The following is a 44,033-nucleotide window of genomic DNA, read 5'->3' on the forward strand; positions in this document are numbered from 1 at the left end:
TTAAACAAACCGAAAAAACCTTGCTGCTTTTGTTTCTGTACATCTCTAATGTTTTCAAGCAGGAGTGTTGGTCATATAAACATTGATACCACTAAGTCGTTTACTACGAGGAGAATATTTCATTCCTTTCTTTTTTTCTCGTACAATGTAATTAATGCTGTCAACATACCAAAAAGAGTCCTGATTGATAAGGACTCTTTTTTGAACTTTTACAAAAGTAAACTTTTAAACACCTAATTAAAATTCTATTATCTATTTTACCACTTGGACAGATACTGGCTTCCAACCCTGATTCTCTACCCAATCAATATCAACCTTATATTTTTTATTACTTTGTTTATCTCGTATATTACCGTAAGCTTTATTATTACCATTATTCCCAATAAACTCGAAAATCAATTGGCCCTCTGGAACATCAACAGCATAAGAAATTGCTTCTTTCATCTCACTCCAATCTACTGTTCCTTCTTTAAATTTCATTTCAGGTTTTGCTCCTTGCTTTGTACCAATTGGCTTCCAAGAAGGATTAGTTTGAGAACCCTTTTCTTGAGATACCGATTTTTCTGCTTTTTGTTTCTCTTCTAACAGTGCTGCTTCTTTCTCTTCATTTTTCTTCTCTTCTAACAGTGCTGCTTCTCTCTCTTCACGTTTTTTCTCTTCTAACAGTGCTGCTTCTCTCTCCTCACGTTCCTTCTCTTCTAACTGCGCTGTTTCTTTCTCTTCACGTTTCTTCTCTTCTAACTGCGCTGCTTCTTTCTCTTTACCTTTCTTCTCTTCTATCTTTGTTTCTTTCTTTTCTTGAGCAATTGCTTTCTTTGATGTATCAGAAGGGGAAAACAACTGGTATGTCACTATACCAACTGTCACTAATACCAAAGTAAATGCAATATTAAAAATCACCTTTTTACGACGATTTTGTTGTTTTTCTTGAAACCTGCTTACTTGTCCCATTTTTTAAACCTCCGAGTTTATTTTCTCTTCTAATCTTTATGCGTTTCCTTATAATTCTTAATATTTTTATTAAACGATGGAAATGAATTACAATTCCCATACAAGATTTCATATCATAATAAAATTTGTGTTTTTTCAAGCATCTGACATATGTTATTCAAAAATATTTTAATACATTAAAAATTGATAAGTATCTGTTCGTAAGAAACCTTCAATTTTATTCAAAGGTGATTCCAATTACGTCCACATTAGATCTCCTGTAGAAATCTTTTTCACAATTAAGCCCCTTCTTCCCTTATTTATAATTTTCAAATTAAACTGCCCTCTATGGTACAATAAAGATGTGTTGTTTTCTACTGGGGTATGTCGTAAAATCAAAAGGGATTTTATCTCTTTTACCTTTTTTTCAGAGTAACTTTCACCACTAGGAAACTCTATTATTCCTAATGTAATCTTTAATTCGCTTTCATTAAAAATCCAATCCTTATTAAGTTCCCTTATCTTTTGTATAAAGCTTCTTTTGGTTTTTCCTATATAGATCAATGTTTCATTCTTAGCATATACTCTAGAGATTGCAAATATTCCCTTCTTAAAAGCTTCTTCTCTATTATAAAAATCATTTAAACTATACAATCCATACCACTTAATATGTACTGTTTCTATTAACCTCACCTCATTTTTAGACAATATTATAATTTCTGAATGTTCAAATTATTATGGATACATAGCCTTGATTACTTGAATTATAAATAGTGCTTTTCAATAATACATTTTATTATTACTAATTTCAATAATGAATATGTGTATATCATCATGAATTTCCTATCATTTGTTTCGTCAAGTAGGGGTAGCGTCAGGAAAATGCGCATTTACAACGTTAAGGAAATCCCCATATTAAAAAGCCCCATTTATCAACATTTATATTGAGGAATTAGGTTCTTTTCGTTATTCCGTTAAAGCGCTCCTTTAATTGAATAACCAAAATCTCTCCTCACTCATAATATCACTTAATTCTTATTAAACTAACGCACCTCGTTAGTTTAAGTGTAATTCTTCACAAATTTTTAGCAGGTTTAGTTAAAAATCTTTTTTATATAAACAAAAGAACTGAGCGAAAAATAACGCTCAGTTCTTTTACAAACATCCCATTTCATAAATGTGCGATCATATTATTTTCGTACAGCTTCAAATGTAATGAGTTGGCTATCTGTTGATGGTTGCTTTTTGAAAGTATAATCGGCAGAACAAGTAATATCAGTTTTACATGCATCATTGAATTAGTAGCTTTACATAGAGATTTTTTAGATTCCACTGATGATCCTTGCAGTTATCACACTAAAACAGCTTCTTTAGTATATTCTATAAAATTTTAAATACAACAATTCCTTATGAAGCATCATCTACTAAGATAACCATCATTTTTTGAGAATTATATTGAACTTACCTTTTTAAATTGTGCAGATAATTTGCAGATATATATTAGCATAAGTACTCTCCATTCGAACATATGATGAAGTGAATGATAGGACAGGGAGGTATCATGATGTTTGCTTATACGTTAACTGCCTTAACACTTTGTTGTATCTCAATTATTATTACATCATATATTTCTAAACGTAAGGGTACCCTAATGGAGTATATGGTATTTATTATGTCTTTTAGTATGAGTATCGGTTTAAGTATAGGTTTTTATTTAGGTATTCTCTTTAAAGGGGAATTACTATATTCTACTTTGCTTGCTATTTTGATTAGTGGTTGTATCGGTCTTTTAGTCGGTCTACGTTTTCACCTATATACTGCCTTAGAAGGAATGTTCTCTGGATTAATGGCAAGTATGATGGGAGCAATGATTACAGAAATGCTAAATGCGCAACAAGCTCATAGTATACTATTCATTAGCCTTTTACTTTCTATAACGATAACTATGTCATGTATAATTCAGCTTTTATCAGAAACCTTTACTACTTATATCCATCGTCGGTTTCTATTATTACTCTCTATTGGCGTAGTAATTATCCTGACTGTATTCATAACGTTCCCAGAGCATGTCCCACCAACCTCTTCCACAGAAGAACAACATAAACATTAGCAACTATAATCGATTCCCTCTAATATTTCATTATATTAGAGGGAATCGATTTCATTAATTTTATATCTTAACAGATGAAGATTAAAAACACTTTGAATCGCTAGCCCAAAATTTCTATATCTATATAATTGATAACACATTAATTTCATAGATATTCAATTCTCTTTGCTTGAGAAGGTATACCATTCCATCTTGAAATAATTAATTTTCACTTAACCAATATATGTTTTTGGATCCATAGCATTGCTCTTCTGTGCATTCCATTCACCTTTATGGATTTCAAAATGTAAGTGCTGTCCTTCAGATTGTCCTGTATTCCCCATTATGCCAAGTTGTTGTCCTCGCTTCACTTTTTGACCAGCAGAAACAGAACGACTCTTTAAATGAGCATATACAGTCGTATATGTTTGTCCGTTAATATTGTGAGAAATAAACACAACATTACCATAGCTTGTAGAATAATAAGAGCGAGTGACTACACCTTCTGCGGCGGCAACAACCGGCACTATTCCTGAAGCAGCAATATCTAATCCGTGATGCATTTGCCTACCACGTTTCTCAAATCCAGAAGTATATCTTCCTACAGCTGGTTGAATAAATTCATTTGTTGTATTTATCTCTTGGGATTGTCGCTGCTCCTCTGCATCAGTCTCACTTGTTTTTGATAGGAATTTACTTGATACATAACCGTTTTTACCGTTGTAATTAATTTTTTTCCATCCATTTTGTTCAAATAGAACTTGTACTTTTATTCCTTTTGATAAAGCACCGATTACACCATGATTTGTACCAGCACCGCTTCTTACATTTAACACGCTTACGTTAACATAGTAGTCATCAACTGTTGCTCCAGTAGATGGATTACTTGTTTCAGGTTTTAGTGGTGTACCTCTTTTAACAAATTTTACATATTCACTGCTTACATAACCAGTTCTTCCATTATGATTAATTTTCAACCAGCCATTTTCAACGCCAGTTACTTGCAATGTTCGTCCGTTTAATACACCACCAATTACACTATGGTAAGTAGCAGGACCTGTACGCACACGTAAAGATGTAGCGTCTACAATGTATATACCGTCAGCTTGAACCGTAACATTATTTTGTTGTTCATTTGCATTAGAACCACTCTTTGAAATGTAATCTTTACTAATATAGGCGTCTTGTCCTTTATAGTTAATTTTGAACCAATTTTGTACTTCACCAGTCACTGGAACTACTTGTCCTTTATACATAGAACCTAAAATCGTGTGGGAAGTACTTGGACCTGTACGAACGCGGAGGGAGGATACGTTAACTTTGTAATCCCCACTCGCTACTTGAAATTCCCCATTGTTATTGTCGCTTCCATTTGAGCCACTGTCTTTCACAAATTGACTGCTTACATAACCCACTTTTCCATTATGGTTAATTTTCAACCAGCCGTTATCTTCTCCAATAACTTGTAAAACTTTCCCTTCATACACGCGCCCCATTATTGCACTAGATGTATTTGGCTGTGTGCGGACACGTAGAACATTCGTATTTACTGTTACTTGATTTTCATATTTTACTACATCAGTAGTTTGCTCATGCTTCGTGTCTTTTTGTATAACAGTATTTTTCGCTTGAGCAGTACTAATAAATACACTTCCTGTAACAGAAGCTACTGCTACACTAGCTAAAATTTTTTTCATAAGTATAAAACACCTTCCTACAAACATATTCAAGTATCATTATGTTTTTATGTTAACTTCCATTTCTTTTCATTCTAACTATTCAGGAAAAGTATCCTTTTATTATCCACCATCTATACCTAGTAATAAAAGAAACTTAAATCCATTACACTTTGAAAATTCTCTCATTGCTTCAATCTAACACTACACAATGTAGTTTTAATTTCCAAAAAAATAGCTACAAATGATCACCTATAATTAATACTACAAAAATAAAAAAATCATAATTTAGGCCTTCTTCATTTAACTTATACTTTTGCTTAAATATACCTGCCCCCCCTTTCACACTACGAATTGTAGTATAAAATAAAAGAAAGGTCAAATATAAGTATTTAGCCTTTTGTAACTACAATACATTACATTTATCCATTTCTAATCTAATCATAAATAATTATGTTTTTTAATCTCTAAATAACCAAAAAACATTTTTACCTTGTAAACTCTTCCTACAGAATAGCTCTCTCTTATTGTCTGAACTTTCATAAAAATAATATTCCAATTCACAACATGACATATAAAAGCAGCAATCTACTAAGATAACTGCTTTACATTATGATAAACTACATGAATTTCACATTATTCCGGCTTATTAGGAATATTAGGGTTTGGAACATACTCAGATGTGTAATCTGTATATTTTACTTCCGTTACCATCCCTGCTGAAGCATGGTGTAGATCGTGACAGTGGAACATCCACTCACCCGGATTGTCTGCTACAAAAGATACTTCATATTCTTCTCCTGGTTTTAGATTTAATGTGTCTTTAACAATTGGAGAACCTTCAATCGGTTTTCCATCATTACTTAATACTTGGAAGAAATGACCGTGCAAATGCATCGGGTGATCGTCTCTTTTAGAGCGATTTACTAATTTCACTTTTACTAAGTCACCCTTTTTCACTAGAATTGGATCGATATCTGGAAATACTTTTCCGTTAATTGTATAAACCATTTCATTTCCATTCATTTTCGTATTCAAGTCCATATTATATGTGGCAGTATACTGCTGCTCTAGTGTGAAATTACCTAATTTTTTCTCACCATATTTCGTCATATCTAATTTCGGTAGTTTTTCTTTTTCATTTGCTCTGTCTTTCATCTCTTTACTACCTTCATATTCAATAATGGTTTTCATTCCTTTTGCACCTTTATTTGCTGAATGGTCTTCAACATACCATTTCCCAGGATTGTTAGCAGTAAATTCAACATCATAGCGTTCACCCGGTGCGATTGAAATTACTTTATCCTTTATAACTTTTGGATCGTTTATTGGTTGACCATCTGTCGCAACTACTTTTATATCATGACCGTGAACGTGTATATCATGTGATAGATAACCAGCATTAACGAGTCGAAGACGAACTTTATCACCCTTTTTCACTTTTAACGGCTCTACTAAATCACCGCTTTTACCATTGATTGTGAATAAGTTATACATACCCATATCATGACCTTCCATCTTCATATTTCCATGGTCCATTCCTGCCATATTACCAGAGTCTTTTTTATCACTACCCATGTTCATACCTGAATGATCCATGCCTTTCATATCATCATTCTTTTTCGTATTTTCATTATCCTTAGATTTATTACCTTTTTGCGCTTTTGTCATTTCTTTTAACTGCTTATTAATTTCTTCTTTATCTGTTATCCATTCATCTAACATTAACGTGTAATCTTTATCATACTTTTCATTTGTATCCTCTACAATAAGGGCACCATATAAGCCTCTATCTAGTTGATTTACAGAATCTTGATGTGAATGATACCAATACGTTCCTGGTACGTTCGCTTCAAATTCATAGGTGAAACTTTTTCCTGATTCAACCGCATCTTGTGTCACGCCTGGAATTCCATCCATGTTATTTGGGACAGGATACCCATGCCAATGAATAGATACTGGTGCGGGTAATTCATTTTTTAATGTCACTTTAACCTTTTCACCTTTTTTCACCCTAATTTCCGGACCCGGGGATGAACCATTAAATGTCCAGACTGGAACAATAATACCGCTACTTAGCTTTTGTTTTTCTTCTTTCGCTACTAAAGTAACTTCTGGCCCTTTTACAACTTTCAATGGCTTTGTAGCCGTTTCAGTCTGTGTTGTTTTTTTATCATTCATATTTTTATGATCATTTGTGGTATTTGTGGTCGCAGAACATGCAGCAATTAAAGATATTACGGAGACTGTAACTGCTTTTAATACAAATCTCTTCATAGAAAATCCCTCCTTTTTCTTTTTCAAGATTATTATAGAAGATAATTTTCAAGAAAATATGGAGATATAAAATGAGCAAAATAAAAAGGCACCCAAAATTGAGCGCCTCTTCTAACTATTATTTTGTAACAACTTCATCTTCTTTTACATTTACATTATTGTTACTCATAAACCCTTCAATCTCTTCAACTGTTCTAATGATATCTTTTGACAAATTTTCATAGCCATCTTTTGTTACAAGGATATCATCTTCAATACGAATACCAATTGATTCTTCTTCAATATATAGACCTGGTTCAATCGTAATAACCATACCCTCTTCTAATACTCTTTCTTTGTATGTTCCAACATCGTGAGTATCTAAACCAAGAAAGTGACTGACACCATGATAATAATATTTAGATAGTTCCTCATCTTCTTGAATTAAACCAATAGCTTTACACTCTTCTGCTAGTACCTTTTTTGTATGCTCATTTAATGCAGCAAAATTTAAGCCTGGCTTAATAATCTCTGTTGTTTCTTTCAATGCTTTTAATACAATATTATAGATTTGTTTTTGGCGACTAGAGAATGTTCCATTTGCCGGGAAAGTATAACTAATATCAGCGTTATAATAGTCTTTTTGAGCACCTAAATCTAGCAGTACTAAATCACCATTTTGAATTTGTGCATCATTATCTTCATAATGAAGAACTGTTGCATTTTTCCCACTTGCCAAAATTGTATTGAACGCATGATGCTTAATCCCAGATGACTTCAGTGTGAAATCAAACTGAGCTTCTAATTCATATTCCATCATGTCTGCTTTTGCATGCTTTAACACATTGTAAATACCGTCTTTCGTAACAGCAATTGCTTCTTTAATGATTTCAATTTCTTCCTCTGTTTTAAACACTCGTAATTCACAAATTTCCGGGTATACATTACCAATTGTTATGTGTGGGTACTGTTCTCTTACATGTTTAGCAAATGCTAATGTTTTTGTCTCTGTACCATTCCATTCACGACGCTCTAAATCTAAATATAGATGCTTCACATTTTCTGTAAAAAGTATATTTGACATTGTCTTTTCAAAGCTATCTAAATATACAACTTTCTTTATACCCGAAATTTTCTCTGCTTCTTCGTTAGAAACTGTTTTACCGACCCACTTTTCCATTACTGGATCTGACTTTTCAATAAATAGTGTTTCTTCAACACTATTTCCAACCTTTTTCAACATGAAAATAACATTTGGTTCATCGATTCCTGTTACATAGTAAAAATTCCGATTCGGCACAAATTTATAATGGGCATCTGCTGACATATGAGGTGCTTGTCCAGCAAATAAAATCGTAATCGATTCATCATGTAATGTTTTCGCTAATCGTTCTCTATTTTGAGCAAAAAATGTTGATTTCATAATAATCCCCCTAGCGTTCTATGTATAATTTTGAAACTGATTATCCAATATAATTCATTCTATTATTGTTATAATTTTTCGTCAATTAATAATGTTTATATAGAAGATAAACTTTCATTACTAGGCATCTAATCACTCCACAATTTCTTGACATTTATTCCATATACTTAACATCACATATATATAAGAAAGGAGCCTACAAACGTGAAACATTACGTAGGACTAGCCATTACTTCATTATTTATCATTACAGGATGCTCTAATAACGTAGAAACACCACCAGTAAAAAAAGAAACAGTTCAATCTCAGCCCCAAAATAAAGATAACGCAAATACGATTCCGCAAAACTTCTATAAAGAAATTACATCTGGAAAAATAGCGCACATTCACGGAATTGGCTATGCAGGAAATATGCCTGGTATTTCTATCGCAACTCATAATGGTATAAAAGTTTATCAAAATGGAAAATGGTTTGAAACTGCTACACAGTTACACGATTATATGGGCTTTCAGGCAACTAAAAATGGATTTTTTGCTAGTGGGCATCCGGAACCAGGTGCAAATTTAAAAAACCCTTTAGGATTAATGAAAAGTTCTGATGGCGGCAATAACCTGGAAAAGCTAGCATTCTATGGAGAATCTGATTTTCATAACCTTGCTGTCGGATATAATTCGGAAGCGATTTATTTATACAATGAACGTCCTAATTCTAAATTACAACAAGGTTTTTATGTCAGTACGGACAACGGACAAGAATGGAAAAATAGTAAGTTAAAGGGGCTTTCAAGTACAATCCATGCATTTTCAGTACATCCGGATCAAGCGAGTGTAGTCGCAGTAAGTGCTAAAGATGGTGTTTATTTATCTACAGATTACGGGAATACATTTGAACTATTCTCTAAATCACTTGAATCAACCGCAGTTACATTAAATAATGAAGATGCTATTTATGCCTCTATCAATAAGAAAGGTGAACAAATGATTACGAAAAAATCAATTGCTACAAATGAAGAGGTAAACATACAAGTTCCATCATTAGATGCTAAAGATAACATGATGTATATTGCACAAAACCCTCAAAATTCATCTGAGATAGTTCTTGCTACAATGCAAGCAAATGTATTCCTTTCCACAGATGACGGTAAAACGTGGAAACAGATTACTAAAAATGGCATATTACAATTTAATTAGAAAGGTGAATATAACGTGTTTTCAACAATTAGCGAGTGGAGTTATCAACTCATGTCTCCTTTAATGGATGTCGCGAATGCTACGAAATCAATCCCTCTTTTATTTGCGTTTTTATTAGGCATAGTGGGTACCCTTGCTCCATGCCAATTAACAGGAAACATTAGCGCCATTACAATCTATGGCAATCAATCTTTACAAAAGGGAAATATCTGGAAACATATATTGTTATTCATTTTAGGAAAAATAATAGCTTTTACGACACTTGGACTATTAGTATGGTTCTTAGGAAAAGAGATTCAGCAAATATTAACTTTGTATTTCCCATGGTTACGTAAACTGATCGGACCTTTATTAATAATAATGGGGGTAATATTATCAGGTATTATAAAAGGTAGAAACTTCTTCTCTACCATCTTCCCTATCACATCTATACGAAAACAAAATGAAGTCAGCTCATTTTTCCTTGGGTTCTTCTTTTCGTTAGCTTTCTGCCCTACTATGTTTGTGCTATTTTTCGGAACATTAATACCACTCTCTTTAACATCTAATTACGGGTATTTATTTCCTACCTTTTTCTCTATAGGAACTGCTCTACCTGTCGTTATATTACTGTCCATTATCTCCTACCTAGGCTTAAATGGAACACCACTTAAAAAGAGCCGAAAAATAGGGAAAAATATTCAGCGTATAGCTGGTGTACTTCTCGTTTTAATCGGACTTTATGATACCGCCCTATATTGGTAATACATACAAAAGGTAAGCTTCAATGAAATAAGCTTACCTTTTGTATCATTTTATTCATTTTTCTTTTGTTGTAATTGTGTTAGCAAATTCGTAACAAACGCGAGAAACAATGGATCTTTCTCTTTTTTAGGCGACCACTGCATAATGAGTTGCCGCGGGATTTCAATGTCTATCGGTTGCACGATAAAGTCATGAATAATTTGTTTATGAAGTCCTGATAACGGAACGATCGTTATACCGTTAACTTGTAAAGTAAGTGCTAATGCCGAGCTAATTGACTCTGACTCCATCACTTTATTCACTGTTATTTCGTTTTTCATTAAGTATGGTTCAAGTACTTCTTTACAACCAGAAAGTGGCATAATAAAAGGATAATTTTTCAACTCTTTACTAGTAAGATTAGGTGGAATATTCTTTGAAGAAACGATAACATAAGGATCTTCACCAATAACTTCATAGTGAAATCCTGGTATTAGATTTTCTTTTATAGAAATAGAAAAATCAGCACTTCCAGCAGACAGCCAATTTAAAACTTCTTGATAGCTTCCCTCTCTAACTGCAAGCACGTACTGACTTTGATCAATATTACCTAATTGGATACACTCTGCCAAACAATATACAGTAACGGAAGGATACGTAGCTAATACAATCTTATACAAACTTTTATTCTTCAAGTGTAAAGCTGTTTCTTCAAGATTTTCATACTCCATTAGAAGTCGTTCTACACAAACTAAAAATTCTTTTCCATTTTCAGTTAACATCGTTCCTTGTCTAGAGCGCTCAAATAAAGTTAAAGCATATCGTTTCTCTAGTTTGTTTATAATATGCGTTATTGCTGGCTGTGTCATATGTAATTCCTTAGCTGCTAAACTAATGCTGTTCAACCGAGCCACATATTTAAAAACTTTAAAATCAAAGACGTTCATTCTGTTCTCCTTATATAAAAGATATTTATATCATCTATAAATAACCTTCATTATATTTATCAAACTACTTCCTATACACTAAGTATACACTATCAATTTTACAAAAAAATAAAGCATATAAACATTAGAGGAGTGTTGATTAAATGAGTACTTACGTTTTAGTACATGGAGCATGGCAAGGTGAATGGGCATGGGAATTAGTAAAACCTCAACTAGAGGCTTTAGGTCACACTGTTATTACACTAGACTTACCTGGAAGCGGGAAAGATACAACTCCTTCACAAAATATAACGTTAGATTCCTATGTTGATGCAGTAACAGCTACTATAAATCAACAAACTGAAAAAGTTATTGTTGTTGGACATAGTATGGGTGGAATTGTGATCACTCAAACCGCTGAACTTATACCGAATAAAATCGATAAATTAGTATATCTTTGTGCATTCTTACCACAAAACGGAGAAAGCCTTGGCAGTAAATTAGATGGTGAAGCTGGTCCACAATTTTCAATAAATGAGAACGACATGACAGCTGAACTTATACCTAATCTAATTGAAAAAACATTTTTAAATGCTACCGAAAATGAAGAGATTAAAGAAGCATCTTCCAAAAAAATGCGTCCTCAGCCACTAGGACCATTTCAACAACAGCTAAAAATTTCTGAAGAAAACTTCGGAACTGTAGATCGCATTTATATTGAAACAACTCTAGATAGAGCGATTCCAATTGATTTTCAGCGCCGAATGAATACAGAAACTCCATGCTCGAAGATTATTACTTTAGAAGCTGATCATTCTCCCTTCTTTTCAAAAGCAACAGAACTTGTGAATTGTTTACATGCGTTAAGCTAAATTTCATTTAATGAAAATAGACACCCGCGGGTGTCTATTTATTATGCTAACTAAGGATTGTATGTTCTTCTCTACATTTGCATTCCCTTTTGCTTCATCTCCCACTTTTTATACAGTAATACTGCACCAAATAAGAATACCCCCGCAACAAATGAACCTACTGGTAACATCTTTATCATTTCATCTGGAAATACGAGCGGCAGTAATGGAAATGCATATGCTGCTGGAATACGTACACTAACTATTTTTAATAAAATAAGCATTAAAATCATATTTAATAAAGTGACTATAATCCATGAGTCGATTGCAAAGTACAATAAAGTTCCAACAGTTGCAGATGTAGTTAATACTACTATTTGTTTACATACCATTTTTTCATTGTACATCGGTTTTTGAAGTGATTCATACACAACAACTAATATTGGCGGAATAACCGCTAATTGTTCATGACCAGTGATCCAGCATATACTTATCCAAATGAAATTTAGTATTAGAAATACAGCCATATATTTATATTGGATGTTAACTTTTCTCTCAATACCGCTATTCAATTTAAAAACAAGGACACCAAGCATTAAAATAAATGTTAAAACGAAGACTGAGATAACAAATGACCATTCAGTCGCATTTGTCACTAAAGGTAATAAACCTGTCGCAATAGATGGTGCAAAATTTGATTGTATAATACGTAAAAACAGCATCATGAATATAAGTGTTACGCTTACTTTTGCTATATAAGCTAAATCCATTTGATTCACGATAAACCCAATACCAGCTGTTATTGACGGTGCAATAAAGATTTTTTCTGGCTGCCTTAACCAACCTGGCTCACGATACGCCCATAAAGCAATTGCCATCGCTGCTATTTCCGGCAAAATGACTTCCGGATCATTTAATAACACACCCGCTGTAACCATAGCTAAAATAAAGAAAATAGCAATCGTATATGAGATGATTGTTTCTTTTTTTGAAATTACTGCATTCATTATTACATACTCCCTTTACTTACTACTCTCACAATGTAAAACAAAATTTAATATACCCTACTAAGGTATTGTATATTAATATCTTTTCCATTTCAAGTATTCGTAATTTTTTCATTTTTCATCACCCATTAAACTTACAAAAAAAGGATTTTTATAGGCGTTGACACTCATTGAAAGATAGGTTACAATAACTATACATTAGTAAGTAACTAATGTAATTAAATCTAACTTGAGGTGAAAACAAATGAAAAACATTTTATTCCGTATTAACGAATTATCAAAAAAAGAAAAAACATCTGGATTAACAGTTGATGAAAAACAAGAACAACAAATGTTACGTCAAAACTATACAAAAACATTTCGTGGAAGTTTAGATTCCATTTTATTAAACACAAAAATTGTCGATTCAAATGGTTTTAATGTTACACCAGTTGCATTACAAGATGCTCAAATTCGTTTGAAATTAAGCAAATGAAATTAAAACTAAAGAAACAATTGTATAAAACATAAAAGAGCTGGACTTTTCATAATGAAATTCCAGCTCTTTTTCTACTTAATATTGTTGTTTTTGCAATGTAACATACGAGCGATACATCGCAATTCTCCACGACACAATCATCGCAAATGCGAGTAAGAAAAACATCCCGCTTAATTGTGCTAAATCAAGTGTTTGGCTTAAATATGATTTTAATGCGACTCGTACAGCTAATAAACCAATCAAAATAAATATAAATGCTTTTGACGGTTTCATATATATATGTTCGCCTCTTATTTCGAACTTAGTTGTTTTAATAAGAAATATAGAGAAAATAAGTCCTGCGACAATTGCCTCTACTATTTCTAACGATGTTAATCGGAATTCCGGTAAGAAGAACATCATGGCGCCAGTACTCATAAAAATTGGCGGCAAAATAATTTTCTTTTTCGTAACCGGCTTTTTCGCTGACTTAAAGCGAAGAAACATAACACCAACGGCCATACAAACTGCTACGATACTTGATAAAAGTGCTACACTCATACTCTCCACTCCTATCTATTTAATAGACTTTTTGAGTAAAATCATAAACCAAACGAAACCGATACTTATAATAACATGACCTAATCCAGCCATATGGCTTAAACCGTTAAAGTCAGTTCCATTTACTTGTAGAAGACCTCTACATACCATTGTTACGATAGTAATAATTAATCCTGTATTATATACAACAAACCAGGCATGAAAACTTTTTGTTTCTTGTATTTGAAATACTTTAGCTAAAGCAACAGCGACTAAAAAGAATATGAATCCAAGCACTAGTACGTGTGTATGTACTAATTGCAACATAGTGGAACCTTTAATTCCTTGTGCTTTCGTATACTCTCGCGCAAATACTCCTGATAATAAACCAATAATTAAGTAAATGAATGCTGCATTATATAATTTCTTCATTCTATTCCTCCTGCTGTAAACTTTCCATATTCGCTGCAATCATTTTACGCAAAGTTTATGAACGGAATATGAACAAAATATTACATTCTATTTTTAAAGAACAAAAAAGCCATTCCACAATTATTAATTGCGGAATGGCTTTTCAACTTATTTTAAATCATCAATTGTGAAAGCACCAGGAAGTAACTGCTCAACAGTCACTTCTTTTTCGTCACCTTTTACATTCGTTAGTAAAACTCGCATTTTCGGATCACAAAATTCAGCAATCACTTGTCTACAAGCACCACATGGTGAAATAGGTCCGTCAGTTTCTCCTGTAATGACTAAGTAACTAAAGTCGCGCTCCCCTTCTGATACTGCTTTGAATATTGCTGTTCTTTCTGCACAGTTACATAAACCGTAAGAAGCATTTTCTATATTACAACCAGTATAGATTTTACCTTCTTTCGTAACTAATGCTGCACCAACCGGAAATTTTGAATACGGAATATACGCTTTCGATAACATCTTATTTGCTTCTTCAATATATTTTTTCTTATCCATATTATTTCCTCCTCAAAGTAAATGTAATGTTAATTAGTCAGTAATAACAGTATGAACTAATTTAGGAGCCACTGCTGTTTCAGCGATAGAAATATTTTCATAAATTTTTGCTTTTACATCTTCTACATTTTCACGATTTGCGTAGATCGTTACGAATGGCTCGCCTTCTTTTACTGCATCGCCAACTTTTTTACGTAACATTAAACCTACAGCTAAATCGATTTCATCTTCTTTCGTTGCACGGCCTGCACCAAGTAACATTGCAGCGATACCGATTTCATCTGCAACAATATTTGAAATCACGCCTGAAGTTTTAGCAGGTACATCAATTACATACTTCGCTTGTGGCATTTTTTCTGGATTGTCTACAATCGAGCTATCTCCACCTTGATTGCTTAAGAACTCTTTAAATTTCTCAGTTGCTTTTCCGTTTTTCATAACTTCAATTAACATTTCACGAGCTTCTTCTAACGTATTTGCTTTTTTCGCAAGTACGACCATTTGACTTCCTAATACAAGTACTAATTCTGTTAAATCTTCTGGCCCTTCACCTTTTAACGTATCAATTGCTTCTTTCACTTCTAGGGCATTACCAATCGCAAAGCCAAGAGGTTGTGACATATCTGAAATAACAGCCATCGTTTGACGTCCTACATTATTTCCGATGCGTACCATTGCATGTGCTAATTCTTTTGCATCTTCTTCTGTTTTCATAAATGCACCTGCACCTGTTTTTACATCAAGTACGATTGCGTCAGCACCAGCTGCAATTTTTTTACTCATAATTGAACTTGCGATTAGAGGAATTGAATTTACTGTTCCTGTTACATCACGTAATGCATAAATCTTTTTATCAGCAGGTGTTAAGTTTCCTGTTTGTCCGATAACAGCTACTTTGTCACGGTTTACAATATCAATGAACTGCTCTTTCGTAATTTCAACGTGGAATCCTTCCACTGCTTCTAATTTGTCAATTGTTCCGCCCGTATGTCCTAAACCACGACCTGACATTTTTGCTACTGGTACATCTAAAGCAGCAACTAATGGTCCTAATACTAATGTAGTTGTATCACCAACACCGCCAGTTGAATGCTTATCTACTTTAATGCCTTCAATTGCTGATAAGTCGATCGTTTCTCCAGACTCCACCATTGCCATCGTTAAATCTGCACGTTCACGATCTGTCATATCTTTAAAGAAGATTGCCATTGCAAGTGCACTCACTTGATAATCAGGAATACTTCCGTCTGTATATCCATTAATAAAGAATTTGATTTCTTCAGTCGTTAATTCTTTGCCGTCACGTTTTTTTGCAATAATATCTACCATTCTCATTACAATCACCATTCCTTTTTATATGATATGAATCTATTAAAATAATAAACCAACGATTGTTGCTGATAAGAAACTTACTAGCGTTGCACCGAAGAGTAATTTCAAACCAAATCTTGCGACTACATTCCCCTGCTTTTCATTTAAGCTCTTAACTGCCCCTGCAATAATTCCAATTGAAGAGAAGTTTGCAAATGAAACTAAGAATACAGATATAATCGCTGTCGTTCTGTCTGAGAAATTAAAGTTCCCTTGCGCTAAATCTGTCATAGCGACAAATTCATTCGATACAAGTTTTGTTGCCATAATATTACCGGCATTAACTGCTTCATGCCATGGAACACCCATAATAAATGCAAATGGTGCAAATACATAACCAAGAATTTCTTGGAATGAAATACCGATTACACCTTTAAATACTGCATTAATGAATGCGATAAGAGCAACGAAACCAACTAACATAGCTGCTACTGTAATCGCAACTTTAAATCCATCGATAATGTATTCCCCTAGTACTTCAAAGAAAGTCTTCTTCTCTTCTTCTTGCACTTCTAACATATCTTCTTCTTCAGTAACTTCATACGGGTTAATGATAGAAGCAATGATAAAGCCACCGAATAAGTTAAGTACTAAAGCGGTTACAACATATTGCGGTTTTAATAACACCATGTATGATCCAACGATAGACATAGAAACTGTAGACATTGCAGATGCACATAATGTGTACATTCTTTTCTCTGGCAATAATCCTAGTTGTTTCTTAACTGAAATAAATACTTCAGACTGCCCTAAAATCGCAGAAGCTACCGCGTTATATGATTCTAGTTTACCCATTCCATTTACTTTACTTAATGCTAGACCGATAGATTTCACAATAATAGGTAATACTTTAATATGTTGCAAAATACCAATTAAAGCTGATATAAATACGATTGGCATTAATACACTTAAAAAGAATGAAAACTCTTTTTGATTTACTAATCCACCAAATACGAAATTCACACCATCAGCGGCATATTTTAATAATTCCCCAAAACCATCTGCTATTCCGCTAATTAATATATTCCCTACACTTGTATTTAATAGTAAAAAACCCAAAATGAATTGTAATATAACCATCGTTATGATTGGACGATATTTGACTTTCTTTCTATCATTACTAGCAAGCCAAGCGATACCTAAAATCAATACGAGGCCAAAAACACCGATTAAGTATTTCATAAGCCGTCTCCTCCCATTCGTATCCGCTTACATTCTTTTCAATTGTTAAAGCAATAGATACACTATACTTTGTGTATCTATCGCTTTTCACACTTTATTAATTAGTAGTTATCTGTAGCACCTTTTGCATCGTTTAATACGATTGCAACACTAGCGCTTGCTCCAACACGAGAAGCTCCAGCAGCTACCATTTTATCTGCATCTTCACGTGTACGAACTCCGCCAGATGCTTTTACACCAACGTTTGGTCCTACCGTTTTACGCATTAATGCGATATCTTCAGCAGTTGCTCCGCCAGTTGAGAATCCAGTTGAAGTTTTTACGAAATCAGCGCCAGCTTTTACTGATAATTCACAAGCACGAACTTTTTCTTCGTCTGTTAGAAGGCAAGTTTCAATGATTACTTTTACAAGAGCTTTTCCTTTTGCTGCTTGTACTACTTCATAAATATCTTTTTCAACGAACTCATTGTCGCCATCTTTTAAAGCACCTACATTGATTACCATATCAACTTCAGTTGCACCTTTTGCGATAGCATCTTTTGTTTCGAATGCTTTTGTTTCAGTAGTGCTTGCACCTAATGGGAAACCGATTACAGTACAAACGTCTACATCATGTCCAGCTAATTCTTCAGCAGCTAGCTTTACCCATGTAGGATTAATACAAACAGAAGCGAATTTATATTCCTTTGCTTCCTCGATTACTTTCATAACATCTTCTTTTGTAGAATTAGCTTTTAAAATTGTATGGTCAATTAACTTTGCAATATTCATTATTATCACTCCTCATATCTTTTAACAACTTCATTCTAACTCTTAGTTGAACAAATGTAAATATACTTTTGAAATTTTGTTCATTTTTTTAAAAAGGAATTTTCTTGTAGTAAATAAAGCGCATTCTAACTAAGAAACAATTCACGTTTAAAATCAAAACTTTTATATTAACAATGGTAGTATGTATCTCAATATCCATAATTATTTTTAAAAAGGCAATTTGTATTCAAAAAACACTCCCATAATTCATACATAACAAAATAAAAGGCTTTCTCAAGATGTTAATTTTGAGAAAGCCTTTTATTTCTAACCTTTTTGATAATGTAACAGTTCTTTTGCTGTATGCTGATCAATAATTAATACATTTGCATACCCGCCACGTAACGCACCATCAATTGCTTGTATTTTTCTATTACCACCTGCAACTAAAATAGAACGTTTCTTTAATTTAAGTTCCTCTAACTCAATTCCAATGGTACGCTTATTAATTTCTTCACTACTAATATTTCCGTCTCCGTCAAAGAAACGTGAACAAATGTCACCGACAGCTTGTTTTTTCAGAATGTTCGTTTCATCCTTATCTAAATATCCTAATCGGAATAATAACGCTTCATCACGCACTGTTCCGACAGTGAAAACTGCAATATTTGCTTGTTTCCCCATTTCAATAATGTGATGAATATGTCGATCCTGCTCTACTAATTCTTTTGTCACCGCATTATCAAATATAACTGGGAGCGGTAAATTTCTTGGTGTCGTTTGAAAAGCCTCTGCAAATAAAGCAATGGTCTCATTCGCATATGTATTTACACTCGAATGACTAATACCACCTTTTAGCTGGACAACTTCTACACCTTTCACATGTTGTGGTACGATTTTCCTAGCGATTTCATACATCGTCATTCCCCAGCTTACACCGACGATATCACCGTTTTTCACTGTCTTTTCCATGTACTCAGCCGCATATTTACTAATATACTCAGTAATCGTTGCATATTCTGGCACTGGAGAAAATACTACATGCGCCTCTAACAAGTTGTACTTTTCTTTCAATAAATTCCCAACGTTATCTAAATCAGCAAATGGATCGGCTATACTAATTTGAACAAATCCTTTTTCTTTCGCGTACTTTAATAATCTAGAAATCGTCGGTCTTGAAATATTTAATTTGTTAGCAATTTCTTGCTGACTATAATCGGATTGATAATATAATCTTGCAACTTCAACGCTTAATTGTTGTTTATCTTTTTCCATAATAACTTATTACAAACCCTTTCCTGTATTTCCCTTTCGTTACAAGCATTATACAGCTTTATGCAAAAAAATTCGACTACCGAATTTTTACTAACTGAACTTCTACTTCACTTAGTATATACAATGAAACCTTTTTGTGTAGATTTACAAACTCAATATAGATACACTTGAAACATATAAATCGATTTATATGTAATTCATTCTTTTTTCTTTTTCTGTAGTAACGATAACAAAGCCGTTCAATAAGAAACATGAAACATCGTCTAAAAACTATTCAAATACCCCTCATAAACTGAAGATACTGTTTATGAGGGGTATTTATTCAATTTAAGTCTATAAAAATTGGATGGAAACAATGCACGTTCTCACTTATTTAGAATAAGAGAAAAGATGATGCTTTATTTGTTCAATAAAATAATGATGGTGTATATTATCGTTAGATACTCGACTTGCCATAATAGCTCCCTCCATTGAAGATGCAAGAAAAGAAGCAAGCGATATAATATCTATATCTTCTTTAAGTTCTTGTTTCTCTATTCCTTCCTTTATGAGAGAGGCCATTAACATTACTGTATCATCATAACCTTTTGCTGCTGCTTTTTGTAATTCTGGAAATACTCCAGTACTTTCAATTGCGCTATTAAGTAATGGACAGCCTCCAGCAATAGGAGGGTTATTAGCTGCATCTTGATATACAAGGAATATTGCAAGGATTTTATCGATTGCTGTCTTTTTATTTTCCATCGCTTTATGAAAATGGTTCCACATAATCTCACCACTTTTGTCGTAGGCAGCAAGGACAATTTCTTCTTTATTTTTGAATCTACGATAAATAGCTCCTTTAGATAGTTCAGTAGCTGTCATTATATCCTGAATGGATGTATAAGTTATCCCATTAGTATTAAATAAATATAAAGATGTTTCAATAATCTTTTCTTTTACCTTATCAACTTTAGTCATGCTTTGTGGTCCTCCTAATAAAACGAACTTAATATTCAAGGTGATTTTTACTATGATTTTTTTGAATTTTTATTGTAAGTATAAATAAGTTTAAAGCAAAAATATCTTATCAATCCCTATTTTATAGGAACCTAAAACAATACAGTTTGAGGTTCATTACATTATGTTATCTATAACATTCGAATGAATTTTCTGTTAATAATATGAACAATCGGTTAATTCAGTCATATTATACAACTAATTCTATTTAAAACCATAGAAGAAGTAAAAATATATAGTTAATTTTAATGTATAGACATATAACTATTATATATAATTTTTATTAATATGTTTAGCTAAAGGGATGAGCTACTCCCTCTTTCATTTCATTCTATAAAAGGGTAATCATTAATGATTGCTGTAATTTGATTGTAAATAAACAATCGATCTATAAACATACTCGGTTTTTACTATTTTGATTTTGTTAATAATTTGTAAAAAGGGTTTAAAAAACTAGAAATTTATAGTATCATTAGATTCCGGACCGAACCGTTCGGTCCGGAATCTTGTATAAATTAGAAGGAGAACCTTATGCAGAAAGAAAAATCAAAGATTCTAAGTAATTTAATTATGGAGGTAATAAGGTGAACTTTATTAAAATGAATCAAAAAGAACTTATTATGCTACTAGTTTATCCAATGTTTACACTATTTCAAATTGGCTTGTTCATATTATTTGGCATATCACTTTTAACTAATGTCAATTTAGTTGAATCAGAATTTGCTCTTGGTGCCATGAGCTTGACTATACCTACTATTCTAGGAGTAATGTTCTTTAGGAAAGAAATTATTCAAAGTTTTACTTATTTTAAAGAGAAGACAATTTTGAAAATAGTAAGTATTCCTATAGTGGTTTTATTTATGGTAATTGTGGAAAATTCTATTATGCATTTTCTAAATACAGGTCAACCAGAGAACCAAGAACAGGTCCTTACACAAGGGGCAGAGATTCCTATTATATTCACATTGCTCCTATTTGGAATTATGGGTCCAGTAATTGAAGAAATTATGTTTCGCCATATATTATTAAATCGTTTTTCGCGTTATGTTGGTACTGCTATTGCATCTATCATTTCAATTATAATTTTTACAGTACTTCATACGAACCAGCTTTCGGATATTGCTATTTATTTACCTGGATCGGTAATTCTTACTGCGGCTTATCTTATTTCTAACAGATCCATTGCATATGTTATGGCGATACATGTGTTAAATAATTCTATTGCTTTCATTCAAATGTACATGTCATAGTGAGACATATGTTAAACAATGGCATTACTTTCATTCTAAACTAGACTTGTTTCTGTTGCAGAGTTAAAAAATAGAGATAGATATTAATAAATGGGGAGTGCAATTTAGATAGTGACTAATAATTTGTATAATTCCTTGCACGTCAAAAAACCACAGTTTAGATGTAAACTGTGGTTTTTTTATATAGGGGACCCACATCACAATTCAACTAAGAAAAGCAAATATCCTGAGATAAGAAAATTGGTATGAAGGTGTGAAATCAATTATAAAATGGTAACTTTAGAATAAATGAAACGAGAAATTACCGTCATTGTTTATTTCTCATTTCATTTACATATTTATTTTTGGAAAAATAACCTAACTCCAAATACTAATAATACTGTGCCAGTAATACCCTCTATTGTACGGTTCACTTTTTCTTTTCTTAAAAAAGTTCTTAATTGACGTATTAGCGTGATATAAAGCAAATACCATATTGCTGTCAAAGTCGTAAATGTGAGTCCTAACAAAAGAAATTGGAAGAAATGACTTTGATTGTTCACAATAAATTGGGGTAAAAAACTTAGGAAAAATACAGCAGTTTTTGGGTTTAAGATTGCCGTGGTAAATCCTTGTCTAAAACTTTTAACCGTTCCAATATCCTTAGAGTTTACTTCCACTGAACCTGACATATCTTCTTTTTTAGAAAAGGCACTTTTAATTGACTTTACAGCTAAATAAATTAAATAAAATGCCCCAGCATATTTTATTAATGTAAATAGCATAGCAAATTTCATTAGAATGGCAGAGAGTCCTAGCGTAGCCATTATTGTATGAATCATCATTCCAGATATCGTCCCTAAGACGGTCTTTATCCCACCATTTCTACCATGAGAGATAGTGTTTTTTGTAACTAAAGCAAAACCGGGACCAGGCATCATTATAATAAGGAGTGCTGTAAGGATAAATAATAAATAATTTTCCATGTTCTAATATTTCCTTTCCAATTTTTAGTTTTGCTTACAGTATAACTTTTTTCATTAAAACATTACATATAAAAGGCTTGATCAGAAGTTTATCTGGGTTATTAGTATCAATTTGGCTAAACATTATCCTAAAGCCATATTGATAAAACACATGGCAAACTTATATATCAAACGACAAGTTCAACTCTCACAAAAAACAGGATGAAAAAATAAACAGCGGAACAAGTCCACTGTTTACTTCGTCACGCCTTCATGTAATTTTTCTGTATAATCTTTTACATCTTTCCAGCTATCTTTCGCTGTATTTAAATCTTCTTTTATAAACGTAAACTCTTCCGGACTCATTCCTTTTACGTTTTGTAGTAAATTATTATATTTCGCACCTACTGTATACCATTGATTTGATATATTTTGCAGTGCTGTAATTGCTGCATCAATTGTTTCTGTCATATTTGTTGTTTTATTTTTCACATCTGTCAAAATTGCGACTTCTGCTTGTGCGCCAGAGATTCTATCTTTTAAATTGGCTATTTCTCTTTCTGCATTTGCGATATCTTTTTTCGCAATCGCAATCATCGGTCCGCCAGCAAGACATGTTATTAACGCTACGCAAAGTACACCACCAGCGATAACCATATCATTACTTTTTTTAATTGAATCATTATATGTATTTATTTGTTGCTCTAATGCTGGAATACCAGCATTCGTACTCGCCAAAATCGAAGTTAATTGATTTGTATCTTCTTTAAAACTGTTTGTATCTTTCGCCATTCTATCGCGAAATGCTTTTAAATTCCCTAATAAAATATCAACTTCATTTTGATTTTTTAAAATGTCCGCATACAACTTTTCTAAATCTGCTTTTAATTTACCGCTATCCTTTTGATCAATCGCTACTAGCATGCTATTATAGTACGCTTGAAAAGTATTATTGTAATTAATAATATTTTGATCCGTTTTCATAATTTGAGGCTTCATATTATTTAACCAATACGCTGCATTAATTTTTGCATCTCTTTGGTGCTGAACCATATTTCCTTTAAACTCACTATTAATTGAACTTATTTTACTCAAATCAGTCTCTTGCTGATTTTGAATTAATTTTGCATATGAATCCATTGCAAATATGCTCGATGTCGTTTGCGCCATTACATCTTGGAAACCTGCTGGTCCAAGAGAATAATTTTTCGCATTTTCTTGCAATGTTTTTACGTTTTGTTCCGCTGCAAAAGGATGTAAAGGAAACGCGTTACTTGCTGCGAATCCAGCAATCATTATCGTTAAAAGACATTTTTTATAGAATTTATTACGCATAATTATCACCTATTCTTTTTATGAGGATATGAAACGTTAGAGGTAAAAAAAGCTCCTGCTCACTACTGAACAGGAGCTCTCTATTATTTAAAAATCATTTATCTGTACGTAATGCTGTGACAGTTCAATTACTATTATGCTTTTTTCGTATCTACTACTTTAATATCCTCAGCATAAATCTTTTCTGCATAGTCCTTAATGTTCTTCCAGCTATCTTTCGCAATGTTTAAATCTTCTTTAATGAAAACAAGATCGTTTGGACTAATTGAATCTACATTTTGAAGTAAAGAATTGTATTTTGATCCCATTGTGTACCATTGGTTTGAAATATTTTGTAACGCTGTAATTGCAGTATCAATTGTATTTGTTAAATACTCTGTTTGTGTTTTAATGTTCGTTAATCCTGCTACTTCTAATTGAGCAGTTGTAACTTGTCCTGTTATTTTTTGAATTTCAGCTTGTGCATTATCAAGCTCTTTCTTCGCTAAAACAATACCAGCTGTACCACCACCTACAGCTGCTGCACCACCTGCAATTAACGCGACTCCTAGCGGCGTTCCTGCACCAGTTGCAATAACTACTGCACCACCGATAATTGCAATTGGTCCTAACGCTGTAGCAACTGATGAACCGATAATAATTGCATTATATTTACTAATTGCTTCATTGTACGTTGTAATTTGATTTTGCAATAGCGGAATTCCAGCGTCTTGACTAGCTAAGATAGATGTAATTTGATTTGCATCTCCCTTGAAGTTTTGCGTATCTGACGTCATTTTATTGCGGAATTTCTTCAAGTCTTCTACTAATTGATCTACTTGTGCTTTATTTTCATTAATACTACTTGATAATCTAGTTAAGCCTTTCGTAAGAGTCGCTTTATCTTTTGCATCTACCGCAGCAACTAAAGTATCATAATAGTTTTGGAATTTCGTATTGTAGTTAATGATATTTTGATTCGTTGAAATAAGCTGTGGTTTTAATACATCTAACCATTGCTTCGCATTTCCTCTAGCTGTATCTTGGTGCTGAATTACTTTCCCTTTTAAAGCCGCATCAACAGACGATACATTTCCAAAGTTAACATTACCTTGTTTAATAATTGTTAAAGCGTACAGATCCATTACTAAAGCGTTTGAACCTGTTCTTTCCATTGCATCTTTTAGGCCTTCTGGTCCTAATGAGTATTCTTCATAGTCATTATAAGCTTTTGCTACAGCATGAACTGGAGCTTGTTTCACTGTACTTTCAGCTGCATACGTATGGGCCGGCATAATATTCCCTGCTGCAAATACTGCCATAAGTGCTGATAGAGCCATTACTTTATAAGGTTTTTTTGTCATTTTTCTTCTCTCCCTATATCGTTACTTATTTTTAATGTACTTCAACGTTTGTAACGTAATCTTCAAATTGATTTGTTTGCTTATTCATTTCATCACTTACTTTTTTAAGTTGATTGAAATGTTTTTGAAGTAAACTACTGTCTGTATACGTGCCTTCTTCAATATTTGTTTGAATTTGGATCATATTATTATTGAAAACTTTCCAATCCGCTAATAACGTTTCTAAAGTTGCGATTTGGCGATCAATTAGTTCTGTAAAGCTACTTACTTGATCTTCAACGAATGTAATTTGTGTCGCCTCTGCTTCAGTTTGTGATAACTTTTGTATAAGTGGTAGTAGCTCTTTTTGCTTTTGCTGAATGCGAAGAGCTGCTTCCCTCGTTTGACTATCTGCAGCATTTACAATTTCATTACTTAAAGTACCGATAGAAACAAAATCAATTGTTTTCGTTTGTGCAGTTTGATTTGTAATGGTAAATACTTGTTTACCGATATTAATAGAACCTTTAATAATTTCTTGAGGTCTATTCAAAATAGTAGTTAGTTCAGCTTGAATTTCCCCTTGAATTCTTTTAATATCTTCTCTTAGCTTCACAATATCTCCACTTGATCCTTGCAGTGTTTTTATTGCTTCATCAGCTTTAATCGATAAGTTATTGCTATCTTTGTCTAATACTGTTTTAAATCGATTTAACTCTAATAAATCTTGCTCCATACTCTCTTGGATGCTTTGTACTTGCAGTTGTAATTTTCCATATGCATTTGTAAAATCTGCTTTTGCTTGTTCATCTTCATTTACGTTTCCTGCTAGTTCATAGAGCTTACTATAATAACTATTAAATCTAGTACTATATCTCATCATCTCTTGATTTAAATCAATTAACTTCGGATTATATTCATCGATCCACTCTCTTACATTTGCCTTTGCAAACTTTTGATGATTCGTCAAACTACTCATCGCATTCACCTTAATGTCTGGCTGTTGTAAAATAACTAATCCGTATGCTTGTATAAGCGGTGACTGTGATCCTAACATTCTAATTGAATTGGATAATGTATTTGGAGCAATTACATTTTGTGCATATACTGCTTTCACTTCTGTTTGCCCCTCCTTAGCGTAAGCGCTTACAGGAATGAAGCAACTCGTAGATACTGCTGTAACCAATAACCCTGTAATTAAAGTCTTTTTCACTTTAACTCCTCCTATGTATTAGCAACTATTACTATCGCATTTTATTATTCTATTTTCTTGCAATTAATTTGAGATGGTTACAATAGAGAACATTCTCACCGTGATTCATGTACGAACCATCTCTCCTAACTTTTTTCTACAGTACTTACTTATTGTTATAAAACATTTCATACCTTTTCATATGTGCTTAGTATGAATAAAGTTGTATAAATTTTCTATTCTATTGCAATTTTCACATTCATACAGTGAATATATTACATAAAAATATTATTCATTTTAAACTAATTCACGTATAAAAGTATGAAATTTCGTTTTGTTTTCAAGTAAGTTTTGTACTGTAAGGTCATTTAAACACAGCTATTTATATAACGTAAAGAAGTATTTTCATTCCCTTTATTTTCAAGCTCTTATGTCCTTATCTCAAAATAAAATTCGTTTCACTTTCCCGATTAAAATATCCATATATCACAACAGAAAACACTACTTACTCACAACGGATAAAATTATATTAATATAATTTTTAGTTAAATATGCAATAATGCATAGCGTATACACAAAAAGGATAGCTTCACTTTCGTGAAACTATCCTTCAAAAATCTTTTTACTTTTTCAAATGATATGGAACTGTCGTAATAACAACATTTCTCTTATAGAGTAAATACGCACGTATGAGTAAACTTGATTGATTATGAAGAATGTTATGCCAACCTTTTTTCGGAATAAACTGTGGTATAACGACCGTAACTCGATAATTTGATTCACTCGCTTTATATTGCACTGTATCAATGAACTTAGTTAGCGGCTGAATAATACTTCTATAATGAGAATGCAATGTAACAAGCCTTACTTCAGGTTGCCACTTCTTCCATTTCTCTTCAAATTTCTTTTCCTCTTCTCTGTCAAAAGCAACATATACAGCGATAACTTGATCTGCAGAAAGAGCCTTCGCATAGTTCAATGAATTTTCTACTACATGAGTCATACCAGCTACAGGAACGACAATTACATTCCCCTCAATCGGAATAAGGGGCTCACAAGTTTTTAAACTTAATTGATCACCCACTGCATCATAATGCTTCTTAATTCGGTGGAACAAGAAGATAATAGCAGGTAAGAAAATAAGGATTGACCAAACTTGTGCAAATTTCGTTAAAAAGAACATGCTCATAACGATAAAACTAATGACTGCTCCAATTAAATTAACCGTTAATCTTAAAGCCCATCCTTCAGGTTTTTCACGAAGCCATTTTAATACCATACCCGTTTGAGAAAGTGTAAATGGAATAAACACACCTACTGCATATAGCGGAATTAAATGTTCTGTTTGACCTTGGAAAGCTACAATTAAAATAATCGAAGCGATTCCAAGTATAATAATACCGTTTGAGTAACCAAGGCGGTCTCCTCTAATCGTAAACATTCTCGGTATGAATTTATCTTTTGCAAGGTTAACTGCTAATAATGGAAATGCAGAATACCCTGTGTTAGCAGCAAGAATTAATATTAAAGCTGTTGTGCCTTGTATGAAATAGTACATGAAATTACGTCCAAATGTTTGTTCAGCAATTTGGGAAACAACAGTTACTTCTTTACTCGGTGTAATTCCGTAATAATAAGCTAAAAATACAATTCCTGAAAATAACACAGCAAGTAATGCACCCATCGCAAGCAAAGTTTTCGCTGCATTGTTTGGTGCAGGATCTTTAAAGTTTGGAATTGCGTTTGAAATCGCTTCAACACCTGTTAAAGCCGAACTACCTGATGCAAATGCTCTTAACAGTAAAAACAAACTAATTCCCGCAACCGGCGTTCCAATCGGCGTGTGTAAGGCCTGCGAAACGTGACCAGTTAAAATATTGTATATCCCTACACCAATTAATATAAATAGTGCTAAAACGAATAAATAAACAGGATATGCTAAAACGGAAGCTGACTCTGTTACGCCTCTTAAATTTAATATGGTTATAAATATAACAAATATAATCGCAATGATTACATTATGTGCATGTAAGCTAGGAAAAGCCGATGTTAACGCATCTGTACCTGCTGATACACTTACTGCAACAGTTAAAATATAATCAACTAATAAAGACCCTCCAGCTATTAAACCTGGATTCATCCCTAAGTTTTCTTTTGATACAACATATGCGCCTCCGCCATGTGGGTAGGCAAAAATAATTTGACGATAAGATAAAATAAGAGCTGTCAATAATACTAATACCCCAACAGCTATCGGAATGGAATACCAATACGCAATCGCTCCAACACCTGCTAAAGCAATTAAAATTTGCTCTGGTCCGTAAGCAACTGATGACAATGCGTCAGAAGATAGAATGGCTAGCGCCTTCGTTTTATTAAGCTTTTGCTCTCCTAACTCAGTTGATTTTAACGGCCTTCCAATTAAAAATCTTTTAATAGATGAAACCACAGCTGTCCACTCTCCAATAATTTTGTACGAACGATTCTGCTTGTTACAGCCAGCAAACTATTTCTTCAGAAAACAAAAAATGTCTACAAGCCATAGCGAAATAGACTTGTAGACATTATTTTTTTTGTCGCACAAGCTCCACCTTCCTTCTCAATATAACGCTTACGAGGTTAGCTGTCGGATTCGGGCCTATGAGTAGCCCTACCTTTTTTTAAGGATTCACCCCATCGGATTATGTACTAATCCGTAAGAACGGGTCCCCCGTACCATGCGGTTTCAGCGATTTAGAAAATTGAAACTGTGGATTATAATACTCCTTTATTTTCAAAATGTAAACAAAAATTTTTAAAAAGAAAAAATTTAAAATGATTGCGCATAATCCGCTGATAAATATACATAATGAATACTAAAAAACCCTTAAAGGAGACCCGTATGTCTAAAAAGAAGAAACCGCTTTTTTCCGATTCATATTTAGATGCAGTAGCAAATGAAATTAATCAGTTATATGGTAAACGTGAACAGGAAATAAACTTGACAGAAAGAATTAAAAGAAACAAATAATTTGTCATACGCAAATAAAAAAGATAGCAATACACTTATATATTGCTATCTTTTTTATTATTTCATACATCTAATTCTATTACGGGTTTGTTAAATGTCATTTCTTCATACACCTTCAAATTTTGATATACCACTCCTAGTAATGGTGCTTCTAAAGAAAATTGTTCTGCTACAACTAGTAAGTATCCTTGCAAATGCTTCCCTTCAATAAACGAACCTTTTTCCATATCACGCTGCATGGAGGACTTCATATCATAAGAAATTTTATCAATTGTTTTCATATGTTCCTGGGCAATATTATCTTTAACTGGAGCTCCTAATACCCTCATAATTTGCACAGATTCCTCAAATAAATTTCGGATAAATTCACGTCCACCTTCACTTTCACGAATTGGTCCTATCGGTGCACGCATTAATGTTGTAACGCCTGACATGACAGTAATAAATAAATATTTATGCCACATATCTTGCGTGATATTTTCACTTAAAACAAAGCTAGCTTTCGTACCTATAAATGCTTTCGTAATACGCTTTATTCTCTCTGAATCTTGAGGCTTAATTTCTCCAAATACAAGTCTGTTGGCAGCACTAGTTTGTACAATTTCTCCTTGATCGTTTAACATCGTCTCAATAAAGCATAAACCGCCCATTACTTTTTCCCCGCCGAATTCTTTTTGTAATAGTGATAAATGAGCGATACCATTTAACAATGGAATGATTACAGTATTTTCGCCAACAAACGGCTTCAAATCTTGAATTGCCTCGTTTAAGTGATACGCCTTTGTTGAAAATAAAATCACATCAAATGGAGAAGTTCTATCTTCTTTCGTTATCAATTTCGGTTGAAAGGAAAAATCTCCATTCACACTACGAATAACAAGTCCTTTTTCCTCTAATTGTTGTTTTCTTTTGCTGCGAACGAGAAATGTAACATCTTCTCCCTTTTCTACTAATCGGCCACCAAAAAATCCACCGACGCCACCAGCTCCTAATACTAAAATGCGCATACAACATCCCCTTTTCCTCACACAATTATACTAGTTTTAGTATACATAACATTATACATGTCCCTTGTTAAATTAGCTGAATTTTCATTCTTAATCTATTGAAAAAACAAGGTTATTTTCAAGAAAAATTGGGCATGTTGTTTCTATAGCTTATACGGAAAGGAAACAATGCAAATGGAGGCAATGCAAACAATCGAAGAAAAAGATGTAACAACAGCTATATTTCAATTTATATTCCCGTTTTCGTTTAAAACTGGATATGAACAAAATATGTTCCCTTTCTTACAAAAAAATAATTTCCGTCCTTTTCGACTTGATCATCTTGAAGATGAAAATACATATTACGGACAGTTTCAAGTTTCACATCAAAATATGGAAGCATACTATCTTTCATTTACGAATAAAATTCTTTTTCCCCATTCAGAACATCAAAAGGGACTACAGCGCTATTCTAAAGACCTTAATTTAAATGGACATTTAACAACAAATCTTATTTCCGTTCCATTCAAGATACATTCTATTGATGTAACACTTTGTCCTTATGAGCTTGGCTTTTTAACAATTCGAACAGAAGTCAAAACCGCTCCAAACATGACATTATCAGAAGCCATCGAATTTGCTTCTCGATTCCGTGTGCTTGAAACTAGAAATGATACAACCGAGACCATTTGTATTGAATGTGATGGAAAAAAATATTCACAAGTAGAAAAACTTATATTCGGCGATTTATTTCATGGCTTAACAGACTTCTTTGAGAATAAGAGGTTGCGGAGTTCATACTTTCAAACATTCCCTTTCTTTGAAGACCAACGAATGTATGTACAAACTTTATTATCTATTAATAAAAAGTCAGACCTTCATGTAGTTGATGTATATCGAGCTTCCAGTCTTTCCGGATTAACAGACGATGGTAAGCCGTATATTAGTGCAAATAATGTTCCTTATATTCACGATTATTTAACAAAGCATTCTTATCAAAGATGGGCTCCTAACCGTTATTTTATTATGGAAGAACATATTTTCACATGTATAACAAATGAAGGTGAACGAGAAGTCACTAAACTTGCTAGTCAAATGTACGGAGAATTTTATTACGCTTTATTATTAAACCTATTTCATAAAATTGTTTTATTAAAGATGGCGAACGCTTATGCTGAGCTAAATATTGAACAAGATACAAATGAAATAGAGAAATTAATTTATTCAATCAATTCGTTTACAGCGAATTATTTTTCTTTAGAATTAGTATCTCAATCACAAAGTGAAGATATTTTCTTCCGCTTAAGAAAACTTTTTAACATTGAAATTTTATACTCGAACGCGAAACAAAATCTTGATAGTTTGTTTAAATATCAAGAAAATGTTGCCGCTAAAAAAGATAGCCTTTTATTATTAATTTTAACTCTCTACTCTGTGGTGGGCCAAATGTTAGGGTTTACTATGATTGACCTTTTAAGAAACACAGATTCAAACAAAATATCATCGCCCCTTGAATTTTTTGCACTGTTAATAGCAATTAGCGGTATAGTCATTTCCTTTATTTTAGGTGCACAAAGTTTATACCAGTGGGGTATACAGCATCGAAGAAGACAAGCGTGGGTAAAACAAACTGTACTTTCTGCTGTGAAAGAAAAAGAGGATAAAAATTAAAGACAATTCTTTTTAAATTACAAATACATGATACGCTTCAGTAAATGAAATTTTTATCAGCGATTTTTCGAATATATCGGCGCAACTCGGAATATATCAGCGATTTTTTAAATATATCGGCGATTTTTCAGATATATCGACTTACCGACAAAAAACAGAACCTGACAATATAAAAAGGGTGCTCCAAAATAAAGTTTGGAGTACCCTTTTTTATTACACGAATTCAGCTTACTTACCTGCTTCGATTTTCTCTAATGCAGCAGCTACTTGTTCTTCCGTTAATTCATGTTGTATTACGTAGCGGTTACGTGGGCTTACACGACATTCATGAGAACATGCACGTAAATGTTTTGCTTCGTTTTCTTCAGAACATAAAATTTTCTTGTTACATTCTGGATTTGAACAGTTTACATAGCGCTCACAAGGTTCACCTGTAAAGTGGTCTTTACCAACAATAACATGTTCTTTTTGGTTTACTGGTACAGCAATACGCTCATCAAATACGTAACATTGTCCATCCCATAGCTCGCCTTGTACTTCTGGATCTTTTCCGTACGTTACAATTCCGCCGTGAAGCTGACTTACATCTTCATAGCCTTCACGAACTAACCAACCAGAAAACTTCTCACAACGAATTCCGCCTGTACAGTAAGTTAAAATCTTTTTACCCTCAAGTGTTTCTTTGTTTTCTCTAATCCAATCTGGTAATTCACGGAATGATTCAATATCTGGTTTAATTGCACCTTTAAAATGCCCTAAATCGAACTCATAATCATTTCGTGCATCAATAATAACTGTATCTTCTTGTTTCATCGCCTCATAAAAATCTTTTGGCTCTAAATATTTTCCAGTTATTTCTTTTGGATTAATGTCGTCTTCTAGACGAAGTGTAACTAATTCTGGACGCGGACGCACGTGCATTTTCTTGAATGCATGGCCTTCTTCTTCATCTATTTTAAACACGATACCATCAAAACGTGGATCATTGTTCATTGCTTCCATGTATTTCTCTGTTTGTTCTACAGTTCCAGAACAAGTTCCATTAATACCTTCTTTTGCTACAAGGATTCTACCTTTTAATTCAAGTGAATTACAAAATTCTAAATGCTCTGCAGCGAATTCTTCAGGGTTTTCAATTGTTGTGTACATGTAATAAAGTAATACTCTGTATGGTTTTGTAGTTGCCAATGTATTTCTACCACCTATCTAATTTTTAAAATCATGTATAAGTTAACGTTCATATCAAAACATATATAATAAGAAAATGTATCCAAAGTTTTATGCATCCCATTTTCTTCTCTTTATACTATTTTCTATAAGTTAACAAAAATAAAAAACAAGATTACACACCAAAACACTATGGTTATGTTGCAATCCCAATATATTATATATCATACAAATCCATTTCCATCAATTAATATGCTGTATAATAGGCTTTTTGTTCACATAAATTTCAAAAACAGTCCTTTAATTTATTATCTTCTCCTTTATTCAGCGCCCATAAACTTCCAAAATATTTTTGTATTTCCACACCATTAATTGCACAAAGTCATATAATTTGCATTAAGGAAACTTTTATGTTCAAATGAAATCAACACATAATATATATAAATGTATTGAAATAATGAGTAAGAATAAATACAATAATTTCATCAAGTTAAGATTTCAAAGGGGAACACTACTATGAATAAAGATATTTCAAAAGACGAACAAATCCCTTCTCAAAGTACAACTGTTCAATCAGCACATTTAGCGCTAAGCGGACAAACGAAAGGCTTAAAAAGACTATTACCATTCTTAGGGCCTGCTTTCATCGCTTCAGTCGCTTATATTGATCCTGGAAATTTCGCAACGAATATTGCTGCTGGTTCACAATATGGTTATTTATTACTTTGGGTAATTCTCGCTTCTAATTTAATGGCTGTATTAATTCAAACTTTATCAGCTAAATTAGGAATTGCTACTGGGAGAAACCTTCCAGAGATAGCTCGCGAAAATTTCCCGAGACCTGTTTCCATCGGTTTATGGATTCAAGGTGAACTTGTTATTATGGCAACTGATTTAGCTGAATTTATTGGGGCAGCACTCGGATTGTACTTGTTATTCGGAATTCCAATGTTACCAGCAGCTTTAATTACAGCAGCTGGATCGTTTATTATTCTTGAATTTCAACGCAGAGGCTTTCGTCCATTAGAAGCAATCATAACAGGGATGATTTTTATCGTTGTTATCGCTTTTGGTGTCCAGGTCTTTTATGCAAAACCGGAATTAAGCCCTCTTCTTTCAGGACTATTTATCCCAAAATTCCAAGGCGTGGATAGTATTCTTTTAGCAGCTGGTATTTTAGGTGCGACAGTTATGCCACACGCAATATATTTACATTCCGCCTTAACACAGCGCCGTGTAGTCGGAACAAATGATGAACAAAAGAAAAAGATTTTCCGTTTCGAATTCATTGATATCATTATTGCAATGGTTATCGCTGGAGCCATTAATGCGAGTATGTTAATTGTAGCAGCTGCTTTATTCTTTAAAAACGGCTTGCACGTTGAAGACCTTGACGTCGCTTTCAACCAATTCAGTAATTTAGTCGGTCCTGCATCCGCTGCTTTATTTGGAATCGGACTTTTATCAGCAGGATTATCTAGCTCGTCTGTCGGTACAATGTCTGGTGACATTATTATGCAAGGATTCATTCGCATGCATATTCCGTTATATTTACGCCGATTTATAACAATGATTCCACCTCTAGTTATAATTGCTTTAGGTGTAAACCCAACTTATGCTCTCGTTATGAGCCAAGTTGTCTTATCGTTTGGGATTGCCTTTGCATTAGTACCGCTTATTATGTTTACAAGTAGTAAAAAGATTATGGGGGCACTCGTTAACCACCGTATAACAACTTTCATCGCTTGGATAATTGCTGCACTCGTTATCGTTTTAAATATTTTCTTACTGTATCAAACATTTATAGGGTAATGAAAAAGGGTATTCCAATCAAAAATGGAATACCCTTTTTAGTAAAATAATTCTCTTCTAATTACCTTTTACGTATGTACCTCTTTCCGGCATCAGCGCACCTTTTTTAGTTCGAAAATAAAGTGGCAAGCCTTCCGTACAAAACATACTCACCTCGGATGGATTCTCTCTTTGATGATGGATGTGTAAATGCGGCTCACTTGAACTTCCAGAGTTACCAACTTGGGCAAGAACGAAGCCTTCATTTACATGTTGTCCTTCTTTAACTTTAATTGACCCTTTCTTTAAGTGAGCGAGAATCAAAAATGTCCCTGTTTCATCTAACCGTAAATAAATATGATTCCCGGCCATTGACTGAAAATCATCTGATCCCGGAACTAAATCTTTTTCATCATTATTAACTGATACAACTGTTCCAGAAGCTGGCGCCATTACTGTCGCTCCGTATATTCCATAATCCTCTAACTTACTACTTTTCACTTCAGCAGGTGGAATGAGAATATCATATGCCCATCTTTCATTTGGTTTTATCACATGATAATTCTTCTCTAGGCGATCACCACCCCACCCTACTAACGCCCGCTCATTCAAAGGAAAACGAACGACTATTTTAGGACTCGTAGACTGTACATCTGCTGGGTATGCAATTCTCCCAATGTTAGCGAACCACCCGACAGGCCAAGCTCCAATGATAGAGAACAGAACTATTAAAAGTAGCGTTCTATCTATTCGCTTTCTAAAGATGCCTTTCCAAGCAAACATTACTACTGAGCCTATCAAAATAAAAATCGAAACTACGCTAAATGCTTGTATCCACCACCAAACAACGACTGATATACTACCATGAGCTAAATAAACTACACTCCAACTTATAATTAAAAAAGAAACTATACTTGCTAACAAACTTTTCTTCCACATGCTGTATCCCTACTCTCATATCTTTGTTCTCAATGATACGAAATAAAAATTACGGCATATGAAAGAAATACTTACGACTTTCTTACTTTTTTATACTGTGGTAATTTCACAGTGAAAATTGTTTCTTTATCGTTACTACATACAGTTATATCTCCTTTATGGAGCTGAGCTATACTTCTCGAAATTGCAAGTCCCATTCCTTTCCCACCCGTATGAGAGCTACGTGATTTTTCACCACGATAAAACTTCTCAAAAACGTAAGGAAGACTCCTTGTCGGAATACATTGTCCAAAATTTTTAATTTCTACTTCAACATTCCTTTCTCTTTGGGAAATTTGAATTGAAATTTCTTTTCCATCTTTCCCGTACATAATGCTATTACTAATTATATTTTCAAATAGTCTCACTATAAGTGCTACATCAACTTTTACATATAGCTCTTCATTACTTTTAATATAAAAACTCATATTGGCATCATCTAACTGTGGTAAAAAATCAATCATGACCTGTTCAATTAATGCTTTCATATCTACTACATTTTTATGTAATTCAATCTCTCTATAGTTTATTTGACAGTATTCTAATAAATCTTCAACTTGATTTTTTAATTCATAACTTTTTCGCTTTAATATGCTTACATATTGTCCACATTCTTCTCCATGTGAATGAAGCTTATTTTCTAGTAAGTCCGCATAACCAATTAGAGATGTTACAGGCGTTCGTAAGTCATGTGAAATATTACTAATCATTTCATTTTTCATTTCCTGTGATTTTTTTTCATTTTCAATAGACTCTTTTAAACTTTTGGCCATTCTATTGACATTCGTCGCTAACTCACCAATCTCATCGCTTTTCGAAATAGGTATATGTATTTCCAAATTACCATTGCTTATTTCCTTCACGTTCTTATTGATCTCATTCAATCTTTTTATAGTTGTCTTTGTCAGTAATGCAAAATATATAGTGGTTAACAGCAGAAAAAACATAAAATAAACAAACGAATATTTTTCTTCTAGCGCGACAACGTCACTATATATACTTCCAAATAAAATTTGAACTAATATGATACTTACCGTAGCTAACAGAATACTACATATAAATGCAAAAAAGAATTTAGCTCTAATTCCTTGTAATGATTTAATCTCCAATTTTATACCCGACTCCCCAAACATTTTGTATAAACCTCGGTTCTTTTGGATTCTCTTCAATTTTATTTCTTAATCTCGCAATATGAACCATTACCGTATTATTACTTTCATAGGCCCTTTCATTCCAAACACTTTCATATATTTCTTCAATCGTAAACACACGGTTCTTTGCAGCTGCCATTAAGTGCAAAATATCATATTCAGTTTTTGTAACATTAATTGTTTGTCCATATATCTTTACTACTCTAGAAATTTCATCTATTTCTAAACCTTTAATGTTTATTTTCTTTTCCATTACTTGGACAGCAATTTGATTAAAATATGTATACCTTCTTAATTGAGCTTTCACTCTTGCTATAAATTCAATTGTACTAAACGGCTTCACAATATAATCATCTGCCCCAGTACTAAATCCAATTACTTTATCTACATCCGATGATTTTGCGCTTAAAAACATAATTGGTAAACTATATTTCTCTCTAATCCTTCTACACAGTTCTATACCATCCATTTGAGGCATCATAATATCAAGAATAGCAAGTTGAATACTGTTATTATTTATTATCTCTAATGCCTCTTCTCCGTTATGAGCACTAAAAACAGTAAAACCTTCTTGCGTTAAATTCACATTAATAAATTGAACAATATCTAGATCATCATCTACAATTAATATTGAGTTTTTCTCCATTTCTAAACCTCTTTTTTGAAATATATTCCACATCCAATTTTAACATAAATCAAACCTGCCCTTTCATCTTGAATAATCTTTATTTTCAGTTTAAATTATATAATAACAAATGCATTCTAGTTTCATAAGAAATGGAGTGAAAATATGTTTCCTATATTAAAAACTGACCGACTCATTTTGCGAGAACTTACGGAAGAAGATGCACCGGGTATACTACAATGCTTTTCTAATACTGATGTACTGCGCTATTATGGCCAAAAACCATTACAGAATGTAGATCAAGTAAAGCAAATTATTAATAATTTCAAGTTGAGTTACAATGCAAGAAACGGTATAAAATGGGGCATCGAATTAAAAGATAAAAAAGAACTCATTGGAACAATTGGTTTTCACGATTGGTCTTCTGAGCATAAACGAGCAAATATAAGTTATGCCTTTCTCCCTGAACACTGGGGAAATGGCTATGCTACGGAAGCAGTTTCTGAGGTTATATCATACGGTTTCCACACGCTTCATTTAAAACGGATTGGTGCAATTGTCTTTCTTGAAAATGAAGCTTCAAATAAGGTGCTATTAAAATTAGGTTTTGAAAAAGAAGGCGTTCTAAAAAATTATATGTATCAAGATGATATTCCATATGATACGAATTTTTATGCTTTATTAAAATCGGTTTAATAGAATTTATGTGTGAAGAATTCGTATCCGTACAACGGATCCAAATAGTAGATTTTTAATGAGGGATGGAAAAAAACGATCGGTTTTCATTTCTTATCGTACGATTGATGCGAAGTACAATACATTATAAAATCTAAAAAAACGGGAAATGAGCAAACTTTTACTCATTTCCCGTTTTGACGTTCTTTTTCTGTTTTCTCAATGCTTTTGGAATGTATACACAGAAAGGTTCGCTTTCCATGTAATCCCCCGTCATCGCATATGCTCTAGAACGAGATCCCCCACAAACATATCGAAACTCACAAACACCGCACTTGCCTTTATACTTGTCCGGATTACGAAGGTTTTGAAAAACAGGGGAGTTTCGATAGATTTCAGCTAGTGCTGTCATTCTAATATTCCCGGTTTTAATAGGCAATAATCCACTTGGATATACATCTCCAATATGAGAAATAAATACAAAACCGTTTCCGTCATTCACCCCTTTTGGAGCACGACCAAGCCCATCAATTCGCCCTGTCGTCCCATTCATCAATACATCCTGATATTGAATGATCTGACTTGTCTTGCTATTTTCTTTCATTTTTTCTTGAAGCACAACTCGTCTATAGTGCTGACCAGCTGTTGTTTTAATACCAAAAGAAACCTCTTTACTAAGTTTATATAGCCAATGGAATACCCTTTCATGTTGGGCTGGTGAAATCATATCTTTTTCCTTACCTCGTCCTGTTGGAACTAAGAAAAATATACTCCAAAGTACACATTTTAATTCTTCTATTAACATTGCCATTTCTTTAAGTACATCCACATTATAATTAGAAACAACAGTATTAATTTGAATAGGAATTTTTAATTCATGCAAATAACGAATCGCATTCATTGTTAATTGAAATGATCCTTCTGTCCCTCTAAAATGATCGTGTATTTCAGCTGTTGGCCCATCTAAACTAAATGCCCATCTAGCAAGTCCCACTTCTTTTGCTTTTTGAATCGTTTCTTTCGTCACGTTTGGAGTGGCACTTGGCGTCATAGAAACTCGAACACCTTTTTTCACTGCATATTCCGCAATATCATATACATCTGGACGCATTAATGGATCTCCACCAGTAAATACAAGCATTGGATTTTCCATTTCATATATATCATCAATTAGTTTTTTTCCTTCTTCGAATGTTAGCTCTAGATGATGACGATGATACTGTGCTTCTGCACGACAATGCAGACATTTTAATTGACATGCCCTTGTTAACTCCCATATCACAATAAATGGATTTTCATTAAAATCACGATTAATCAAGATTAACCCTCCCATCAATTGATATTCTAATTGTAAAGTTATATATGTATTTATGGTGTGAGATGTATCACAAATAAAAATCTTCAGTTATAATAATGCCTCTATACTGCTATTAATCTAATGTTTCTACCTTCCTCTTCAACAATCACAAAAGCTCTTTGTTAAAAATATAAACACCCCTTTAGACTAAATGACCTAAAAGGGCAAAGCTTCACAACTTTTTATAAACATCGCGGCTTTCTTCAACAGATTTTTTTAGTTAGAAGACTTAAATCGTAAAAGGTCATAAAAAATAAAGGACGATACATATTATGCATGAATAATATGTATCGCCCTTTTAATTGTTGTTCAACAATCGCTCCCGGTTGTTGAAGATCTTAATTAGTACATGATAATCTACAATTCAAATAGGTACTTCGATTAAAGTCCCTTTATGTCCGGTTGTTTAGACATTTCCTAGATAGGTTCGCGTCATGTTTTGGAGAACAATTTTTCCATTCTTACTATGTTTTTCGAATAACTCTGACAGGAGAAAAACAAATTTTTTATATTCTTCATCATCCTTTTTCGGAGCATAGGACGCTGATAAATTCCTTCCCAAAAAACCTTCATAATCAAAAAGTAAATCATTTTGATACTCTTTAAACTCATACTTTCCATCCTTAAAAAAGGTGTTGAATACTTCGGGAGTTTCCTCTATTCCACCGCTAAATCCTGTGAAATTCGGGCAGGTTTTCTGGCAAATTTCTGCATTCTCTTTCATAATCGAACTAGTTAAATCTCTACTATTCCAAACGAGAGCAACATTTGCCTTTTGTTTCAAGATTCGTTGGCATTCCATTTTGAAAGCTGCTTTATCAAACCAATGAAATGCTTGAGCAACAGTTACTAAATCCACACTATGCTCTTTTAAAGTGGTATTTTCAGCAGTTGCTTTTATTGATTGAAAACGAGTATATAGTTTTAACGATTGCTCAGCCATCTTTCTCATGTCATCATTTGGCTCAACTCCAATAACCTTTAAACCTCTTTCAAGCAACTGGTGGCTAAATATCCCCGTACCTGAACCAATATCAGCCACAATTCGGTCCTCTTTCAGTTGGTTAGCCGAAAACAAATAATCAATATATGCATTAGGGTAATCGGGGCGATATTTCGCATATATATCGGCCTTGTCGTTAAAATTTTCTGTTGTTCTCAAAGTACTACCTTCTTCCCCACGATATTATGTACAGAAATAGGAATTAAATAATTAATTCCAGCTTCAATCTCTAAGTCTACAACTTAAGAATACAGCCAAATGGATCTGCCTTAGTTCCAATATGAATCCCCGTTAATATACCCTAATTTTTTAATAACTGACCAGTTTCTCAGTATTAAAATTAAGAAATTGAGCTTTTTTCTTAGCTATTTAATTTCGTTTACTACTAACTTCGTTTTACTTAAATAAACTGCTCAATCTGATTTTTTTGCAACTTTTTGTGAATACGTAACAACAATTACGCATTCATCTTTTTCATGTGCTGGCAACAACCCTAAAGGGTTTCCCAACACTCTGTAAAAAAACCTTACTTTTAAAAGTAAGGCTTTTTTATTTACTTCTTATCAACATAAGCATTCTTATAAGTATAGACGCCACCAAATTGATGTTTTGCAATTCCTTTTACATAATCCTTTTGTACATAAGCTGAACCAAGATGATAAAGCGGTGCCACGGCAGCGTCTTCTAATAAGACCTGCTCAGCCTCTCGCAACGCTTCCCATCGTTTCTCCGGATCAAGTACAAAATCATTTTTCGCTTTCTTTATTAAATCATCGTAATGAGAATTCGAGTAACTCATTTTATTATTCGGATTCCCCGTCGTAAATAATTCTAAATAATTAATTGGATCTTTATAGTCAGGTCCCCAATTTGCCATCGTTATATCGTAATCACCTGTTTGTTCTAACTGTAACTTTTGCTTAAATGGCAGCTGTTTAATTTGTAACGTTAATCCATTCAAATTCTTTTCTAAATCACCTTTTATATATTCTGCCATACGTTTTGCATTATCTTGTTCAAACGTTAAAAACTCGAGGTTTACTTGCTCTACTCCAAGCTCTTTTTTCGCTTCTTCCCAAATCTTTTGCGCATTTTGCAAATCATATGAAGAAATATTTCCGTTTTCTTTTCTAAAATCTTTGCCAGTCTCTTCATTCATATGACCAACTGGTACAAGTCCATTTGCAGGTTTTGCCCCGTTATTAATAAAGTGAGTAACAAAATCATCTTTATTTAATGCTAATGAGATAGATTGACGTACTTTCTTATTGGCTAACGCATTATTTTTCTCATTAAAACGTAGCATAGCGATTCCAGGATCACTTGACATATGTAATTCCTTATTCCCTTTATACTTGTCTACAACTTGAGAATTAATAGGTACTCGATCCAAATCGCCGGCCTCATATAAATTTACAGCCGTCATTGTATCCTTTACAATATGAAAATTTATTTCGTCTAATTTCACTTTCTTTTGATCCCAATATGTAGCATTCTTCTTTAATTGGAACTCTTGTTCATGTTTCCATTTTTCTAATACAAATGGGCCGTTATATATGAGATTACTAGGTTCCAATCCGTATTTATTTCCTTGTTCTTTCAAAAATGATTCATGCTGTGGTAAGTATATCGGCAGTGCTAACAACTGTAAAAAATACGGAATTGGCTGTTCAAGTTCAACCTCTAACTTATAATCATTTATAACTTTAACCCCAAGTTCATCAAGTGACATTGTTCCCTTATTTATTTCTTTCGCATTTTTCACATGAAAGAACATGTCCGCATATTGAGATGCCGTTTGCGGGTTAACTGCACGTTTCCATGCAAATATAAAGTCATTTGCTGTTACATTGTCTCCATTTGACCATTTTGCATCTTTACGCAAATCAAATGTATATTTTTTACCATCTTCACTTCTTTTAAACGATTTTGCTACTGCTGGAATAGGATGATCTTGATCATCTAGCACATACAATCCTTCAAATATGTTTTGCATAACGTGTGATGATGTCCCATCCATCGTTTTTGCAGTATCAAGTGAAGGAATTTCTTCTGATACTGTTACATTTAACACTTGTTTTTTAGCCTCTGTATCACTTTTATTCGCTTTATTATTACAAGCTGTTAAAAATAAAGATGTAATAATTGCCATTACCATTAAATGGCTCTTTTTTCGCTTCATGAATTGTTCTCCTTAAAAATAAAATATTATAAACGTTATATATTATAACAGAAATATTAACAGAAAGATGCGACATTATATTGAATATTTATTCGCTCAAGAAAAAAGCTGTCCTTTTTAAAAAAGGACAGCTTTTTCAAACAACTTGCACATACCTATCTTTGTAAACCTCGTTTATAACGACTTGCTTCAAATATAATACGCTCTTCATCTAACGTTTTACATTCACCATTCCAAACGACACGTTTTCCGTTAATAATTACATCACTTATATCTTTTCCACTAGCTGCATATACAAGGTGTGATAACACTTCATCAGCTGGTTGTAAATGCGGTTTATTAGACGGATCAATCGCAATAAAATCAGCACACTTTCCAACCTCAAGTGATCCAGTTTGTTTCATACCAATTACTTCTGCAGCTCCTTTTGTCGCTAGAGAAAGAGCAGTTTCTACTGGCAATGCTGTTGCGTCTTGATGAATACCTTTTTGTAATAAAGTTGCAATGCGCATTTCTTCAAACATATCTAAATTATTATTAGACGCAACACTATCTGTTGCAATCCCTACTTTAATTCCTGCTTCTAGCATCGCTTTCACATTCGCTATACCAGAACCTAGTTTTAAATTACTATTCGGATTATGAGCTACTCGAACATCATGTTCTGCTAAAAATGCACGCTCATTTTCATTTAATACTACACCATGCGCAATAACTGTTGGGCGTTTAAACAATCCGCAACTTGCTGCATATTCTACCGGACGTTTTCCG

The 44,033-nt window shown here is 33.2% G+C and carries 38 protein-coding genes, 1 pseudogene and 1 riboswitch; of the genes and pseudogenes, 10 read left to right on the forward strand and 29 right to left on the reverse strand.

Annotation, left to right across the window (positions count from 1 at the left end; translation table 11 throughout):
- Window positions 1–252: 252 nt before the first annotated feature.
- Complete coding sequence (locus JDS92_RS04690) at window positions 253–951, reverse strand: YrrS family protein (protein ID WP_199631569.1); 699 nt, start codon at window positions 949–951, stop codon at window positions 253–255.
- Between the two features lie 237 nt (window positions 952–1,188).
- Window positions 1,189–1,623 carry a hypothetical protein gene (locus tag JDS92_RS04695; RefSeq protein ID WP_033662984.1) on the reverse strand — a complete coding sequence of 145 codons (435 nt, stop codon included), beginning with the start codon at window positions 1,621–1,623 and terminating at the stop codon, window positions 1,189–1,191.
- Between the two features lie 871 nt (window positions 1,624–2,494).
- Here JDS92_RS04695 and JDS92_RS04700 point away from each other — a divergent pair.
- Window positions 2,495–3,040 carry a hypothetical protein gene (locus tag JDS92_RS04700; RefSeq protein WP_000458513.1) on the forward strand — a complete coding sequence of 182 codons (546 nt, stop codon included), beginning with the start codon at window positions 2,495–2,497 and terminating at the stop codon, window positions 3,038–3,040.
- Window positions 3,041–3,252: 212 nt separating this feature from the next.
- Here JDS92_RS04700 and JDS92_RS04705 read toward each other — a convergent pair whose 3' ends face one another.
- From JDS92_RS04705 to JDS92_RS04715, 3 genes are all read right to left on the reverse strand, one after another.
- Window positions 3,253–4,716: an SH3 domain-containing protein gene (locus JDS92_RS04705; RefSeq protein WP_199631570.1), complete on the reverse strand. Its 1,464-nt coding sequence runs from the start codon at window positions 4,714–4,716 to the stop codon at window positions 3,253–3,255.
- Between the two features lie 615 nt (window positions 4,717–5,331).
- A complete protein-coding gene (locus tag JDS92_RS04710; protein ID WP_199631571.1) occupies window positions 5,332–6,972 on the reverse strand; it encodes a multicopper oxidase family protein in 1,641 nt (546 codons plus the stop codon).
- Window positions 6,973–7,090: 118 nt separating this feature from the next.
- Window positions 7,091–8,374 (reverse strand): aminopeptidase P family protein, encoded by a 1,284-nt coding sequence (locus JDS92_RS04715; RefSeq protein ID WP_000842958.1) that lies wholly within the window; start codon window positions 8,372–8,374, stop codon window positions 7,091–7,093.
- A 204-nt stretch (window positions 8,375–8,578) separates the two neighbouring features.
- Between JDS92_RS04715 and JDS92_RS04720 the strand changes: the two genes are divergently transcribed.
- Together JDS92_RS04720 and JDS92_RS04725 are read left to right on the forward strand one after the other, a co-directional pair.
- Window positions 8,579–9,565 (forward strand): F510_1955 family glycosylhydrolase, encoded by a 987-nt coding sequence (locus JDS92_RS04720; protein WP_098226071.1) that lies wholly within the window; start codon window positions 8,579–8,581, stop codon window positions 9,563–9,565.
- A 15-nt stretch (window positions 9,566–9,580) separates the two neighbouring features.
- Entirely contained in the window at window positions 9,581–10,309 is a 729-nt protein-coding gene (locus JDS92_RS04725; RefSeq protein WP_255257158.1) for an urease accessory protein UreH domain-containing protein, read from the forward strand.
- Between the two features lie 50 nt (window positions 10,310–10,359).
- Here JDS92_RS04725 and JDS92_RS04730 read toward each other — a convergent pair whose 3' ends face one another.
- Window positions 10,360–11,235, reverse strand: coding sequence for a LysR family transcriptional regulator (locus JDS92_RS04730; protein ID WP_001100321.1), 876 nt, complete (start codon window positions 11,233–11,235; stop codon window positions 10,360–10,362).
- 143 nt (window positions 11,236–11,378) lie between these two features.
- On the opposite strand from JDS92_RS04730, the gene JDS92_RS04735 reads away from it, so the two are divergent.
- Window positions 11,379–12,086, forward strand: a complete 708-nt coding sequence (locus JDS92_RS04735) for an alpha/beta fold hydrolase (protein ID WP_000109315.1) — start codon at window positions 11,379–11,381, stop codon at window positions 12,084–12,086.
- Between the two features lie 71 nt (window positions 12,087–12,157).
- Here JDS92_RS04735 and JDS92_RS04740 read toward each other — a convergent pair whose 3' ends face one another.
- Window positions 12,158–13,072, reverse strand: coding sequence for a membrane protein (locus tag JDS92_RS04740; protein WP_000994708.1), 915 nt, complete (start codon window positions 13,070–13,072; stop codon window positions 12,158–12,160).
- Between the two features lie 244 nt (window positions 13,073–13,316).
- Here JDS92_RS04740 and JDS92_RS04745 point away from each other — a divergent pair, with 244 nt between their 5' ends.
- Window positions 13,317–13,547 (forward strand): DUF896 domain-containing protein, encoded by a 231-nt coding sequence (locus tag JDS92_RS04745; RefSeq protein ID WP_000789785.1) that lies wholly within the window; start codon window positions 13,317–13,319, stop codon window positions 13,545–13,547.
- Between the two features lie 49 nt (window positions 13,548–13,596).
- Here the strand turns inward: JDS92_RS04745 and JDS92_RS04750 are convergent.
- The 8 genes and pseudogenes from JDS92_RS04750 to JDS92_RS04785 all read right to left on the reverse strand — a co-directional run bounded on the left by JDS92_RS04750 (window position 13,597) and on the right by JDS92_RS04785 (window position 20,584).
- A pseudogene (locus tag JDS92_RS04750) lies at window positions 13,597–14,090 on the reverse strand (CcdC family protein).
- Window positions 14,091–14,105: 15 nt separating this feature from the next.
- Window positions 14,106–14,501, reverse strand: coding sequence for a DUF2871 domain-containing protein (locus JDS92_RS04755; protein ID WP_199631573.1), 396 nt, complete (start codon window positions 14,499–14,501; stop codon window positions 14,106–14,108).
- 147 nt (window positions 14,502–14,648) lie between these two features.
- Window positions 14,649–15,044, reverse strand: a complete 396-nt coding sequence (locus tag JDS92_RS04760) for a cytidine deaminase (RefSeq protein ID WP_000358537.1) — start codon at window positions 15,042–15,044, stop codon at window positions 14,649–14,651.
- Window positions 15,045–15,077: 33 nt separating this feature from the next.
- On the reverse strand, window positions 15,078–16,379 hold the full coding sequence (locus JDS92_RS04765; RefSeq protein WP_001983022.1) for a pyrimidine-nucleoside phosphorylase: 1,302 nt from the start codon (window positions 16,377–16,379) through the stop codon (window positions 15,078–15,080).
- A 36-nt stretch (window positions 16,380–16,415) separates the two neighbouring features.
- A complete protein-coding gene (locus tag JDS92_RS04770) occupies window positions 16,416–17,597 on the reverse strand; it encodes a NupC/NupG family nucleoside CNT transporter (protein WP_000876190.1) in 1,182 nt (393 codons plus the stop codon).
- 101 nt (window positions 17,598–17,698) lie between these two features.
- On the reverse strand, window positions 17,699–18,370 hold the full coding sequence (gene deoC / locus JDS92_RS04775) for a deoxyribose-phosphate aldolase (protein WP_001017434.1): 672 nt from the start codon (window positions 18,368–18,370) through the stop codon (window positions 17,699–17,701).
- 306 nt (window positions 18,371–18,676) lie between these two features.
- Window positions 18,677–19,624, reverse strand: a complete 948-nt coding sequence (locus tag JDS92_RS04780; protein WP_000409788.1) for a sugar-binding transcriptional regulator — start codon at window positions 19,622–19,624, stop codon at window positions 18,677–18,679.
- 369 nt (window positions 19,625–19,993) lie between these two features.
- Complete coding sequence (locus JDS92_RS04785) at window positions 19,994–20,584, reverse strand: TetR/AcrR family transcriptional regulator (RefSeq protein ID WP_097954176.1); 591 nt, start codon at window positions 20,582–20,584, stop codon at window positions 19,994–19,996.
- A 623-nt stretch (window positions 20,585–21,207) separates the two neighbouring features.
- Here JDS92_RS04785 and JDS92_RS04790 point away from each other — a divergent pair.
- Entirely contained in the window at window positions 21,208–21,873 is a 666-nt protein-coding gene (locus tag JDS92_RS04790; RefSeq protein ID WP_098226068.1) for a CPBP family intramembrane glutamic endopeptidase, read from the forward strand.
- Between the two features lie 338 nt (window positions 21,874–22,211).
- On the opposite strand, the gene JDS92_RS04795 is transcribed toward JDS92_RS04790, so the two are convergent.
- The 5 genes from JDS92_RS04795 to JDS92_RS04815 all read right to left on the reverse strand — a co-directional run bounded on the left by JDS92_RS04795 (window position 22,212) and on the right by JDS92_RS04815 (window position 29,115).
- Complete coding sequence (locus JDS92_RS04795; RefSeq protein ID WP_199631574.1) at window positions 22,212–22,838, reverse strand: LysE family translocator; 627 nt, start codon at window positions 22,836–22,838, stop codon at window positions 22,212–22,214.
- Between the two features lie 234 nt (window positions 22,839–23,072).
- Complete coding sequence (gene nheC / locus JDS92_RS04800; protein ID WP_199631575.1) at window positions 23,073–24,152, reverse strand: non-hemolytic enterotoxin subunit C; 1,080 nt, start codon at window positions 24,150–24,152, stop codon at window positions 23,073–23,075.
- 134 nt (window positions 24,153–24,286) lie between these two features.
- Complete coding sequence (nheB, locus tag JDS92_RS04805) at window positions 24,287–25,495, reverse strand: non-hemolytic enterotoxin NHE subunit B (RefSeq protein ID WP_000162968.1); 1,209 nt, start codon at window positions 25,493–25,495, stop codon at window positions 24,287–24,289.
- Window positions 25,496–25,526: 31 nt separating this feature from the next.
- The gene (gene nheA, locus JDS92_RS04810; RefSeq protein ID WP_098056096.1) at window positions 25,527–26,687 is read right to left on the reverse strand and encodes a non-hemolytic enterotoxin NHE subunit A; all 1,161 of its coding nucleotides are present in this window, start codon (window positions 26,685–26,687) and stop codon (window positions 25,527–25,529) included.
- A 601-nt stretch (window positions 26,688–27,288) separates the two neighbouring features.
- Entirely contained in the window at window positions 27,289–29,115 is a 1,827-nt protein-coding gene (locus JDS92_RS04815) for an APC family permease (protein WP_000254903.1), read from the reverse strand.
- Between the two features lie 144 nt (window positions 29,116–29,259).
- Window positions 29,260–29,407, reverse strand: a riboswitch (cyclic di-AMP (ydaO/yuaA leader).
- 140 nt (window positions 29,408–29,547) lie between these two features.
- On the opposite strand from JDS92_RS04815, the gene JDS92_RS31205 reads away from it, so the two are divergent.
- Window positions 29,548–29,676: a hypothetical protein gene (locus JDS92_RS31205; RefSeq protein WP_000038255.1), complete on the forward strand. Its 129-nt coding sequence runs from the start codon at window positions 29,548–29,550 to the stop codon at window positions 29,674–29,676.
- A gap of 62 nt (window positions 29,677–29,738) precedes the next feature.
- On the opposite strand, the gene panE is transcribed toward JDS92_RS31205, so the two are convergent.
- A complete protein-coding gene (gene panE, locus JDS92_RS04820) occupies window positions 29,739–30,683 on the reverse strand; it encodes a 2-dehydropantoate 2-reductase (RefSeq protein WP_199631576.1) in 945 nt (314 codons plus the stop codon).
- A gap of 174 nt (window positions 30,684–30,857) precedes the next feature.
- On the opposite strand from panE, the gene JDS92_RS04825 reads away from it, so the two are divergent.
- Window positions 30,858–32,333 carry a hypothetical protein gene (locus JDS92_RS04825; protein WP_199631577.1) on the forward strand — a complete coding sequence of 492 codons (1,476 nt, stop codon included), beginning with the start codon at window positions 30,858–30,860 and terminating at the stop codon, window positions 32,331–32,333.
- A gap of 228 nt (window positions 32,334–32,561) precedes the next feature.
- Here the strand turns inward: JDS92_RS04825 and trhO are convergent, their stop codons facing one another.
- Window positions 32,562–33,521 (reverse strand): oxygen-dependent tRNA uridine(34) hydroxylase TrhO, encoded by a 960-nt coding sequence (gene trhO, locus JDS92_RS04830; protein ID WP_000246236.1) that lies wholly within the window; start codon window positions 33,519–33,521, stop codon window positions 32,562–32,564.
- Window positions 33,522–34,016: 495 nt separating this feature from the next.
- Between trhO and JDS92_RS04835 the strand changes: the two genes are divergently transcribed.
- The gene (locus JDS92_RS04835; RefSeq protein WP_001030659.1) at window positions 34,017–35,312 is read left to right on the forward strand and encodes an Nramp family divalent metal transporter; all 1,296 of its coding nucleotides are present in this window, start codon (window positions 34,017–34,019) and stop codon (window positions 35,310–35,312) included.
- 57 nt (window positions 35,313–35,369) lie between these two features.
- Here the strand turns inward: JDS92_RS04835 and JDS92_RS04840 are convergent, their stop codons facing one another.
- From JDS92_RS04840 to JDS92_RS04850, 3 genes are all read right to left on the reverse strand, one after another.
- Window positions 35,370–36,230: a M23 family metallopeptidase gene (locus JDS92_RS04840; RefSeq protein WP_199631578.1), complete on the reverse strand. Its 861-nt coding sequence runs from the start codon at window positions 36,228–36,230 to the stop codon at window positions 35,370–35,372.
- A gap of 71 nt (window positions 36,231–36,301) precedes the next feature.
- Window positions 36,302–37,402, reverse strand: coding sequence for a sensor histidine kinase (locus JDS92_RS04845; protein WP_199631579.1), 1,101 nt, complete (start codon window positions 37,400–37,402; stop codon window positions 36,302–36,304).
- Window positions 37,368–38,066, reverse strand: coding sequence for a response regulator transcription factor (locus JDS92_RS04850; RefSeq protein ID WP_000414522.1), 699 nt, complete (start codon window positions 38,064–38,066; stop codon window positions 37,368–37,370). Before JDS92_RS04850 ends, JDS92_RS04845 begins: the two co-directional genes overlap by 35 nt.
- A 144-nt stretch (window positions 38,067–38,210) precedes the next feature.
- Here JDS92_RS04850 and JDS92_RS04855 point away from each other — a divergent pair, with 144 nt between their 5' ends.
- Window positions 38,211–38,741, forward strand: coding sequence for a GNAT family N-acetyltransferase (locus JDS92_RS04855; protein WP_000483971.1), 531 nt, complete (start codon window positions 38,211–38,213; stop codon window positions 38,739–38,741).
- A 160-nt stretch (window positions 38,742–38,901) separates the two neighbouring features.
- On the opposite strand, the gene JDS92_RS04860 is transcribed toward JDS92_RS04855, so the two are convergent.
- From JDS92_RS04860 to JDS92_RS04875, 4 genes are all read right to left on the reverse strand, one after another.
- Window positions 38,902–40,053: a TIGR04053 family radical SAM/SPASM domain-containing protein gene (locus JDS92_RS04860; RefSeq protein ID WP_140158522.1), complete on the reverse strand. Its 1,152-nt coding sequence runs from the start codon at window positions 40,051–40,053 to the stop codon at window positions 38,902–38,904.
- 430 nt (window positions 40,054–40,483) lie between these two features.
- On the reverse strand, window positions 40,484–41,239 hold the full coding sequence (locus JDS92_RS04865) for a class I SAM-dependent methyltransferase (RefSeq protein WP_199631580.1): 756 nt from the start codon (window positions 41,237–41,239) through the stop codon (window positions 40,484–40,486).
- A gap of 394 nt (window positions 41,240–41,633) precedes the next feature.
- Entirely contained in the window at window positions 41,634–43,262 is a 1,629-nt protein-coding gene (locus JDS92_RS04870) for a peptide ABC transporter substrate-binding protein (RefSeq protein WP_097959013.1), read from the reverse strand.
- A 155-nt stretch (window positions 43,263–43,417) separates the two neighbouring features.
- Window positions 43,418–44,033 (reverse strand): amidohydrolase family protein (locus tag JDS92_RS04875; protein ID WP_199631581.1); only part of this gene is annotated, 616 nt, incomplete at its 5' end.

Origin of the sequence: Bacillus cereus group sp. N12, from assembly GCF_016483575.1 — a bacterium.
GTDB classification, from domain to species: Bacteria; Bacillota; Bacilli; order Bacillales; family Bacillaceae_G; genus Bacillus_A; species Bacillus_A toyonensis.

What these genes read in the sequence shown, in the direction of transcription:
- JDS92_RS04795 (WP_199631574.1), bottom strand. Translation starts at nt 22,838, where the DNA reads ATGGAAAATTATTTATTATTTATCCTTACAGCACTCCTTATTATAATG.
- JDS92_RS04765 (WP_001983022.1), bottom strand. Translation starts at nt 16,379, where the DNA reads ATGAGAATGGTAGATATTATTGCAAAAAAACGTGACGGCAAAGAATTA.
- JDS92_RS04700 (WP_000458513.1), top strand. Translation starts at nt 2,495, where the DNA reads ATGTTTGCTTATACGTTAACTGCCTTAACACTTTGTTGTATCTCAATT.
- JDS92_RS04710 (WP_199631571.1), bottom strand. Translation starts at nt 6,972, where the DNA reads ATGAAGAGATTTGTATTAAAAGCAGTTACAGTCTCCGTAATATCTTTA.
- JDS92_RS04845 (WP_199631579.1), bottom strand. Translation starts at nt 37,402, where the DNA reads ATGTTTGGGGAGTCGGGTATAAAATTGGAGATTAAATCATTACAAGGA.
- JDS92_RS04860 (WP_140158522.1), bottom strand. Translation starts at nt 40,053, where the DNA reads ATGGGAGGGTTAATCTTGATTAATCGTGATTTTAATGAAAATCCATTT.
- JDS92_RS04730 (WP_001100321.1), bottom strand. Translation starts at nt 11,235, where the DNA reads ATGAACGTCTTTGATTTTAAAGTTTTTAAATATGTGGCTCGGTTGAAC.
- JDS92_RS04740 (WP_000994708.1), bottom strand. Translation starts at nt 13,072, where the DNA reads ATGAATGCAGTAATTTCAAAAAAAGAAACAATCATCTCATATACGATT.
- JDS92_RS04755 (WP_199631573.1), bottom strand. Translation starts at nt 14,501, where the DNA reads ATGAAGAAATTATATAATGCAGCATTCATTTACTTAATTATTGGTTTA.
- JDS92_RS04840 (WP_199631578.1), bottom strand. Translation starts at nt 36,230, where the DNA reads ATGTGGAAGAAAAGTTTGTTAGCAAGTATAGTTTCTTTTTTAATTATA.
- JDS92_RS04760 (WP_000358537.1), bottom strand. Translation starts at nt 15,044, where the DNA reads ATGGATAAGAAAAAATATATTGAAGAAGCAAATAAGATGTTATCGAAA.
- JDS92_RS04690 (WP_199631569.1), bottom strand. Translation starts at nt 951, where the DNA reads ATGGGACAAGTAAGCAGGTTTCAAGAAAAACAACAAAATCGTCGTAAA.
- JDS92_RS04850 (WP_000414522.1), bottom strand. Translation starts at nt 38,066, where the DNA reads ATGGAGAAAAACTCAATATTAATTGTAGATGATGATCTAGATATTGTT.
- JDS92_RS04785 (WP_097954176.1), bottom strand. Translation starts at nt 20,584, where the DNA reads ATGACTAAAGTTGATAAGGTAAAAGAAAAGATTATTGAAACATCTTTA.
- JDS92_RS04715 (WP_000842958.1), bottom strand. Translation starts at nt 8,374, where the DNA reads ATGAAATCAACATTTTTTGCTCAAAATAGAGAACGATTAGCGAAAACA.
- JDS92_RS04855 (WP_000483971.1), top strand. Translation starts at nt 38,211, where the DNA reads ATGTTTCCTATATTAAAAACTGACCGACTCATTTTGCGAGAACTTACG.
- nheB (WP_000162968.1), bottom strand. Translation starts at nt 25,495, where the DNA reads ATGACAAAAAAACCTTATAAAGTAATGGCTCTATCAGCACTTATGGCA.
- JDS92_RS04870 (WP_097959013.1), bottom strand. Translation starts at nt 43,262, where the DNA reads ATGAAGCGAAAAAAGAGCCATTTAATGGTAATGGCAATTATTACATCT.
- JDS92_RS04780 (WP_000409788.1), bottom strand. Translation starts at nt 19,624, where the DNA reads ATGGAAAAAGATAAACAACAATTAAGCGTTGAAGTTGCAAGATTATAT.
- JDS92_RS04825 (WP_199631577.1), top strand. Translation starts at nt 30,858, where the DNA reads ATGGAGGCAATGCAAACAATCGAAGAAAAAGATGTAACAACAGCTATA.
- nheC (WP_199631575.1), bottom strand. Translation starts at nt 24,152, where the DNA reads ATGCGTAATAAATTCTATAAAAAATGTCTTTTAACGATAATGATTGCT.
- JDS92_RS04770 (WP_000876190.1), bottom strand. Translation starts at nt 17,597, where the DNA reads ATGAAATACTTAATCGGTGTTTTTGGCCTCGTATTGATTTTAGGTATC.
- JDS92_RS31205 (WP_000038255.1), top strand. Translation starts at nt 29,548, where the DNA reads ATGTCTAAAAAGAAGAAACCGCTTTTTTCCGATTCATATTTAGATGCA.
- JDS92_RS04745 (WP_000789785.1), top strand. Translation starts at nt 13,317, where the DNA reads ATGAAAAACATTTTATTCCGTATTAACGAATTATCAAAAAAAGAAAAA.
- JDS92_RS04735 (WP_000109315.1), top strand. Translation starts at nt 11,379, where the DNA reads ATGAGTACTTACGTTTTAGTACATGGAGCATGGCAAGGTGAATGGGCA.
- JDS92_RS04705 (WP_199631570.1), bottom strand. Translation starts at nt 4,716, where the DNA reads ATGAAAAAAATTTTAGCTAGTGTAGCAGTAGCTTCTGTTACAGGAAGT.
- panE (WP_199631576.1), bottom strand. Translation starts at nt 30,683, where the DNA reads ATGCGCATTTTAGTATTAGGAGCTGGTGGCGTCGGTGGATTTTTTGGT.
- JDS92_RS04835 (WP_001030659.1), top strand. Translation starts at nt 34,017, where the DNA reads ATGAATAAAGATATTTCAAAAGACGAACAAATCCCTTCTCAAAGTACA.
- deoC (WP_001017434.1), bottom strand. Translation starts at nt 18,370, where the DNA reads ATGAATATTGCAAAGTTAATTGACCATACAATTTTAAAAGCTAATTCT.